A 57,671-nucleotide genomic window follows, 5' to 3' on the forward strand; every position below is an offset into this window, starting at 1 on the left:
CTGGCCGCCCAGGCCAACTACTACAAGCAGCTGTGGGACGGCTGCCACGCGGTGAGCCGCTGCGTGGAGTTCACCACCTGGGGCTTCACCGACCGGCACTCCTGGGTGCCGGGCACCTTCCCGGGCACCGGGGACGCCTGCCTGTTCGACCGCTCCCTGCGACCGAAACCGGCCTACCGCGCGATCAACCCCTGACCCGGCGGGCCGGTCTCACTTGCCGAACCCGGCGGTGAGGCCGGCCAGCAGGAACCGCCGCCCGATCAGGTAGACCACGAAGATCGGCAGCACGGACAGCGTCACCGCGGCCAGCAGGCCGGGCACGTTCACCCCGAACTGGCCCTGGAAGTTCCACAGGCCCAGGGTGAGCACCCGGTTCTCCGCGGACTGGGTGAGCACCAGCGGGAACAGGAACCCGTTCCAGGCGCTGAGCGCGGTGTAGATGGCCACGGTCACGATGGCCGGCCTGGCCAGCGGCAGCACCAGGTCGAACAGCGTGCGCAGCGGCCCGGCCCCGTCGATGGCCTGCGCCTCGTAGAGCTCCCGCGGCACATCGCGCAGGCTGGTGGTCAGCACCAGGGTGGCCACCGGCAGCGCGAAGGCCGCGGTGGGCAGGATGATCCCGGTGAGGCTGTCGTAGAGGTGCAGCCGGGTGATCAGCAGGTAGACCGGGATGATGGTGGCCTGCGCGGGAATCGCCAGCCCGGCCAGCAGCAGGCTGAACCCGCGCCGCACCCACGGGCTGGTGCTCCTGGTGGCCGCGTAGGCCGTGGGCACGGCCAGCAGCAGCACGATCAGCACGGTGGCCACGGTGACCACCACGTTGTTGAGCAGGTACCGGCCGAACCCGCCCTCCAGCACGGTGAGGTAGTTCGCCAGGGTCGGGTTCGCCGGTGGGGCAAGCGGATGGCCGCCGAGGTAGTCGGCCCGCCCGCGCAGGCTCGCGGCCAGCATGTAGTACAGCGGCACCAGCACCACCAGCAGCCAGAGCCCGGCGAAGGCGCCGCCGATCCGGTTCGGCGTGATCCTCATACGCCCTCCTGTTGACTGGACATGGCGCGGAAACCGGTGGCCCGCAACACGATCAGCGACAGCGCCGCGCCCAGCACCATGAGCAGCACGCCGATCGTGCTGGCGTAGCCCAGCTCGAAGCCGGTGAACCCGGTGATGTACATGTGCAGCGGCAGGATCCGGGTCGCGGTGCCCGGTCCGCCGCCGGTGAGGATCAGCACGGTGTCGAAGGTGGTCAGCGAGCCGACCAGCATCAGCACCGAGGAGCTGATCACGGTGTGCCGCAGCTGGGGCAGCGTGATGTGCCGGAAGCGGGCCAGCCGCCCGGCCCCGTCCAGCACCGCGGCCTCGTACAGCGTGGGCGGCACCGCCCGCGCCGCGCCCTGGTAGAGCAGGGTGTGGAAGGGCACGTACTGCCAGGTGATCACCAGCACCACCGTGTAGAGCGCCAGCTCCGGGTCGCCCAGCGGGGCCAGCGTCCCGGCGGTGAGCCCGAAGTTGGGGTCCAGCAACGCTTGCCACAGCAGGGCGATGGCGGCGGTGGAGAGCAGCAGCGGCAGGAAGAACAGCGCGCTGAGCACCGCCCGGCCGCGCTGCCTGCCCGCCGCCCACACCCCGATCAGCAGCGCCAGCGGGGTCTGCACCAGCCAGGACAGCACCATGATCAGCAGGGTCCGGCCGAGCGCGGCGTGCGCCTGTCCATCGGCGTAGAGCCGGGCCCAGTTGTCCGTGCCGGTGACCCGCGGCGTGCCCAGGCCGTCCCAGGCGGTGAAGCTCAGGCCGAAGACCAGCACCATCGGCAGCACCGCGAACAGGGTGAAGAAGGCCAGCGCGGGCAGGGCGTAGAGAGCCGACGGCCGCTGGGTCATCCGCGGCTGGCCAGCGCGTCGACGAACTGCTGCGGGGAGAGCTTGCCCAGGAAGAACTCCTGGAGCTGGGTGAGCATGAAGGTGGCCTGCTCGGCAGGCAGGTCCTGGTCCCAGGACAGCTGGAAGTGCGGGGCGGCGCGCACCTGCTCGTAGAGCCAGCTGGTGTAGGCGGAGTTGGGCGCCTTGGCCAGCTTGTCCGCCAGCCCGCTCACCGCGGGCACGTCGCCCGCGTCGATGAGCGCCTGCACGTAGGCGGGATCGTGCAGCTGGGTGGCCACGAACTTCTTGGCCTGGTCCACTGTGGACGATCCGGCGGACACCGAGTAGAAGTTGGCCGGGTTGCCGACCACGTTGCGCGGATCGCCCTTGCCGCCGGGCACCGCGGGGAAGGGCGCCCAGCCCAGCGCCTCCCGCTTGACGAACTCCGGGCTCTGGCCGAGCTGGTTGACGTACTCCCAGGAGCCCATCAGGTGCATCGCGGCCCTGCCCTGGGCCAGGATGGTGGAGGCGCCGCCGAGGTCGTAGCCCACCCCGGCGAAGTCCCGGCCGAAGCCGCCGCGGTCGATGAGCTCCTTGAGCCGGGTCATCGACTCCAGCACCGCCGGGTGCCGCCAGCCCTCGGGCTTGCCCTTCACCGCGGCGAAGACCTCGGTGCCGCCGATCCGGTCGAGCAGGTACTCCGCCCACATCAGCTCGGTCCAGGCCTGCGAGCCGGCCAGCGCGATCGGCTGCACGTTCCTGGCCTTGAAGGTCTCCACCAGCGCCAGCAACTCGTCCCAGGTGCCCGGCGGCCGCGCGCCCGCGGCGGCGAAGACCTCCTTGTTGTAGAACAGGACCACCGGCTGCATGCCGCGCATCGGCAGGCCGTAGAGCTTGCCGTCCAGCCGGGCCGCGTCCAGCACGTTGGGCAGGAACGCCTCGCTCAGGCCGGGGTTCTCGGCCAGCAGCGGGGTCAGGTCGGCGACCTTGCCCGCGTCGACGTACTCCTTGAGGTTGCCGCCGCCCCAGTTGAAGAAGGCCGAGGGCGGGTTCGGCGAGCCGAGGGCGACCCGCAGCTTCTGCTTGTACGGGTCGTTGGCGAAGGTCTCCAGCTTGGCGGTGCCGCCCGCGCGGTTGAAGCGGTCCACCGACTGCTGTTCGATCGGGTTGAGCACGTTGTCCTGCAAGGCCCACACCGTGACCCCCGCCTGGCCCGCCGGGCCGGAGGTGCCGCAGGCGGCGAGCGCGCCCGCGGTCAGGGCGAGCGCGCAGAGGCGGAGAAAGCGCGGTCGGGAACGCCGTAACATGGAGCCACCTTTCCGAAATGTTTCGGAAATATCGCGAGTGCGGCCGACCCTAGGGACGCTGCTCTGGTGGTGTCAAGAGCGGCTTTAGTCCGAACAGAGTCCCGTTTCGGCAGCTCATTCGCCGCGGCTTGTGTTTCGCGTTCTTATCGATACTATCGGAATCATGGATCGTGTCTGGGGGATGCCGGGTCGCCCGGTGCAGGAGCGGGTGGCCTCGCTGCTCACCGAGATGACCCTGGCGGAGAAGCTGGCCCAGCTCGTCGGCGTGTGGGTGGGGGTGTCGGAGGTGGCGGCCGAGGTCGCCCCGGCCCAGCACGAGTTCGCCGAGTCCCTTCCTCCGTGGGACGAGCTGACCAAGTCCGGGCTGGGCCAGCTGACCCGCGTCTTCGGCACCGCCCCGGTCGATCCGGCGCACGCGGCCAGGGCGCTGGCCCAGACCCAGCGCCGTCTGGTCGAGAACACCCGGCTGGGCATCCCGGCGATGGCGCACGAGGAGTGCCTCTCCGGCTTCACCGCCTGGCAGGCCACCGTGTTCCCGGCGCCGCTGGCCTGGGCCGCGGCCTTCGACCCCGGCACGGTGCGGTGGATGGCCGAGGCGGTGGGCCGCTCGCTGGCCGAGGTCGGCGTGCACCAGGGCCTGGCCCCGGTGCTGGACGTGCTGCGCGATCCGCGCTGGGGCCGGGCCGAGGAGACGCTGGGGGAGGACCCGTACCTGGTCGGCGTGCTCGGCGCGGCCTACACCGGCGGCCTGGAGTCGGCCGGGATCGTGGCCACGCTCAAGCACTTCGCCGGGTACTCCGCCTCCCGCGCCGGCCGCAACCACGCCCCGGTGGGCATGGGGCCGCGCGAGTTCGCCGACGTGGTGCTGCCGCCGTTCGAGCTGGCCCTGCGGGTGGGCGGGGCGCGGTCGGTGATGCACTCCTACGCCGAGGTCGACGGCGTGCCCCCGGCGGCCGATCCGGCGCTGCTGACCGGGCTGCTGCGGGAGGCCTGGAGCTTCCAGGGCGTGGTGGTGGCCGACTACTTCGGCATCTCCTTCCTGGAGACCGCGCACGGCGTGGCCGGTTCCCCCGGCGAGGCGGCCGCGCTCGCGCTGGCCGCGGGGGTGGACGTGGAGCTGCCGAGCGTGCGCTGCTACGGCGAGCCGCTGGCCGAGCTGGTGCGTTCCGGCGTGGTGCCGGAGGAGCTGGTGGACCGCGCGGTGACCAGGGTGCTGCGGCAGAAGTGCGAGCTGGGCCTGCTGGACGAGGGCTGGGACCCCGAGCCGCCCGCGCTGCGCCAGGACCGGCCGGTGGACCTGGACCCGCCGGAGCTGCGCACGCTGGCCCGCACCCTGGCCGAGCGCTCGATCGTGTTGCTGGCCAACGACTCCGGCCTGCTGCCGCTGCGCGAGCCAGGCCGCCTGGCGGTGGTCGGGCCGTGCGCGGAGGAGGTGCTTTCGCTGCTGGGCTGCTACTCCTTCCCCAGCCACGTCGGCATCCAGCACCCCGAGGTCCCGCTGGGCATCGAGGTGCCCACCCTGCTGGACGCGCTGCGCGCCGAGTTCCCGGACACCGAGATCCGTTGTGCCCCAGGCTGTGCGGTCACCGGCGAGGACCGCTCCGGCATCCCGGCCGCGGCCGCGCTCGCCGACGCCGCCGAGGTGTGCGTGCTGGCCCTCGGCGACCGCTCCGGCCTGTTCGGCCGCGGCACCTCCGGCGAGGGCTGCGACGCCGCCGACCTGGCCCTGCCCGGGGTGCAGGCCGAGCTGCTGGCCGCGGTGCTGGACACCGGGACGCCGGTGGTGCTGGTCCTGCTGGCCGGCCGTCCCTACGCCCTCGGCGGGGACGCCGAGCGGGCCGCGGCCGTGGTGCAGGCCTTCTTCCCAGGGCAGGAGGGCGCGGGTGCGGTCGCGGGGGTGCTCAGCGGCCGGGTGAACCCCTCGGGCAAGCTGCCCGCGCAGGTCCCGCACGGCCCCGGCGGGCAGCCCGCGACCTACCTGCACCCGCCGCTGGGCGGCCCGGGATCGGTCAGCTCGGTGGACCCGGCCCCGCGGTTCCCGTTCGGCCACGGCCTGTCCTACACCAGCTTCGAGTACCTGGAGGGCCACGCGCCGGCGGAACTGCCTGCCGATGGCGAGATCGAGGTGTCCTGCCTGCTGCGCAACACCGGCGGCCTGCCTGGCGCGGAGGTCGTCCAGCTGTATCTGCACGACCCGGTGGCCTCGGTGACCCGGCCGGTGCGCCAGCTGGCCGGGTTCGCCCGGGTGCAGCTGGATCCCGGCGAGTCGGTGCGGGTCCGCTTCCGGCTGCACGCCGACCGGATCGCCTTCACCGGCCGCGACGGCCGCCGGGTGGTCGAGCCCGGCGAGCTGCACCTGCTGCTGGGCTCCTCCAGCGCCGACATCCGCTGGCGGCACACGGTGCGGGTCACCGGCGAGCCCCGCTACCCCGGCCCGGACCGGGTGCTGCTGACCCCGGTGTGGCTGGACGAGGTGGAGGCCACCGGCCTGCCGGTCAGCCACCGGCGCGACTGACCCCCGCGGCGGCCCGGCCCAGTGCCGCGGCCACCGCGGGCCGCCAGCGGGCGGCCATCTTGCGGAAGCCGGAGTCGACCGGGTGCACCCCGTCGTTGGTGTCCGCGCCCGGGTCGAAGCCGGTCCACTGGTCCACCACCACGATCCGCGAGCGCGCGGTGGACTTCCCGGCCGCCCAGCCCGGGATCGCGCGGTTGAGCGCCACCACCCGTTGCGCGCAGTCCGGGCAGCCGCCGGGCCGCATCGGGATGATCTGCGCGACCAGCACGGTCATCGCCGGGTTGCTCGCCCGCATCTGATCGACGAGCTTCGAGTACGCCGCCAGGATGGCCGTGGGGCTCAGCGCGCTCCACACGTCGTTGGTGCCCAGGTGCATCAGCACGATGTCCGGCCGGGCGGCGGACAGCCAGGGCGGCAACAGGTTCTGGTTGGCGATCCCGGTGGCCAGGTAGCCGCCGTGGCCCTCGTGGTCGCCGTCGTGCGGCACCGCGCAGCCGCCACCGCGCTGGGTGCCCACGAAGTCGATGTTCGTGTGCCCGCCGCGGCGCAGCTGGTCCCACAGGTAGGCGCGCCAGCAGCCGGGACCGGCGGTGATCGAGTCGCCCAGCGGCATGATCCGCACTGGCGCGGCCGCGGCCGGAGCGGGGGAGGCCGGGACCGTGCCCAGCAGGGCGGTCACCGCGCCCAGCACGGTCAGCACCCGGCGAACCAGCATCGGAACCTCCTGGCGGACAAGGCTGGGAGCGCTCCCAGACCTGTCACGGTCGCGCCAGGAGGACCGTGCTGTCAATCCGCGGGCGTCGGTGCGCCGCGGATTTCACCCGACTGGCCTCACCAGGTGACGGGCAGCCGGTAGACCCCGTAGACCGAGCCGTCGTGCTTGAACGGGATCTCCGCCACCGGTGCCGCCAGCCGCAGTGTGGGGATGCGCCGGTACAGCGTGCCGTAGACCACCTGGAGCTCCAGCCGGGCCAGGGTCTGCCCGAGGCACTGGTGCACGCCGAACCCGAAGGCCACGTGCCGCCGCGGGTTGCGCCGCAGGTCCAGGCGGTCCGGGTCGGGGAAGACCGAGGGGTCGCGGTTGCCGAGGTCCCCGGCCAGGATGACGCCCTCGCCCGCGCGGATGGTCTGCCCGGCGACCTCGAGGTCCGCGGTCACCGCGCGGCGGCGGCCGTTGTGCGTGATGTGCAGGTACCGCAACAGTTCCTCCACCGCGGAAGCGATGAGCTCCGGGTCCTCGGACGAGCGCAGCAGGGCGAGCTGGCCGGGGTGCTCCAGCAGCGCCAGGGTGCCCAGGGCGATCATGTTCGCGGTGGTCTCGTGCCCGGCGACCAGCATGAGCACGCCCATCTGCCCGGCCTCGCCCCTGGTCAGCTCGCCGCGGTGGATCCGCTCGGTCAGACCGGAGAGCAGGTCGTCACCAGGGCTGGCCAGCTTCGCGCCGATCAGCTCGTCCAGGTAGCGGAACAGCTCGCCACCGGCCGCGGCCCGCTCGGCCGCCCCGGCCTCGCGGTTGATCAGGGTGTTGCTGTGCCGCTGGAAGAAGTCGTGGTCGGTGTAGGGCACGCCGAGCAGGTCGCAGATCACCAGCGAGGGCACCGGCAGCGCGAACGCCCGCACCAGGTCCACCGGCTTCGGACCGGTCAGCAGGGCGTCGATGTGCTCGTCCACGATCCGCTGCACCACCGGCCGCATGGCCTCGATCCGCTTGACCGCGAACGGCGCGGTCACCATCCGGCGCAGACGGGCGTGCTCCGGATCGTCCTTGAGGATGAAGCTGATGCCCGCGTCGGCGCTGATCGGCACCCCGGCCGGGAAGCCGGGGCTGGCCGGGTCGGAGCTGAGCCGGGGATCGGCCAGCAGCGTGCGCTGCTCGGCGTGCCGGGTCACCAGCCAGGGCGTGCTGCCGTCGGCCAGCCGGACCCTGGTCAGCGGGGTGTGCTCGCGCAGCGCCCGGAGGGCGGGCGGCGGGTCGAACGGGCAGCCCTCGGCCCTGGCGGCGGGGTAGGGGAGCGTGGTCACCGCTCGTGCACCGCGATCGCCGCGGCCGGGCACACCGCGGCGGCCTCGCGGATCGTCTCGTGCAGCTCCGCGGGCGGCTCCTCGGCCAGCAGCACGACGATGCCGTCGTCCTCCCGCTGGTCGAACACCTCCGGCGCGAGCAGCACGCAGGTGCCCGCGCCGCAGCACCGGTCCTGGTCCACGGTGATCTTCATGGTCGTTCCTCCTCGGTGGTCGTGACCGGGGCCAGCCACAGCCCGACCAGCGCGTCGATCAGGCCGGTGCCGGCTTCGTGCCAGCTGGGGACGTGGGTGTGCTCGGCGAGGGCGAGCTCGCGTTCGGCCATCATGTGCACCATCAGGTGCCGGAGCATGGCGCCGCGATCGGCCCTGACCTCGCCGGGCAGGTCGGGCAGGCTGCGGTGCAGCCCGTCCACGATCCGGTTGAGGCTGAGGGAGGTCAGCGCCTCCTCCTCCATGATCGGGCGCAGCGACGGGTCGGTCATCACCTGGGCGGCGAAGCGGGCGAACCAGGTCGGGCTGCCCTGCGAGGCCAGGTGGTCGGTAAGCGGGCGGACCAGGCAGGTGATCCAGTCCCGGACCTCCGTGCTCTCCGCGACCTCGGCGACCATGGGTCCGCGCCGCTGCTCCATCGCGGTGGCGTGCCTGCGGATGACCGCCCGGACCAGGTCGGCCTTGGTGCCGAAGTGGTAGCCGACCACGGTGTTGTTGCCCTGCCCCGCGGCCTCGGCGACCTGCCGGTTGGACACCGCGAACACGCCGTGCTCGGCGAAGAGCCGTTCCGCGGCGGTGAGGATCTGTTCCCTGGTGGCCTGGGCCCGCGCCGCTCTGCTGGTGGTCATAGCCGCCATCGAACCGGAAGCTCCCGCAGTCCGCCCACCGCGAGTCCCTCGACCTTGCGCAGCTCGGCCACTGGCACGGCCAGCTCCAGGGAGGGCAGCCTGCGCAGCAGCACCTCCAGGGTCACCTGCAGCTCGGTGCGGGCCAGCGGCTGGCCCAGGCAGGCGTGCGCGCCGGCGCCGAAGGCCAGGTGCGGGTTGGGGCTGCGGCCCAGGTCCAGCTCGGAGGCGGCGGTGAAAACGCGCTCGTCCCGGTTGGCCGCGGCCATGCTGCACACCGCGGTGGTGCCGCTGGGCAGGGTGGTGCCGGCGATCTCGATGTCCTCGGTGAGGTAGCGCGCCATGCCGAAGCCGGCGTTGGCGTCCAGCCGCAGCGTCTCCTCCACCGCGGTGCGCACCAGCGCGGGCTCGGCCAGCAGCCGCTCCCAGTGCCGCCGGTCGGCCAGCAGCATCGCGGTCATCTTGACGATCATGTTCGCGGTGGTCTCGTGCCCGGCGATCAACAGGCCCATGCCGGTGGCGATCAGCGCCGGATCGGACATCGGCGCGCCGTCCGGGCCGGTCTCCGCGATGAGGGCGCTGAGCAGGTCATCGCCGGGCTCGGCGCGCTTGGCCGTGATGTGCGTGGCCATGTACCCGGCGAACTCCGCCTGGGCCAGGTCCATCTCGGCCTGGGTGTAGCGGGTCATGCTCAGCAGCGCGTCCGACCAGTGCGCGAAGCGGTCCCGGTCGGCATCCGGCACGCCGAGCAGGTCGCAGATCACCCACACCGGCAGCGGGAAGCCCAGCGCCGCCTTGAGATCCGCGGGCGAGCCCTTGGCCACCATGTCGTCCACCAGCTGCTCGGCCATCGCCTCGATGGCGGGCCGCAGCGCGTTCATCCGCTTGGCGGTGAACCACTTGCCGATCATGCGCCGCCAGCGCAGGTGTCCCTCGCCGTGCTGGGGGAGCACAGTGGACATCTCGCTGTTGAACAGCCCGCCGGACTCGGTGTCGGCGACGCGGGCCGCGTTGTCCGCCGCGGTCGGCCTGGTGAACCTGGGGTCGGCCAGCACGCTCTTGACGTCCTCGTAGCGGGTGACCAGCGTGGCCTCGTCGCCGCTGGCCAGTCGCACCTTGGCCACCGGGCAGCGGTTCTGGTAGTCGGCCCACTCGGCGGGTGGCTCCAGGGCGGCGTCGGTCTCGAACGGGAAGCGGGGCAGCTGGGTCATGCCACCAGCATGGCCGCGAACTCGAAGTAAGTCAATCAGCTGACTTAACTTGGCGGGGTGGGCGCGGGGGCACGAGCCAGGTGGCCACCAGCGCCCCGGCCAGAAACCCGGCGAGCACTGCGGTCAAGACTCCGGCGGGCACTGCGGTCACCAGCCCGGCGGTGCCGAACCTGGCCCGCCGGACCTTGCGCGCCGCGCGGACCGGCCGGGCTTCCGGCGGCGCGGGACCGGCCGGATCGAGCAGTTCGGCCGCCTGCTCCCTGGCCACCAAGGCGAGCAGGCCGGGCAGCCCGGCGGACCCGGCGACCGCGCGGGCGCACGGCAGGCAGGCGTGCAGGTGTCCTTCGTAGTCCCGGCGCTCGGCGTGCGAGAGCGCGCCCAGCAGGTAGGCGGCGTCCCAGTCCCGGTACGGGTCGGCTGGTGGCGTCACCGGCTGGTCAGCCCCTTCTCCCGGAGGGCGCGGCGCAACGCGCGCAGGCCGTAGTGCAGGCGGGAGCGCACGGTGCCCTGCGGCACCGCCAGGTCCACCGCGAGCTCGGCCACCGAGTGCCCGAGGTAGAACGCGCGGATGATGACCGTGCGGTGCTCGGCGGTCAGCTGGGTCAGCACCTCGGTGATCACCCAGGCGTCCAGCACCGAGTCGGTCTGGTCGGGGCGCGGCGGGTCGGGCACCTTGGCCGCGCGCACCTCCCGCCGCGAGTGCGCGCTGCGGCGCTCGTCGATGACCACGTTGCGCGCCACCCGGAACAGCCAGGCCCGCGCCGCGGACTCGCCCTGGTCCAGCACCGCGGGGCTGCGCCACAGCCGCAGCAGGCTCTCCTGCACGACGTCCTGGGAGAGCTGTTCGTCGCCGGTCAGCCGCAGCGCGAAGCGCCACAGCGCGGGCGCGTGGCGGTCGTGCACCAGGCGGAGCAGCTCCGCCGCCGTGGTGCTCACCTCAGGAGTCCCAGATCGCGCCGTAGGCCGGAATCCCTTGGGCCTCAAGGGACTCGACCACATGCCAGGTGGTCTTCCGGTTGGAGATGCAGATGACCGCCTCCGCGCCGGACTCCCGGTGCGCGCGCAGCGCCAGCTCGACCAGGTCGGGCTTGCCGTCCCGGTCGGTGTCCCAGATGATCGCCTCCGGCTGCACGGACTCGATCTCGGCCACCAGCGCCTCGCCGTAGGTGCGCACCGGGTTCCTGGTCGACCACACCAGGCGGGCCGGGGTGTCCCCGGCGAGCAGGTGCGGCAGGCACGGCCCGATCCCGCTGCCGGTGGCCACCCACACCACGCCGCGGAAGAGCCGGTCGATGTTGCCCACGCCCGCGGTCGGGATGCCCTTGACCCACAGGTGCGTGGGTCTGTCGTCCACCAGCGCGCCGGTCCAGTCACCCGCGCGGGAGATGGTGAGCCGGAAGCCGGAGCGGCCGGGCGCGGGCACGTTGGCGAAGGAATGCCACTCCAGCAACGGGTTCCGGCTCACCGCGGTCGACGACCCGGCGAACGGGGTGACGCCGTAGTCGAAGGCCACCAGGGCCACGTGCCGGGACGGCGTGCTGATCCGCACCGGCACCCGGCGCAGCCGCAGCCAGGGCAGCGCGACGCTGGTCACCACCACCAGCAGGGCCCAGAACGGCGCGGAGCCGAGGAAGTCCCGGCCCTGCGCCTGCGCCAGCGCGGCCGCCTGCGCGGTGAACAGCACCAGCAGCGCCCAGCCGCCGAAGCGGTGGCAGCGCTCGAACAGGTCGTGCCGGGCGGCGCGCAGCTTCGGCAGCGCGAACACCACCATGGCGACCAGCAGCACCGCGATGGCCCAGGTGCAGGCCAGCAGCGCCACCGGGCCGCCGCGAGTGGTGATCACCCCGGCCAGCACGGCGAACCAGGCCGTGCCGGCGATCGCGGCGCCGACGTGCAGGCCGCCGAAGTGGTAGACCTTGCCCAGCGTCCACCGCACCCGCAGCGGCCAGTGCTTCGGCGCGCTGGTGGCCAGCCGGAACAGCAGGTTGATCACGTGCTGCTGGCGGATCAGCACGGCCAGCAGCAGGTTGCCGAGCACCAGCCACAGCAGCACATCGAGGTCGGCGCGCCAGTCGGTGACCAGGGCCAGCACCAGGTTGGCCAGCAACACCGCGGCCAGCAGCCGGTTGTGGTGGGTGAAGGGCCTGCGCCGCAGCCGGGCGCGCCAGCTCGCCGGGGCGGGGGCCAGGACCGGGGCGGCGCTCACGCGACGGTCTCCGTCCGCTGGCCGGGCAGCCGGGACAGCAGCGCCCGCCGGTCCACCTTGCCGCGTTCGGTCAGCGGCAGCCGGTCCACCGGCACGATCAGCGAGGGCACGCAGTAGTAGGGCAGCTGGGCGGCCACCGCGCGGCGGACCGCCTCCGGCACGGCGGTGGCCGGGCTGACGAACCCGACCAGCCCGCCCTGGTGCAGCACCGCGCTGGCCCGCCGGCAGCCGGGCGCTCGTTCCAGCGCCGCGGTGACCGCGTCCAGCTCGACCCGGAAACCCTTGACCTTCACCTGGTCGTCGGTGCGCCCGTGGTGTTCCAGCTGGCCGTCGGCGGTCCAGCGGACCAGGTCGCGGGTGCGGAACATCAGGCCACCGCCCAGGAACGGGTCGGGGCGGTAGCGCTGCGCGGTGAGGTCGGCGTTGCCGAGGTAGCCGCCGGTGACGCAGGCGCCACCGGCCCACATCTCGCCGACCTCGCCGATCCGGCACGGGTTGAGCGCCTCGTCGAGCACGTAGACGGTGGTGTTGGGCACCGGGCGGCCGATGGTCAGCCTGCCGGTGGCCGGGTCGTAGCGCTGCACGGTGTTGACGATGGTGACCTCGGTGGGGCCGCAGGCGTTGTGGAAGACCGCGGTGCGCGACCAGGCGCGGGCCAGCGCGGGCGGGCAGCGTTCACCGGCCACCGCGACCACCCGCACCTGCGGGCAGTCCCTCGGGTCCACAGTGGACAGCACGCCGGGGGTGGCGATCAGCGCGGTCGCGGTGCGGGCCGCCGCGGTGGGGTCGCCGCCGCGCACCAGCACGCAGCCGCCGTTGGCCAGCGTGCCCAGCACCTCCCACACGGCCATGTCGAAGGCGATGTTGAGCAGCTGCGGCACCCGGTCGCCGGGGCCGACGCCGAGCGAGCCCGGCGCGGTGAGCAGGACGTTGCACAGGTTCGCGTGCGTGACCCTGACCCCGTTGGGCCTGCCGGTGGTGCCCGAGGTGAAGATCACCACCGCGGTCTCGCCGCCGTCGGCGGGCAGGGCCGCGGTCGCGGCGGGGTGGTCGTCGATCGCGATCACCGTGCCCAGGCCCGCCGGCAGCAGTCCTCGGTGTGCCGTGGTGGTGAGCACGACCTCGATGCCGGCCACCGCGGCGATGTGCCGCAGGTGCGGCGGCGGGGTGAGCCGGATGTCCTGCGGCACATAGGCCGCACCGGCTTTGAGCACCGCGAGCATGCCCACCACCATGGCCACCGACCTGGTCAGGAACAGCCCGACGTGCGCGCCGGGGCGCACCCCGTGCTCGACGAGCAACCGGGCCAGCGCGGTGGCCCTGCGGTCCAGCTCGGCGTAGGTCACCGACTCGCCGAGGTGCTCCACGGCCGGGGCCTGCGGGCAGGCCGCGGCCTGTGCCTGGACCGCGTGGTGGACGCGGGTGAACGGGACTGGTGTGCGTGGCCCCCAGCCGAAGCGGTCGAAGAGCACGCGCTCGTGCGGGGGCAGGCCGCGCAGGGCAGGGGATTCGACGATCGGGGTCACTCCGGATCCTTTCGCCAGGCCGGTGGTCACCCCGTTCGAACGAGACAGGTCGGGTGAATGTTCAACTAAATCTGCGGAAAACGTTGCCGCGTGGAGAAATTAGCCCGGTCGTGGTCGAACGCGGTGTCGAACGCGCGTCGAACAGAAGAGTCCACAATGGACTCCAGGGTGGCTCAGGAGCCGGGGCGGCGGCGGTGCGCGCTGGCCCGTTCGGTCAGCCGCGGCGGCAGCAGGGTCAGCGCGGGCGGCCGGACCCCGGCCAGGCGGGCGGCGAGCAGGTCCACGGCCCTGGCGCCGAGCTCCTCGGCGGGCAGGTGCACCGAGGTCAGCCGCGGCGAGGCCCGCTCGGCCAGCTCGTCCGGGCAGATGGCCACCACCGAAAGGTCGGCCGGCACGTCGCGGCCGAGCTCGCGCAGGCAGGTCAGCACCGAGGGCAGCGCGCCCTCGTTGTGCACCACCAGCGCGGTCAGCCGGGGCTGCTCCTGCAACAGGGCGGCCACCGTGCGCCGCACCGAGGGCAGCTGCTCGTCGGTGGCCCTGGTCAGCACCGAGACGCCGCGGCGGATCGCGGCCGCGGTGAAGCCTGCCATGGTGCGGTGCGCGTAACCGGCGTCGCGGTGGTAGACCAGCTGGGGCGAGCCGAGCAGGGCCACGCTGTGGTGCCCGAGGTCGGCCAGGTGGTCCAGGCACAGCGCGCCCGCCGCGGTGAAGTCCAGGTCCACGCAGGTCAGTCCGGTGGGGTCGACCGGGAAGCCGATCAGCACCGAGGGGCGGTCCATCGCGCGCAGCACCGGCGCCCTGGCATCGCGCAGCTCCACGTCCATCACCACCAGGCCGTCCACGCCGCTGCGCTGCACCGCCTGGCGCAGGCCCTCCGCGCCGGTGTCCGCGGTGAGCAGCAGCACGTCGTTGCCGTGCCGGTGCGCGGCGGTGGTCACCGCGCTGACGAAGCGCATCAGCACCGGCAGGTGGGTGCCCGCGCGCAGCGGCGCGACCAGGCCCAGCACCCCGGTCCGGCGCGCCGCGCCGCGAGGCGGCTGCTGGGTGAGGTAGCCGAGGGCGCGGGCGCTCTCCTCCACCTTGGCCTTGGTGGCCGGGCTGATCGCGCGCTTGCCGGAGAGCACGTAGGACACCGTGCTCGGGGCGACGCCGGCCCGCCGAGCCACGTCCGCGATGGTGGCCAACCCGCCCTCCTCGTCACCGCCGTTGGTGCTCTGGGACGGTACGGCCGGGCAGGGGGTCCGGCTAGGGCCAACCGTCTTGCCAACGCCCTCCGGCAAGACGGTTTCCAGCCGGCCGGAGCCATTTCGACAATTCGATTCGAAGGCAATCGAAATGAGTCATATACGTGATGAGAGAAATCGGCGAATCGGCATGTTGACAGCTGGTAAATGCCTCATTACGCTGCCGGTTGCAGCATTTTTTGTCATTATCATTTACCGCCGCTGATTCTCATTCACCGCAGTGGCCGCTGTCTTTTTCCGCTGGCGGTGGCCACCGTTCACGAGAGGAAGCAGATGTCCCGGACATCCTTACTGAACCGGCGGGCTCCCTGGTCTGCCGCGCTGGTCGTCGCGCTGGCCGTCACCGGCGTGGCAGCGGCCGCGCCTGCCGCCTCGGCCGCACCGTTCGACCTGGCGGGCTGGGCCACCCAGGGCGGCGGCACCACCGGCGGTGGCGGCGCCACCCCGGTCACCGTCAGCACCGCGGCCGCCTTCACCGCCGCGGTCAAGGCCAGCGGTCCCGCGGTGGTCCGCGTCACCGGCACCATCGCGCTGTCCGGCATGGCCGCGGTCAGCTCGGACAAGACCATCATCGGGGTCGGCTCCGGCGCCACCATCACCGGGCATGGCCTCAACATCTCCAGGTCCGCCAACGTGATCGTGCGCAACCTGAACTTCCGCAACTGGGCCGATGACGCGATCAACGTGCAGTACTCCACCCGGGTGTGGATCGACCACAACAGCTTCGCCAGTGGCAAGGACGGCGCGGTCGACGTCAAGCGCGCCTCCGACCTGGTCACCGTGTCCTGGAACAAGTTCTCCAGCCACGACAAGACGATGCTGCTCGGGCACAGCGACGACAACGGCGGCGAGGACCGGGGCAAGCTCCGGGTGACCTACCACCACAACTTCTTCGACGGCACCGGGCAGCGGCACCCCAGGGTGCGCTTCGGCAACCCGGTGCACGTCTACAACAACTACTACGGCGGCGTCACCGGTTACGGCGTGGCGTCCACCAAGGAAGGCGGCGTGCTGGTCGAAGGCAATTTCTTCGAAAACACCGAGGACCCGTTCCACCTGGGTGAGGGCAGTTCTCCCGCGGGCACGCTGGTGGCCAGGAACAACCATTTCGTCGGCTCCGGCTCCGGGCAGGCCGGCGGCAGTGTGAAGAGCATTCCCTATTCGTATCAGCTGGACCGCGCCAGTGACGTGAAGACGATCGTCCGGAACGGGGCAGGCCCAGGGCGCATCTGAGCGCCTGCCCGTGCGCTCCGGGGCCGGCGCGGCCGTCGCCCGCCGTCCCCGGAGCGCCACCGCGTCCATCGCCGGCCACGCACCGGAGGAGCCATGAGCACACCCCTGAGCCGCCGCTCCTTCGCCCGGCTCACCCTCGCCCCGGCCGCCCTCACCCTGCTCGGCGGCGGCACGGCGCAGGCGACCACCGCCCCGGCGGGCCTGGACCGCGGCGCGGTGGTGCGCGCGATGGGCCGGGCCGCGGTCTTCCTGGACCGCCAGGTCTCCTGCCGCGGCGGTTACCTGTGGAGCTACCTGCCCGACCTGTCCGCCTGCTGGGGTGAGCTGGCGGCGCGGCGGAGCATGTGCTGGGTGCAGCCGCCCGGCACGCCCTCGGTCGGGCACAGCCTGCTCGACGCCTACCACGCCACCGGCGCGGAGGAGTGCTACCGCGCCGCCGAGCGCACCGGGCTGGCCCTGGTGGCCGCGCAGCTGCCGAGCGGCGGCTGGAACTACGTGCACGACTTCGCCGGGACCGGCGCGCTGCGCCGCTGGTACCACACCGTCGGCGCGAACGGCTGGCGGCAGGAGGAGTTCCAGCACCACTACGGCAACGCCACCTTCGACGACGCGGGCACCTCGGCCGCCGCGCAGCTGATCCTGCGGCTGTACCTGGCACGCCGCGATCCCCGGTTCAAGGCGGCGCTGGCGCGGGCGATCCGGTTCGTGCTCGCCGCGCAGTTCCGCGGTGGCGTGGCCGACGGCGGCTGGCCGCAGCGGTTCCCCGCCTTCGCCGGCTCGGTCTCCCGCACGCACTGGCCAGCCGAACGGCCGCCGTGGCTGCCCGCCGACGTGCGGCACGGCCTGGAGGACGGCGAGTACACCCAGCACGTCACCTTCAACGACGACGTGCTCGGCGAGAACATCAAGTTCCTGCTGCTGTGCGCCACCTCGCTGCGCCGACCGGACCTGTTCGAACCGGTGCACCGCGCGATGCGCTGCCTGCAACGGATGCAGCAGCCAGGGCCGCAGGCCGGCTGGGCCCTGCAACACCTGTCCAGGGCCGCGCGCGGCCGTCCGGCAGGCGCCCCGGCGGGCGCGCGGTCCTACGAGCCGAGGGCGCTGGCCACGCACACCACGCAGACCAACATCCGCCAGCTGTTCCACTACTTCCGGCTCACCGGCGACCGTTCCTACCTGGCCAGGGTGCCCGAGGCGATCGACTGGCTGAGCAGCTGCCCGCTCACCGAGCGCCAGCTGGCGGAGAACCCGCTGCTGGCCAAGCGCACGCACCCGACGTTCGTGGAGCTGGGCACCAACCGGGCGCTGTTCGTGCACCGCTTCGGCAGCAACATCCGCAACGGCGCCTACTACACCGACCACGACCACCGGGACACCCTCGGCCACTACTCCGCGGGCCGGGCCATCGACCTGGACGGCCTGCGGCGCACCCACGCGGAGCTGAGCTCGTTGAGCGGCAAGGAGATCGCCGAGCTGCGCGCCCGCTCCCCGCTGACCCCCGGCCCGCCCATCCCGCTGCCACGGCACTTCTCCGTGCGCGAGCTGGAGCTGACCGACCTGTGCCGGGACGCCAACCCCGCCCTGCCCACCGTGTCCGACGCCGAGGCCGGGGCCCTGGTGCGCGACCTCGGCGGCAAGGACCACTGGCTCACCCCGGCCGAGACGGTCACCAACCCGTTCCGGGGGCGACCGCCCGCGGATCCATCCCACGGCAAGGACTTCATGAGCACTCACGTCGGCGACCGCTACGACACCTCGCCCTTCCCACCAGCCGAACGGCCCTTGGTGATCAGCACCGGCGCCTATGTGGCCAACATGGCCAAGCTGATCGCCTGGGCGGACCGATGAGGAAGGCGGCGCGGCTGCTCCTGCTGCTGGTGGTCACCGCGCTCGCGCTGACCGCGCCGGTCCCCGCCCAGGCCGGGCCGGGCACCGCGCACGGCCGCTCGGTCCTCGGCCTGCACAGCGGGTGGAGCTTCCACCGCGGCGAGGCGCCCGGCGCGGCCGAGCCCGGCTTCGACGACTCCGGCTGGGACCGGGTCACCGTGCCGCACAGCTGGAACGGGCGGGACGGCCAGGACGGCGGCAACGACTACTACCGCGGCCCCGGCTGGTACCGGCGCACCCTGCCCGCGCCAACGGGTGGCCGGGTGTGGTTGCAGTTCGACGGCGCGAACACCACCACCACGGTGTGGGTCAACGGCCGCCTGCTCGGCGAGCACAAGGGCGGTTACGCGCGCTTCCGCTTCGACGCCACCGAGGCGCTGCGCCCCGGCCGGGACAACGTGCTCGCGGTCAGGGTCAGCAACGCCCCCGACCCGGACGTCGCCCCGCTGAGCGGCGACTTCACCCTGCACGGCGGGCTGTACCGGGAGGTCGCCCTGGTGCTGACCGACGCGGTGCACCTGGACCTGCTCGACCACGGCGGCCCCGGCCTCTACCTCCGCCAGCAGCGCGTGACGCCGGAGTCGGCGACCGTGGCGGCGAGCACCAAGCTGGTCAACGACAGCCGGTCCACCGCCAGGGTGCGGCTGCGCGCCACGGTCACCGGCGCGTTCGGCGAGGTGGTGGCACGCGGGCAGTCCAGCGTGCGCGCGGTCGGCGGCGGTCAGGCGGTGGACCTGGCGCTGCCGCTCACCATCGTCCGCCCGAGGCTGTGGCAGGGCCGTGCGGACCCGTTCCGCTACCAGGCCACCGTGGAGGTGGTGGACACCGGCGGCCGCGTGCTGGACCGGGTCAGCCAGCCGCTGGGCCTGCGCACCGCGGAGGTCTCGGCCACCGACGGGTTCGCGCTCAACGGCAAGCAACTGCCGGTGCACGGGGTGAACCTGCACCAGGACCGGCCGGACGTGGGCTGGGCGGTCACCCCGGCGCAGCACGCCGAGGACTTCCGGATCATGCGCGAGATGGGGGTCAACGCCATCCGCACCGCGCACTACCAGCACGGCGAGACCGTCTACGAGCTGGCCGACCGGCACGGTTTCCTGGTGTGGACGGAGATCCCGCTGATCAACCTCACCACGGACAGCCCGGCCTTCCGGGCCAACATCGAGACCCAGCTGCGGGAGATGATCCGGCAGAACTTCAACCACCCCTCGGTGGTGTGGTGGGGCCTGGGCAACGAGCTGTGGCACGACTCCCCGGCCAACAACGCCCTGCTGGACCGGCTGGCCTCGGTGGTGCGCGCGGAGGACCCCTCACGGCCCTCGGCGTACGCGAGCTGCTGTGTCTCCGACCGGGCCGGGATCACCCAGCACACCGACGGGATCGGCTACAACAAGTACTTCGGCTGGTACACCGGGACCTTCGCCGAGCTGGGGCCGTGGGCCGACCAGCTGCGCGCCGCCGACCCGGCCCGGCCGCTCGCGCTCAGCGAGTACGGCGCGGGGGCCAGCGCCTTCCAGCACCAGGAGAACCCGCCGAGCGTGGTGCCCGCCTCGCGCTGGCACCCCGAGCAGTACCAGTCCGCCTACCACGAGGCCTACTGGTCGCAGCTGAGGCAGCGGCGCTGGCTGTGGGGCTCGTTCGTGTGGGCCATGTTCGACTTCGCCTCCGACAGCCGCGACGAGGGCGACCACCCCGGCCGCAACGACAAGGGCCTGGTGACCTACGACCGGGGCATCCGCAAGGACGCCTTCTACTGGTACCAGGCGAACTGGACGGACACCCCGGTGGTGCACCTCAACAGCAAGCGGTGGACCAGCCGGACCGCGGCGAGCACCACGGTCCGGGCCTACACCAACGCCGAGACGGTCACCCTGCGGGTCAACGGCAGGCAGGTCGGCGAACCGGTCAGCGGTGCGAACCGGGTGGCGGAGTGGCCGGAGGTGCTGCTGCGGCCGGGGCCGAACACCGTGGAGGTCTCCGGGTTCAAGAACGGCCGTCCGCACACCGACACCGCGGTCTGGACGCTGCGGGAGTGACTCAGCGCCGCACGCGCCCGAAGACCTCCGCCTCGGCCATGTTCAGCTCCTGCGGCCGGTCGGTGGCCAGCCACACGCGCACGTAGCGCCCGCGCGCGGGCAGGCTGACCTCGGTCGGCCTGCCCGCCTGCGTCAGCTCGTGGCGGCTGGTCACCCCGGGCGCGCGCAGCGCCTCGGCGAGGGTGTCCGGGAAGGGCTGCGGCGAGACCAGCACGTGGTAGTCGGCCAGGCGTTCGGCGCAGCAGTCCACCCGGTTGTGCACCCGGACCGACTCGATGTCGGCCTCCGCGCCCAGGTCGACCTGCCACCACGGCCGCGGCTCGGCGCCGGAGGTGGTGGAGAAGCTGAACAGGTCGCCGTCCACGGACTTCCCGGCGGCGTAGTCGGCCGAGTAGTCCGAGATCTGGCTGGCCGGTTTGCCCGCGGAGAGGTTGCGCAGCGGCGGCAGGCCGAGGAACTCGTCGTGCCGGGCGCGCACACGGTCCAGGAAGACGTCCAGCACGCCGTCGCCGATCCGCACCACGCCCTCGACCCGGTTCTCCCCGGGCACCGAGCGGATCCGGTTCGCCTTGGCGGACAAAGCGTCCAGCCGTTCCCGCGCCGCGGCGGCGGCCCGGCGATCGCCCGCGCCGATCGCGTCCAGGGTGTCCAGGCCCGCGCCCATCGCCCCGGCCCACAGCTCGGTGGCGGCCAGCCAGTTCGCCGCGTCGTCCAGGAACGCCCGGTCCGCGACGGTGTCTCTGATGACCGAGGGGGCCGCCGTGATCCGCCGGACGTGCTGGCGCAGCGCGCTCGCCGCGCCGGGAGCGCCTGCCCAGAACGCATCCACTTTGGCCTGGAGCGCGGGGGCCTGGGGCTGCCACGGTCGCGGGCCGAAGGTCGGGGCGAGGTGGTTGAGGTCGAAGAAGTCCAGCAGCGCCCGGACCCCGGCCTGGTCGCCACCGGCCAGGTGCGCCGCGGCCGCCCGCCAGCTGCGGTCGCGGTCGTAGCCGTGGTCGTGCCAGGAGAAGTCGGCCATGGTGAACACGGCGACCTTGCTCGCGGCGGCCTGGTTCATCGGGTTGGCCACGATGCCGGCCAGGTGGCCGGACAGGCCAGGCTCGCGGTGGTCGTAGGGCGCGAGCAGCAGCCGCCCCGCGGCCTGGCCAAAGTCGTTGACCGGGTAGTTGTCCCAGGCGAAGACCTTGCGGCCGAACAGTTCCGAGGCGCGCCGGGCCTGGTCCACGGTGATGCTGGGCGGCACCACGTCGGTGCCGGTCCACATCACCAGCACCGCCGGGTCCAGGGTCGAGCGGAGCACCTGCTTGTACTCGGTGTCGGTGAGGTCGCCGTACTCGGTCGGCACCATCTGCAACGGGTGCGTGCCGGGGTGGGTGGCCAGGAAACCGCGCTGGAGGTCGTTGAGCAGCCCGGCCTGGGCCACTCCCGCGGCGCGGCGGCCCGGTTCGCCGTAGGCCGTCCGGTCGGCCGCGCAGTTCCACCGGGTGTAGCTGATGTCGTCCAGCGGGATGGAGAAGGCGCGTACGCCGAGGTCGTACATGGCTTGCAGCTTCGTGGTGAGCGCGGCGCGGTCCTCGGCGCTGGAGTAGCAGATCGAGGTGCCGGGGGAGAGCGCGTAGGTGAACCGGACGTGCTGCGCCGCGGCGGCCTTGACCAGCTCGCCCAGCTGGGCCAGCCGGTCGGCGGGGTAGGGCTCGCGCCAGCGGTCGCGGTGGTACGGGTCGTCCTTGGGCGCGTAGATGTAGGTGTTGGCCTTGACCTGGCCGTAGAAGGCGAGCTGGTCGAGGCGTTCCTGGTGGGTCCAGGGCGAACCGTAGAAGCCCTCGATGGTGCCGCGCAGGGCCATCGCGGGGAAGTCGCTGACCGCGGCGCCGGCGATGCGCGGGAGGTGCCGGTCGCCGGTGAACAGCTGCCGCAGGGTCTGCACGGCGTAGTACTGGCCCGCCGCGTCCACCCCGCCGAGCGCGACCGAACCGCGCCGCGCGGTGACGGTGAGCGCGCTGCCCTCCGCCCGGCCGGGCACCGGGGTCGAGCCGAGGGCGGCGGCGACATCCGGCCGGTCGGCCGGGCCCAGGTGGAAGGTCAGCGGCGCGCGTCCCGCGGTGTCGATGTGCCGCACGCCGTGCTCGCGCAGGGTCCGCTCCAGCAGGGCGCGGGCGGCCGGGTCGGTGCGCTCGTCCACCACCAGCCGCACCCGGTTGCCGACCGGGAGGTCCGGCCCGCTGCGCTGGATGTGTTGCGGCGCGGGGGAAACCTGGGGGAGCGGGGCGGCGGCCTGCGCGGCCGGGGCGGTCAGCCCGCCCAGGGGCAGCGCGGCGGCGAGCAGGACGGACACCGTTCGGCCGAACAGCTGCATGCGGTCTCCAGAGAAGTGAGGGCGGCGGCTGGCACCAGTATGGCCCGTGGCCGGGGCTTTTCCGCTGCTACCAACGTTTGGGGGCAGTGGGCCGGTCTATGGGTTCCCAATACGTGCCGGACTGGCTACCCTCCGAACTGGGAGCGCTCCCAGAAACCCTGATGCTCGATCCTCAAGGAGGAGGACAGCATGGCGCACAACAGTTCCGCCCGCCCCCTGCTCGCCAGAGCGCTCGTGGTGCTGAGCGCGGTCGGCGCGCTGCTAGCCGGGGCCCTGACCGGCGTCGCCCAGGCGCACGGCTCGGCCACCGACCCGCCCTCGCGCAACTACGGCTGCTGGCAGCGCTGGGGCAGCGACTTCCAGAACCCGGCCATGGCCACCAGGGACCCGATGTGCTGGCAGGCCTGGCAGGCCAACCCGAACGCGATGTGGAACTGGAACGGCCTGTACCGGGAGAACCTCAAGGGCAACCATCGCGGCAACATCCCGAACGGGCAGCTGTGCAGCGGCGGCCGCGCCGAGGGCGGCCGGTACAACTCCATGGACACCGTCGGCGCGTGGCAGATGGTGAACAAGCCGCGGCGGTTCACCCTGACCATCACCGACCAGGCCCGCCACGGCGCGGACTACCTGCAGGTGTACATCACCAAGCAGGGCTTCAACCCCGCCACCCAGCCACTGGGCTGGGACAACCTGGAGCAGGTCGCCCAGACCGGCCGCATCGCACCGAACGGCACCTACCAGGTCGGCGTTGACGCGGGCAACCGGACCGGACGGCACATCGTCTACACCATCTGGCAGGCCAGCCACCTGGACCAGTCCTACTACTTCTGCAGCGACGTCAACTTCACCGGCTGAGCCGGGGGTGGCGCGCACGATGCGGGAAGTCGCTGACCGACTCGTGCGCGCCTGCCCCTCGGCCGGGGAACCGTGGCTGGTGGCCGACGACGGGTGCGTGCGGGTGCACGCCGGGCGGATCGCGCTGGCGAACTACGCGCTCGGCCCGGCCGAGCCGTACCTGCACCCGTTGCGCACCACCGCGGGCGAGCTGGTCACCGGACCCGGCGGCCTGCGGTTCACCGTGGCCGAGGTCTCCGGCGAGAACGTCTGGGGCGGCCGCACCCCGCCCCTGGGCAACGACACGGCGCGGCACGTGCGCTGGCAGCGGGTCCGCTGCCACGGCGGCCGGGCCGAGCTGCGGCACTGGCTGGGCTGGCGGACGCCGTCGGGGCAGTGCTGGCTGGCCGAGGACCGCGCCATCGAGGTGGACCAGGTGGACCCGGCCGACGGTTCCTGGCTGCTCACCTGGAAAACCCGGCTGCACAACACGAGCGGACGGCGACTCCGGTGGGATGGCCGGCCGGGCCTTCGCTCGTTGAACCCCGAGGCCGCCTTCACCGCCACCGGCCCGGCCGCGGACAGCGCCGTCGGCGCCCGCGCGCCGTGGCGGGTTTTCACCGGTGCGCACGAGGACAGCGGGCGGCGTTCCACCCTGGTCTTCGTCGAGCACCCCGGCAACCGCCGGAAGCCGCTGCTGATCGAGCCCGAGGCCCGGCTCGACCTGACCCACCACGTGGTCATCGCGGACGGGCACTGGGACCCGGCGCGCGTCCGGCGTTATCTCACCCGGCGGGTGGCTCCCCGCTGGGCGGCCTAGGTGGCGCGCTGGCCGCCGCGCAGCTCCACTGTGTACTGTGGCCGCCAGTCCACTTCGGACGGTGTGTCGCGGTCGGCGGTGAGCTTGCCGTCCACCACCGTCAGCGGGGCCAGTTGCAGGCAGGAGGCCTGGCCGAAGCGGCAGGAGTAGAGGATGTGCGCCTGCTCGCCCTGGGTGAGCACCGAGCCGTGGTGGCCGGGAGCGTTGTCCCCCAGGCGGATTCCCGGCTGGGCCAGCAGTGGTTCGGCCTGCGGGAACCAGGTGCGCAGGTCGTGGGAGCGGTACACCGGCAGGCCGCGGTCGCCGCTGGTGATCATCCAGTAGTGCCCGCCGAAGCGGAACACGCTGGGCGCGCCCTGGCCCGGCGGGCACACCGACCGGCTGGCCGGGAGCCAGGTGCTCAGGTCGGTGGAGTCGGCGGCGTGCACGCTGCCGTCGGGCACCGTGTACCACATCCGCCAGGTCTGGCCGTCGGGCAGCGGCCAGACCGCGGCGTCCGCGCAGCCTTCGCCGGAGAGCTCCAGTTCGCGGTCGAAGCGCCAGTTCAGCAGGTCCTGCGAGGTGTAGTGCAGGATGTGGCTGCGGGTGGCGCGGGCGGCCCGCGCGCCGGCCACGTGGCTGACGTAGAGGTGGTAGGTCCCGCCGTGCCAGATGACCTCCGGCGCCCAGAAGCTGTTGCGTCCGGAGTGGACGGTGTCCAGGCCCTTGGGCGCGCCGCGGTACTCCCAGCTGCGGCCGCCGGTCGAGCTGGTCGCGATGCCGATGGTGGCCCCGCGCGGGGAGGTGGCCGCGGAGTACAGCACGCACCACTCGCCGGCCGCGCGGTGGTAGACGACCACCGGATCGGTGGCGCCGCCGTGGATCGGGTCGCGGAACAGTGGCGCGTCCGCCTGCGCGATCGCGGGCACGGTGGTCCCGGCGGGCTCGCTCAGGGCCAGCAGGCTGCTCCCCGCGCCGTTGAAGTAGCGCAAGCCTTGCCAGGAACGGGTGTCCAGGCCGGCCAGGGGAGCGCTGGTGCCCCGGAGGTTCAACACGGGGCGGCTGGTCCAGGACACGACTGACCTCCGGCAGGGTGCTGGCTGTGCACCACTTGTTAACGCTAACATTGGTCTGCTGCCCGGTCAACACCCCGGCTCACGCGGCCGTGAACACCTCCGGTCGAACCTTGTGCCGGATCGGCGGTTTCCCTTAGCTTGCAAGGAGATTCCGGTTCCGGCCGGTCACCGAACGCATTCGACGACGAATTCGATTCGAATCCGAGGCCACATGAGCTACCAGGCAAGGAAATGGCGTGCCCGAACGGTGCTGGCCGCCGCCGCGGTCACGGCGCTGACCGCGGGCGCGGCAGCCGAACCACCGCGCGCGGCGGCCGAGCCCGCCCCGGGCGTGCTGGCCTGCGGCGACCGCACGTTCAACGCGGAAGCCGTCCTCAACGGCAGCACCTGGACCGCCCGCAACGGCGGCCGGACCCTGTACACCGGCGGCGACATGCGGGCCGCCGCGCAGGCCGCGATCAACAGCCTCAGCGCGGGCCGCACCGCCAAACAGTGGGTGCTGGTAAGGGGTTCGGGCACGGTGAGCGCGGGCGCGCGGATCAGCCTGCCCAGCTTCACCGGCCTCGACGTCTGCGGCACCATCAACGTCACCGGCTCCGGCTCCGGTGACCAGGCGCCGATCTACTCCCGGGGCACCCGTGACATCGAGGTGCGCTACCTGAAGGTGACCGGCCGCCCGCTGTACGGGATCTTCCTGCGCAACGTGCAGAACGTGGTGCTCGGCCAGATCGACATGCGCCTGTCCAGTGGGCTGGGCGTGCGCATCGACAACCGGGGTGACACCAGCGTGCGCAGCCGCAACATCCGGATCGACAACGTGTTCGTCTCCGGCGCGGGCAGCCACGCGGTGGAGACCTACGGCGTGGACGGGCTCACCATCGGCACCGTGACCGCGCGCGACGTCGGCCACTCCGGCTTGCTGCTCAACGACACCATCAACGCCACGGTGTCCACTGTGGACGCGGAGAACGCGGGAGCGGGCACCGGTTACGCGGCCTTCCGGACGGCCAACCGCAACGGCCGGATCGGCAACGGCTACCCCACCAACATCCGGGTCGGCACGGTGCGCGCCCGCGGCGGCGGCCGGGGCGTCTTCTGCGTCTCGGAAAGCGGCGGCCTGGTCATCGACCGGCTTGACGTGGCGAACACCGGCAACAACGCGGTCCTGGTGGAGAACTGCCACAACGTGAACCTGGCCGCGGTCAGCGGCACGGTCTCCGGCGGCGGCGAGATCCGGCTGGCCGCCCGCAGCGAGTTCGCGAACAACTCCGACATCACCGTGCAGAACCTGCGCGTGAGCAACTCCGCCGTACGCGAAAGCCCGTGCGGCACCAACACCACCTTCCGCAACATCGTCCTGAACAACAGCACCATGAACGTCTGTAGCTAGGCCGTGTCGTCAAAGCCCCGCCCGCGGTAGCCGCGCCGGTTTGGCCGCTGGCGGCACGGCCGGAACGCCCGAATACGCCCGGTATGAGGGCGTCCCGGCCGCGCCGCCAGCGGCCGAACCGATCACGACTCCCGCAGACGGGGCTTTGACGACACGGCCTAGGCAGGGGACACGGCCTCATCGCGGACAAGGCCTACTCCCAGGTCTGTACCCGCCGGGCATTACGCGAGCGCCGGGTGCGCCTGGTATGTCCTGAGCGCACGGACCAGACCGACCGCCGCGCGGCCTTGGGCTCACGCGGCGGTCGGCCACCGGTCTTCGATACCGAGTTCTACAAGCGGCGCAACGTCATCGAGCGCTGCTTCAACCGGCTAAAGCAGTTCCGTGGCCCGGCCACTCGCTCTGCCAAACGCGCCGCCTACTTCCTGGCTGAGCTGACCATCGCCGCGATCGTGCTCTGGCTCCGGTAACGACTTACCGGACACGACCTAAGCACCAAGATCCATATCGTGGTGGACGGACGCGGTCTGCCGCTGCGCATCCTGATCACACCGGGGCAGGCCGGGGACAACCCGCAGCTGCTGCCGCTGCTCGATGGCATCCGCGTCGCTCGCCTCGGACCAGGACGACCGCGCGTCCGGCCCGAGGCGGTCATCGCCGACAAGGCGTACTCGCACACCTCGGCCAGACAGGCCCTGCGCACTCGCCGCGCCGCGTGGTGTCACTCTTCGACGTGGCGGGTCAGAACTCGTTGATGACGACTACGCCCTGGGTGTCGTAGGACTTCATGGCCTGGAGCACCTCGCCAGCCTGGGCCAGGGGCACGGTGCGGGATACGATCTTGTCGGGTGCCAACCGCCCGGATTCGATCATGGTGAGCATGGTGTCGAAGCGCTGTCCCTGCATGCCGAAGGCGCTGAGTACCTCCAGTTCCTTGACCATCATGATGTCGATAGGCAGTGCGACCGTGCCCCGTTCCGCCCTGGTCGTGTGGCCCATTTGCACATGGCGACCCCGGGTTCGCAGTGAAAGCACGGAGTTGTGGCAGGTGGTGGGGAGGCCAACCGTGTCGATGGACACCTGCGCGCCGCCCTTGGTGAGGGTCTGCACCGCGTCGACGGGGTCCTCACGCCCCGCGTTCACGGTGTGTACCGCGCCCAGTTCTCGCGCGGCAGCCAATTTGTCATCGGTGATGTCCACCGCGATCACCTCGGCGCCCACCGCGGTGGCGACCTGCACTGTCGACAGGCCGGTTCCCCCGCCGGCCCCGTACACCACGACCCATTCCCCGCCACGGACCCGTGCTTGGTCGATGACGCCGTGGAAGGCGGTCATGTACCGACAGGCCAGACTTGCCGAGTCGACGAAACCGATCGAGTCCGGCAGCCCGACCAGGTTGACATCCGCATGTCGGGCGACCACGAATTCGGCGAAGGCGCCCCAGTAGGAGACGCCGGGAACCAGTGTCGCCCCGTCCAGGCAGACGTGTTGGTTGCCGCTGCGGCACATCTCACAGGTTCCCTCGCCCGGGTTCATCGGGAAGACCACCCGGTCACCTTGTCGCCAGCCGTTGACCTCGGCGCCGACCTCTTCGATCGTGCCGCTGAACTCGTGTCCGAGGACGAACGGCAGCTTGATCTCCGGTCCTCCTGACCAGAAATCGCCCGCCCACAGTGCCCAGTCGGTACGGCAGATGCCGTTGGCGCCGACCCTGATGATCACGCCGTCCGGCGGGCACCGCGGGTCGGGTACCTCACGAACAACCAGTGGCTTACCGAGCTCCTCTACCACCGCGGCACGCACAGCAGGTCCCCCTTTCCCTCCAATGATCCGATAGTACGGATACTTACGTACAGTTCGACAGTATGTCAACATTCGAGCTATCCTGAGCCGGTGATCGCGCCACATCCCGAGCGAGCCCAGATCCGGTTGGCAGATGTGTTGGTGGCCTTGGGAAATCCGTTGCGGCTGAGCATCATCCGGGTGCTCGCGGACGGCGGTGAGCACTCTTGCGGCTCGATCCTGGACGGCGTGGCCAAGTCGACCCTGACGCATCACTGGCGGGTCCTGCGGGACGCCGGAGTCATCCGGCAGCGGCCATCTGGCCGGGAGAACCTGCTGTCGCTGCGACGCGACGATCTCGACGCCCGTTATCCCGGGCTGCTGGATTCCCTGCTCGATGCAGCCAAGCGAGACAGCACGGCCGACTGACCGGGAGGCCCACGCCGCAGGCTTCAGTACCACCGCCACGTCTGAACACCCACCGACACGACGACCGCGATCAGGCCAGAGCCGCACACCGGTGGGCAGAAACACTCATCGCGGCGCGAGACCCTCTGGCCACCCGCTACGCCAAACGAGCCGCCTACTACCAGGCCGGGCTCACCATCGCAGCCATCGTCCGCTGGCTGCGATGACGACTGACCGGACACCGCCTAGCCGCGTTCGGACGCGCTCCGTAGGACGCAGAACTCGTTGCCCTCGGGGTCGGCGAGGACTACCCAGCCGGTGCTGTCCGGCTGCCGGTGATCGGCGAGGAAGGTGGCGCCGATCGCCAGCAGCCGGGCCACCTCCTCGTCCCGGGTGGTCTCCGGGCGCAGGCACAGGTGGAGCCGGTTCTTGACCTGTTTGGGCTCGGGCACCTGGTTGAAGTGCAGCACCGGGCCCTCGGCCAGCATGACCTGGGTCTCCGGCTCGCCCGGCTTGACCTCCGGATGCAGCGGACGGCCGGTCACCCTGCTCCAGAACCGGGCCAGCTCATAGGCATCCGCACAGTCGATCGCCACGTTCTGCACCACCGAGACCATGCCCGCCAGCTTCCCTGACGCGCAGGTCAACCGCTAGTCGTGCGGCGAGACCCCGTCGGCCGGGAGGTGCACGTCGAGCCTGCCGCACATGCCGAACCGCTGCGTCTCCCGCGGTGGCAGCGTGCGGATGTCGGCCTCCGCCAGGTGGCCGATGTCCCCGGCGCGCAGCCTGGCCAGCTGCTCGCCGGTGCGTTCGGCCGCGGCCAGCGCGCCGTCCCGCCAGCGCTGCTCCCAGTCCTCCAGGCGGTCCTGCTTCAGCCGGAGCGCGGCCTGGTAGAACTCGTCCAGGGCCTCGTGGTCGCCGGACTCGATCCGCCGGCGCAGCACCAGGAAACCCTCGATCGCCAGGTCCCGTCGCCGCCGGGCCGCGTCCTCGTCGCTGGCGTAGGCGTGGGCGGGGTCGGCCAGCGCGGCGGCCTTGGCGTAGGCCTCCGGGTCGGCCAGGGTGGCGGCGGGGAAGGTGAACACCGCGTCACCGGCCTCGGGCAGGCCCGCGTTCTGCATGACCACCACGATCCGCAGGTCCGCGTCGTTGACCAGCCGGTGGATCGTGCCGGGGGTGAACCAGGTGACCGTGCCCGCGCGCAGCGGCAGCTCGGCGAACCCGCGGCGGGTCAGGGTCTGCACCCGGCCCTCGCCGCCGACCACGACGTAGCACTCCGAACAGGTCAGGTGCACGTGCGGGGAGCCGCCGCACACGCCGTCGGCGGTCGGCCAGTCGTAGACGCGCAACCCGGAGATGCCGGTCGCGCCGGGGAACGGCATCACCACGGATGTTCCTCCACATAGGACTCCAGCCGGTCCCGGTCCCAGGCGCCGTCGGCCACGACCACCCGGTAGCGCAAGCCCAGCGTGGCTCCCGGGGCCAGCTCCACCGGGTCGAAGAAGGCGAAGGAGGGGTTGACCGCGGGGAACGGGGCGTTGCGCACGAACCAGTGCGTGGCCTTGTTGTCCGGGTGGTCCAGGAACAGCAGCGTCGAGCAGCGGTCCACCTCGTCGTGGCGGCCGACGTAGGCCAGCCAGCGCGCGGAGCGGCCCATCATCTCCGGACCGCCGCCGCCGTCCGCGGCGATGATCTCCCCGTCGGTGAAGGCCCTGGGGCCGCGCCAGAACAGCCCGGTGTACCCGGCCATCGCCCGGCCCTGGGTGGTCGGGCTGCCCAGCACCAGCGGCTCGCCGCGGGTGTTGGTCAGCGCGGTGGCCACCTCCAGCGTCCAGGCCGCGTCCCCGGCGTCGCGCACCGCCAGCTCGCGCACCTCGTCCACCCAGTGCTCGCCTGCCTCGGTGTGCCAGGACAGCCGCTCGGTGAACCCGATCCGCTCCGGGCCGCGCTCGGTGACGACGAGCTGCTCGTGCCGCATCGAGCCGACGTTGGGCAGGGCCACGTAGTCCTGGCCGTGCACGTAGGTGACCCCGCCCCAGAAGTTCTGCCCGGAGACATCGGTCGCGGTCATCGCGATGCCCTTGTGCCAGCGGTGGTCGTGCGGCCGATAGGCGGTCACCACGTCACCGGCCAGGGTGCGCACCGGGTGCAGGTACGGCTTCGGGCCCTCGAACGGCGGCATGGACGGCCGGAAGACGTACTCGAAGAGCTCTGCCTCGCCCGCGCTGACCGCGAGCCGGTCCTCAGTCAGCCGGGTGATCGCCAGCGTCATCGCCATGGCGCGCCGACCCCTTCCATGGTGGTGTAGAACGGGTTGTCCGGACCGATCTCGCCGCGGCGCACGGGCGCCGCGGTGAAGGCCGAGGCGTACAACGCCGCGACGAACTCCATGGTGTCCCTGGACTCGGCCAGCGTGACCGGCGGCGGCTCACCCCGGTCCAGCGCGTCGTGGAAGGCCTCGAGCTGGCAGCCGTGACCGCTGGCCACCGCGGAGCGCTCCCGCTGCCAGCGCGGCAGCACCTCCTCGTGGCCGGGGGCCGGGGTCACCGTCCAGTCCGCGTCGGTATAGCCGTAGAGGTGCTTGACCTCCACCGTGGCGCGCTCGTAGTCGAAGCGCAGCGCCGAGGTCTGCCGCGGCGAGACCACCGAGTTGACCACCGTGGCCACCGCGCCGTTGGCGAAGCTGACCAGCGCCAGTGAGACGTCCTCGGTCTGCACGTCGCGGGCCTGCCGGGCGGCCAGCGCGCGCACCTCCTGCCACGGGCCCAGCACGGAGAGCAGCAGGTCGAACTGGTGGATGCCGTGGCCCATGGTGGGCCCGCCGCCCTCGGTGTCCCAGGAACCCCGCCAGGGCACCGCGAAGTAGGCGTCGTCGCGATACCACAGCGTGTCGCAGGTGGCCACCAGCGGCTTGCCCAACTCGCCCGCCGCGGTCATCCGGCGCAGCCGCAGCGCGGCCGGGCCGAACCGGTGCTGGAACACCGTGGCCACGTGCGCGGTGGAGGCGGCCTCGCCCGCGATCAGCGCGTCCATCTCGGCCAGGGAGAGCGCGGGCGGTTTCTCCACCAGCACGGTCACCCCGGCGGCCAGGGCCTCCAGCGCCAGCGGGGTGTGGTGCCGGGGCGGGGTGCACAGGTGCAGCACGTCCACCGACTCCTCGGCCAGCAGCCTGCCCAGGCTGTCGTAGCTGCGCGGCGCGCCCCACTGGGTGGCGAACTCGCGGGCGCGGGCGGCGTCCACATCGGCCACCGCGACCAGGGTGGCCCGGTCCCCGGCGGCGTGCAGGGCGGCGGCGTGCGCGGCCGCGATCCCGCCGGTGCCCGCGATCGCGGTGCGGTACTGGCGGCTCATCTGGCGGCGTCCACTTCGGACTGGAGCTCCTTGATGAACGCGGGCGCGCTCTGCTCGGGGGTGGCCCGGCCGAACAGGATATTCTCGGTGTGCCGCTTGAGGATCGCGTCCAGCGTGCTGGCCCCGTTGGGGGTGATCCGCGGCGGGTCGCTGACCGGCAGCGCGTCCAGGAACTCCGCGGCGGCCTTGTCGGTCTCGGTCAGTTTGTCCTTGATCACCCCGCGGATCTTCTGGTTGGCCGGCACCCCGCGTTCGGTGAGCAGGACCTTCGCCGCCTCTTCGTCGTTGGCCAGGAAGTTGACGAACGCGGCCGCCTCGGCCGGGTGCTTCGAGCGGGCGGAGACCGACCAGAACATCGACGGCTTGTAGTAGGCGGCCGGGGCCTTCAGTCCCGCCTCGCCGGGCAGCCGGAGCAGCTTGAGCTTGGCGCCGCTGGCCGCGGTCAGCGCGGTCAGCTGGGTGTTCCACCAGGCGCCGAAGGCCGCGGTGCGGGTCGCGGTCGCGGACTGGGGCAGGCCGGCGGAGGCCTTCTCCACGGTGACCGGCGGCGGGGGTGTGATCCCGGCACGGGACAGGTCGAGCAGGGCGGACCAGTACTCGATGAGCACCTTCGGCGGGACGACCACATTGCCCTTGTCGTCGAAGAGCGACGCGCCCGCCTGGCGGGCCCAGATGGTGAGACCGCCGCCGTCGTTGAAGCCCCAGGACTGCACGCCCCAGGCCTTGCCGCCCGCGGCCTTGGAGATCCGCTCACCGGCTGCGCGCAGGTCCGCCCAGGTCCACTTGGTGTCATCGGGCAGTGGCACGCCGTGCTCGGCCAGCATGTCGGTGTTGACCACGAAGGAGTACGCGGCCAGCCCGACGGGGAGTCCGTACCGCTTGCCCTCGATCGCGCCGGTGGCCAGCGCCTTGGCGTCGAAACCCTCGGTGCTGAGGTGCTTGCCCGCCTCGTTGAGGTCCAGCAGCGCGCCGCGCTCGGCGTAGGAGGACAGGTACTGCTCGTCCATCTGGATGACGTCGGGCGCGTCGTTGGCGGCCATGGTGGTGGCCAGGCTGTCCCAGTAGCCGTTCCACTCCTTGAACTCACCGCGCACGGTGATGTTCGGGTGCTTGCGCTGGAACTGCTCGATGACCTGCTGGGTCCGCTTGTGCCGGTCGTCCGAGCCCCACCAGGTGAAGCGCAGGGTCACCGGATCCTTGGACAGCTCCTGGCTCGCGCCGCCGCCGCCGGAACAGGCGACGAGCAGGGTCGCGGTCACTAACAGCAGCACCGCCCTGGTGGTGCGGCGCATTGTCCTGATGAGCATGGCGGATAGGTCCTTTCCGGCTACTTGCCGCCGGTCGTGGCGATGCCGCGGACGAGGTAGCGCTGTCCGAGCAGGAAGGCCAGGAAGATCGGCAGCAGGGACACCACGTTCATCGCGAACAGCGAGCCCCATGAGGTCGAGACGGTGGCGTCGATGAACGTGCGCAGGGCGACCGGCACGGTGTACATCTCCGGGTCCGTCAGGTAGATCAGCTGGCTGAAGAAGTCGTTCCAGGTCCAGATGAAGGTGAAGATCGTGGTGGAGGCCAGCGCGGGCACCATCAGCGGCAGCATGATCCGCAGGAAGATGCGAGGGTGGCCGCAGCCGTCGATGCGCGCCGCCTCGTCCAGCTCACGCGGCAGCCCCCTGATGAACTGCACCATCAGGAAGACGAAGAAGGCGTCGGTGGCAAGGAGCTTGGGCACGATCAGCGGCAGGAACGTGTTCACCCAGCCCAACTGGGAGAACAGGATGTACTGCGGCACGATGATCACGTGGATGGGCAGCATGATCGTGCCGAGCATGATGCCGAACCACCACCGCTTGCCGCTGAACTCCAGCCGGGCGAAGGCGTAGGCGGCCATCGAGCAGGACACCAGGTTGCCGATCACGCAGCCCAGCACCACGATCGCGGAGTTGATCAGGTAGTGCCCGAACGGGGAGGCCAGCGCGCCCCAGCCGGCCACGTAGTTGTCGGTGCGCAGGGTGTCCAGCACCAGGCCGGGGCTGCGGAAGATCTCGTCGTCCGGCCGCAGTGAGCTGACCACCATCCACAGCACCGGGTACAGCATCACGAAACCGAGCAGGATCAGGCCGATGTGCTTGGCCGGCGCGGAGATCCGTCGCCTGAGGTCAGTCGTCATAGAACACCCAGTACTTCGCGGCCCAGAAGTTGATGAAGGTGAACGCGCCGATGATCAGCAGCAGGAACCAGGCCAGCGCGGAGGCGTAGCCCATGTCGAACCGGCTGAAACCCTGCTGGTACAGGTAAAGCGTGTAGAACATGGTCGAGTCCGACGGACCGCCGGTGCCCCCGGAGACCACGAACGCCTGGGTGAAGGACTGGAAGGCGTGGATGATCTGCAGCACCAGGTTGAAGAAGACGATGGGGGACAGCAGCGGGAAGGTGATGTGCCGGAACCGGGACCACCTGCCCACGCCGTCGATGGCGGCGGCCTCGTAGTACATGGCCGGGATCTGCCGCAGCCCGGCCAGGAAGATGATCATCGGCGCGCCGAAGGTCCACACGTTGAGCACGATGAGCGTGGACAGCGCGGTGTCCGGGTCGGAGATCCAGCCCTTGCCCTGCACGCCGACGAGCGCGAGCACCCGGTTGACCAGGCCGTCCGCGCCGAAGATCTGCGTCCACAGCACCGCGATCGCCACGCTGGAGCCCAGCAGTGAGGGCAGGTAGAACGCCGAGCGGTAGAACGCGAGCCCGCGCATCCCCCGGTCCAGCAGCATGGCCACCGCCAGTGCGAAGGCCAGCTGCAGCGGCACCGAGACCAGCACGTAGGTGAAGGTCACGCCCAGCGCGTTGTGCAGCCGCTCGTCGGTGAGGATGCGCGCGAAGTTGTCCAGGCCGATGAACCTCGGCGGCTGGATCAGGTTGTACTTGGTGAAGCCGAGGCCGAAGGAGGCCAGCACCGGCCCGACCGTGATCACGGCCAGGCCGAGGAACCAGGGCGCCAGGAACCAGAACGCGGCCTTGTTGTCCCGCTTGCGCGAGGGGCCGCCGCGGCGCAGCCTGCGCAGCTCATCGAGGGCACTCACGGCGTGGGAACCCTCCTCACCGCTCTGTGGATCAGGGCTGGAAAACGCTTTCCAGACTTGCACCGGGCTGACAGGGGAGTCAAGACCGTTCGCCTCCGGGGGGCCGGGATCGCGCGGTTTTTGGTGCTGTCGCGCAGGTTCTGTCGTTCTTCGCCGGCCAGGTAGGTCAGCGGGTGCGGGGATCATGGCCGCTGGTCCGCCGGTCTGGCAACGAATGGTCGAATTCGAATCGAATCGGCGGGTATCCGCGCGGTGACCTCCCCGGCGCGCAGCGTCAATTGGTGATCTCCTTGCCCGGCGCTGTCTTCGCCCTGTCCAGGCGCTACCTCGCAGCTCCGAGACTGGTGTCAATCCCACTGACGGGCGAAGAAGGAGAGCATGATGAGTGTCAACAACGGGGTCCGGATCGTCGCGGCGGCCGCCGCCCTGCTGGCCATCACGGCGGTGCCCGCCACCGCGGCGACCAGCGCCGCCACGTCGCCGGTCCAGGCGGCCGGGCTGGGCGTCGACCTGGGCCTGCACCTGGGCGGCAAGCCGAGCCAGCAGCAGATCGCCGGGCTGTTCCAGCAGTGGAACGCGGCGCTGGCCACCGGCAACCCGGAGGTGGTGGCCGACCTGTACCTGCCGGACGCGGCGCTGCTGCCCACCCTGTCCAACGAGGTGCGCATCAACCGGGCCGCCATCGTGGACTACTTCAAGTCCTTCCTGGCCAAGGGCCCCAGCGGGCGGATCATCAGCTCCAACATCAACGTGCTGGACCGCGACACCGCGATGGACAACGGCACCTACGTGTTCACCTTCAAGGACGGCACCACCGCGCAGGCCCGGTACACCTACGTCTACGAGAAGGTCGGCGGCCGCTGGCTGATCGCCGCGCACCACTCCTCCGCGATGCCGGAGAAGTAACCCCTTCGATGACCTTCGTCGAATATCGTCGAATCGCGGATTCGGCCGGGACGTCCGGCCGAATCCGCTCCATCTGGTAGCAAAGTTGCCGGAAAGTCCTCGCCGCCGTGGTGTTGACGTGGTTCCGGGGTGGCCGTAGCTTTCCCGGTCGAAGCGCTTCGATTCGACGCTGACCACGGTTTTCCTGGAGGACATCGATGTTCCAGCGAGTGCGGATCGTGGCGCTGTGCGCCTTGCTGCTGGCGGCCGCGGGTTGTGGTGGCTCCGGGGACTCCGACGCCAACACCCTGGAGGTCTGGCACTACGAGGCGCCCAACAGCGCCATGGGCATCGCCTGGCAGCAGGCGATCAAGGAGTTCGAGGCCAGCCATCCCGGGGTGAAGGTCCGCTTCCAGGAAAAGGGCTTCGAGCAGATCCAGAAGACCGCGCCGATGGTGCTCAACTCCCGTGAGGCGCCGGATGTGCTGGAGTACAACAAGGGCAACGCCACCACCGGTCTGCTCTCCCGGCAGGGCCTGCTGAGCGACCTCAGCGAGGAAGCCGGCAAACGCGGCTGGGACAAGCTGCTCGCCCCCGGCCTGCAGACCACCGCGAAGTACGACGAGCGCGGGGTGATGGGCTCCGGCAAGTGGTTCGGCGTGCCGAACTACGCCGAGTACGTCACCGTCTACTACAACCAGGACGCCTTCCGGCAGCGCGGGATCGCGGTGCCGACCACCCTGGCCGAGCTCACCGCGGCGATGGACACCTTCGTCGCCGCCGGGGTGACCCCGCTGTCGGTGGGCGGCGCGGAGTACCCGGCCCAGCACGTCCTCTACCAGCTCGCGCTGAGCAAGGCCGACCGCGGCTGGGTGGACCGCTTCCAGCGCTACACCGGCCCGGTCGACTTCCACGACGCCGCCTGGAGCTACGCCGCGGAGACCTTCGCCGAGTGGGTGCGCAAGGGATACCTCAAGAACACCGCGGCCGGGGTCAAGGCCGAGGACATGGGCGCGGCCTTCACCCGCGGCGAGCACCCGATCATGATCTCCGGCAGCTGGTGGCACGGCAGGCTGGCCAAGGAGATCACCGGCTTCCAGTGGAGCACCTTCCGCTGGCCCGGCAACAAGCTCAGCGCGGGCTCGGCGGGCAACCACTGGGTGGTGCCGCAGGGCTCGAAGAACAAGCAGCTGGCCTACGACTTCATCGACATCACCATGCGCAAGGGCATCCAGAACAAGCTCGCCGAGGCAGGCGCCATCGCGGTGGCCGCCGACCCCGCGCCTGCCGCCGACGCGCGCACCAAGGTGCTCAACGACGACTTCACCGCGCTGGTGCAGGGTGACGGGCTCGCCTTCTACCCGGACTGGCCCGCGCCCGGCTACTACGACGCCATGGTCTCCGGCACCCAGAAGCTGATCACCGGGGCCGCGCCGCCGCACCAGGTGCTCACCGAGCTGGCCAAGCCGTACCAGGAAAACCTGGCCACGGTCGGCAAATGAGGACCCGCGTCTACTGGTTCTACCTGATCCCCGGCGCCCTGCTGTTCCTGGCGGTGATCCTGGTGCCGCTGGTGATGAACCTCGGCCTGAGCCTCACCCGCTGGTCGGGCGTCGGCGATCCACAGTGGACCGGACTCGACAACTACGAACGGCTGTTCGCCGACAGCACCTTCTGGGCCTCCTTCCGGCACAACATTGGGCTGGTGCTGGCCATGGCGGTGCTGCCGGCCCTGCTCGGCCTGGTGCTGGCGGCCACCCTGTTCGACATCGTGGGCAAGCGGTTCGGCCCGCGCACCGCGAGCGTCATCCGCGCCTGCCTCTACCTGCCGCAGGTGCTGCCGATCGCGGTGGCCGGCATCGTCTGGAGCTGGATCCTGGCCTCGGAGAACGGCGCGCTCAACGAGGTGCTGGCCGGCCTCGGCCTTGGCGGGCTGGCCCAGGACTGGCTGGGCAACCCGGACCTGGCGCTGTACAGCGTGATGGGCGTGCTGGTGTGGGTGCAGCTGGGCTACCCGGTGGTGATCTTCATGTCCGGCTTGCAGCGGGTGGATCCCGCGCTGTACGAGGCCGCCGACCTCGACGGCGCGTCCTGGTGGCGACGGTTCTGGCACATCACCGTGCCGCACATCCGGCCGGAGAGCTATGTGGTCCTGCTGACCTGCACCATCGCCGCGCTCAAGGTCTTCGGCCCGATCTACGTGCTCACCAGGGGCGGACCCGGCGGGGCGACCACGGTGCCCTCCTACTTCAGCTTCCAGAACTTCTTCGAGCGCACCCAGGTCGGCTACGGCGCGGCCATCGCCACCGTGCTGCTGGTGCTCATCCTGGCGCTGACCGCGATCTTCGTCCGGGTGCAGCACCGCGGCGAGCGAGCGGGGGCGAGCGCATGACCCACCGGATGCCCCAGCGGAGGACCCGGCGCAAGATCGGCTGGCCGGCCACCGCGGTGCTGCTGTCGCTGGTCGTGCTGGCAGTGGCCATGCTGGCGCCGTTCGTGATCGTGGCGCTCAACGCGGTCAAGACGCCCGCGGAGTACGCCGCCGACGGCCCGCTGAGCCTGCCGAACGGGCTGCACCTGGCCGGGATCATCGACTTCTGGCAGCGGGTGGACTTCGGCGGCAAGCTGCTCAACAGCTTCCTGATCAGCGGCGCGGTCGCGGTGCTGGCCGTGCTGGTCTCGGTGTGCAACGCCTACGCGCTGGGCATCGGCCGGGTGCGCGGGCGGGTGTGGATCGTGGTGCTGTTCCTGATCGCCAACACCATGCCGCAGGAGGCGCTGGTCTACCCGCTGTACTACCTGTTCAAGGAAGTCGGCCTGTACGACACCCAGCTCGGCGTGATCATCGTCTTCACCGTGATCCAGGCGGCCTTCGGCACCTACCTGCTGTCCTCGATCCTCGGGGAGTTCCCGCGCGAGATCCTGGAGGCGGCCCGGATCGACGGCGCGAACTCCTGGCAGGTGCTCATCAGGGTGGTGGTGCCGGTCAGCAAACCGACGCTGGGCGTGCTGTTCGTGTTCTTCTTCATCTGGACCTGGAACGAGTTCTTCCTGCCCTTGGTGCTGCTGGTGTCCAACGAGACCCAGACCGTGCCGGTGGCGCTGGGCGTGCTGCAAGGGCAGCGGATGATGGACGCGACCACCACCAGCGCCTCCGCGCTGCTGGGCCTCATCCCGGCGGTGGCGTTCTTCCTGATCTTCCAACGGACCCTGACCAGGGGACTGACCGCGGGAATGGGCCGATGAAGTTCAGCGACGGCTACTGGCTGCTGCGCGAGGGCGTGCGCGCCGAGCACCCGGTGCAGGCCCACGACGTGACGCCGGGACCCGGCTCGCTCACCGTGCACGCGCCCACCAGGCGGGTGCGCCACCGCGGCGACCTGTTGAAGGGCCCGGTGGTCACGGTCGGCCTGACCGCGCCGATGCCGGGCGTCATCGGCGTCACCATCACCCACTTCGCCGGAGAGCAGCCAAGGCAGCCGAGGTTCGAGCTGGCCGTGGCCGACCGCTCGGCCGGACCGGACGACTGGGACTCGGTGTCCATTGTGGACGACGAGGCGGTGCTCAGCTCCGGCGAGCTGTCGGTGCGGGTGGCCCGCGGCAGGCCCTGGTCGCTGGACTTCGTCGCCGACGGCAAGGTGCTGACCTCCAGCGGGGACAACGGCATGGGGTTCATGACCACCGGCGACGGCGGGCACCACGTGCGCGAGCAGCTGCGGCTGGCGGTGGGCGAGCTGGTCTACGGGCTGGGGGAGCGGTTCGGGCCGTTGGTCAAGAACGGCCAGGTGGTCGACATCTGGAACGCCGACGGCGGCACCGCCAGCGAGCAGGCCTACAAGAACGTGCCGTTCTACCTGAGCAGCGCGGGCTACGGCGTACTGGTCGACCACCCCGGGCTGGTCTCCTTCGAGGTGGGCTCGGAGGCGGTGTCCAAGGTGCAGTTCAGCGTCGAAGGCCAGTCGCTGCGCTACTTCCTCATCCACGGCCCCACCCCCAAGGACGTGCTGCGCCGCTACACCGCGCTGACCGGGCGGCCCGCGCTGCCACCGGCCTGGTCCTTCGGGCTGTGGCTGTCCACCTCCTTCACCACCTCCTACGACGAGCAGACCGTCACCGGTTTCCTGGACGGCATGCGGGAGCGGGACATCCCGCTGAGCGTGGTGCACTTCGACTGCTTCTGGATGCGCGAGCTGCACTGGTGCGACTTCCAGTGGGACCCGCGCACCTTCCCCGATCCCGAAGGCATGCTGGCCAGGCTCAAGGCGCGCGGGCTCAAGGTGTGCGTGTGGATCAACCCCTACATCGCCCAGCGTTCGGCGCTCTTCGCCGAGGGCCAGGCCAAGGGCTACCTGCTGCGCAGGCCCAACGGCGATGTCTGGCAGTGGGACCTGTGGCAGCCGGGCATGGCGCTGGTGGACTTCACCAACCCGGCCGCCCGCCGCTGGTACGCCGAGAAGCTGGACGCGCTGCTGGACCAGGGCGTGGACTGCTTCAAGACCGACTTCGGCGAGCGGGTGCCCACCGACGTGCTCTACTACGACCGCGCCGACCCGGAGCGGATGCACAACTACTACACCTACCTCTACAACCGCACCGTCTTCGAGCTGCTGCGCGAGCGGCGCGGGGATGGCGAGGCGGTGGTCTTCGCCCGCTCGGCAACCGTTGGCTGCCAACAGTTTCCCGTGCACTGGGGCGGGGACTGCGAGTCCACCTTCGAGGCGATGGCGGAGAGCCTGCGCGGCGGGCTGTCCCTCGGTCTGTCCGGGTTCGGCTTCTGGAGCCACGACATCGGCGGCTTCGAGGGCACCCCGGACCCGGCGCTGTTCAAGCGCTGGATCGCCTTCGGGCTGCTGTCCTCGCACAGCCGCCTGCACGGCAGCTCCTCCTACCGGGTGCCCTGGCTCTTCGACGAGGAGTCCACCCCGGTGCTGCGGTTCTTCACCCGGCTCAAGGCCCGCCTGATGCCGTACCTGTTCGCCGCGTCGGTGCAGGCGCGCGACGAGGGCGTGCCGGTGATGCGGGCGATGGCGCTGGAGTTCCCCGAGGACCCGGCCTGCGCGCACCTGGAACGGCAGTACCTGCTCGGCGACGACCTGCTGGTGGCCCCGGTGTTCAGCGCCGACGGCGAGGTCTCCTACTACCTGCCCGAGGGCACCTGGACCGATGTGCTGACCGGCGAGGCGGTGCTCGGCGGGCGGTGGCTGCGGCGGCGCCATGACTTCCAGTCCCTGCCGCTGCTGGCCAGGCCCGGCTCGGTGATCCCGTTCGGCGCGGTGGACGACCGGCCGGACTACGACTACGCCGAGGGCGTGACCCTGCACGTGCACCAGCTCGCCGACGGGACGCGGGTGCGCACCAGGGTCCCGGACGTCACCGGCGCGACCGCGGTGGTCTTCGACACCGCGCGGATGGGCCGCACGGTGATGGTGCAGGCCGACCGGGAGGTCACCGGCTGGCGGGTGCTGCTGGTCGGGGTGCACTCGGTGCGCTCGGCCGACGGCGGGCGGATCACCGCGCACCCGCACGGCACGCTGGTCGAGGCGGAGAGCTCGGTGGTCACGGTGGTGCAGGGGAGCGACGATGATCAAGATCACTGACGTGGCCCGGCACGCCGGGGTGTCGCCGAGCACGGTGTCCTACGTGCTCAGCGGCAAGCGGTCGATCTCGGAGGAGACCGCGCGCCGGGTGGAGGAGAGCATCCGGGTGCTGGGCTACCGCCCGCACGCCGGGGCCAGGTCGCTGGCCAGCAGCCGGGCCAAGGTCTTCGCGCTGGTGATCCCGTTGCGCAGCGGGGTGCACGTGCCGGTGATGATGCGCTTCGTGGCCGCGGTGGCCACCGCGGCCCGGCGGCACGACCACGACGTGCTGCTGCTGACCCAGGAGGAGGGCGCGGAGGGACTGCGCCGGGTCGCCCGCTCCGCGCTGGCGGATGCCTTCGTGCTGATGGACGTGCAGCTGCACGACGAGCGGCTGCCGGTGCTGCGCGAGCTGGACCGGCCCGCGGTGCTCATCGGCCTGCCCGCGGAGGACTACGGCTTCACCTGTGTCGACCTGGACTTCGCCGCGGCGGGGGAGCGCTGCGTGCGGCACCTGGCCGCGCTGGGACACCGGGAGACGGTGCTGATCGGCTCCCCGCCGGAGGTCTACGCCAGGGAGACCGGCTTCGCCGCCAGGGTCCGCGACGGCCTGCAGCGGACCGCCCACCAGCTGGGCGTGCGCACCACGGTCTACCCCTGCGCGGCCGACCCCGAGGCGGCCCGCGCGCTGGTCAGGGCGGTGCTGCGGGAACGGCCGGAGGCCACCTCGCTGGTGGTGCACAACGAGTTCGTGCTGGAGGCGCTGCTCGCCGAGCTCGGCAGGGCCGGCGTGCTGGTGCCGAAGGACCTCTCGGTGCTGGCGCTGTGCCCCGACGAGCAGGCCGAGCGCGCCGCCGTCCCGCTCACCTCGGTCGCCATACCGGCTGAGGAGCTGGGCGAGCGGGCCGTGGAACTGCTGGTGGCCAAGCTGGACGGCCACGAACCACCCAGGACCGCGCTGCTGCCGCCCCGGCTCACCGAGCGGGCCAGCACCGCGCCCCCGCGCGCCTGAACCCCTGCCAGGACCGCGCCTGAACCCCTGCCAGAACAAGGAGAACCAGCGTGGCTGCCCTGTCCCGACCGACGAGACGCCGCACCGGACGCGGCCTCGCCGCGCTGCTCGCGGTGCTGGCCTGCGCCAGTGCGCTCGCCCCTGCCGCCCAGGCCGAGCCGGACCACCGGTTCCGCGATCCCCGGCTGCCCTTGCAGACCAGGGTCGACGACCTGCTCCGGCGGCTGACCCTGCCGGAGAAGGTCTCCCTGCTGCACCAGTACCAACCGGCCATCCCCCGGCTGGGCGTGCGCTCGTTCAAGACCGGCACCGAGGCCCTGCACGGCATCGGCTGGACCACCGACAAGTCCACCGGCGGCTCGGTGGTCACCGCGGCCGGAACCGTGTTCCCGCAGGCGATCGGGTTGGCCAGCACCTGGAACCCGGAGCTGGTCCGGCAGGTCGGCGCCGTGGTGGGCACCGAGGCCCGCGGCTACCACGCGGAGAACCCGGACGTGTGGGGGCTCCAGCTGTGGGCGCCGGTGGTCAACCTGCTGCGTGACCCGCGCTGGGGCCGCAACGAGGAGGGCTACTCCGAGGACGCGCACCTCACCGGCGTGCTCTCCACCGCCTACGGCAAGGGCGTGCAGGGCCCGGACCCGGACCGGCTGCGCGCGGCCCCGGTGCTCAAGCACTACCTGGCCAACAACAACGAGACCCGGCGCACCACCACCTCCTCGAACCTGCCGCCGCGGGTGAAGAAGGAGTACGAGGAGGCCGCGTTCAAGGCCGCGATCTCCGCGGACGCGGCCACCGGCGTGATGATGGCCTACAACCTCATCAACGGCCGCCCGGCCACCGCGCACGCCGACGCCAACGAGGTGATCCGCTCCTGGACCAAGCGGGAGCTGTTCAACGTCACCGACGCCGCGGGCCCGAACAACCTGGTGCAGTCGCAGCGGTACTACGCCGACCGGGCCGAGGCCGACGCGGCCACGCTCAAGGCCGGGGTGGAGAGCTTCACCGTCGACGACACCGACTCCAGCAAGACGGTCAACGCGGTCAACACCGCGCTGAGCAGGGGGCTGATCGCGGAGTCCGATGTGGACACCGCGGTGCGCCGGATGCTGAGCGTGCGGTTCCGGCTCGGCGAGTTCGACCCGGATGGTGGACCGTACGGGCACATCACCAAGGACGTGGTGAACAGCCCCGAGCACCAGCGGCTCAACCGCAAGGCCGCCGCCGAGGCCATGGTGCTGCTGAAGAACGAGCGCGGCCTGCTGCCACTGGATCCGGCGCGGGCCAAGAAGGTCGCGGTGGTCGGGCCGCTGGCCGACACCCTCTACACCGACTGGTACTCCGGCTCGCTGCCCTACCGGGTCACCCCGCGCCAGGGCATCGCCGAGCGGCTGGGCGCGGGCGGCTCGGTCGCCTTCAACGAGGGCGTGGACCGGATCGCGCTGCGCACCCCGGACGGCCGCTACGTCACCGCACCGGCCGACGGGTCCGCGCTGACCGTCACCGGCGCGGGCGCCGGGCAGCACTTCGACTCCTTCGACTGGGGCGAGGGCGTGCTCGCGCTGCGCGCGGCGGCCAACAACCGTTACGTCTCCTACGGCACCGGCGGCACCCTGGTCAGCAACGCCGAGCAGCCCAACGGCTGGTACGTCCAGCAGCAGTTCAAGCTCACCCCGCACGGCGCGGGCCACGTGCTGGAGTACGCGGGCAACGAGACCGACGAAGGCTGGTTCGGCGACAAGAAGTACGTGGTGGCCGGCGCCGACGGCAAGCTCACGGTGAGCGCGGCCACCCCGGCCGCGGCGACCACCTTCACCAAGGAGACCGTCAGCAGCGGCGTCGAGCAGGCGGTGCGGGCGGTGCGCGGCGCGGACGCCGCGGTGGTCGTGGTGGGCAGCATGCCGTTCATCAGCGGCCGCGAGGACGACGACCGCGCGGACCTCAACCTCGCGGCGGGACAACAGAAACTGGTCGAGGCGGTGCGCGCGGCCAACCCCAACACCATCGTGGTGCTGGAGAACAGCTACCCGACCACGATCAACTGGATCCAGCAGCACGTGCCCTCGGTGCTGTGGACCTCGCACGCCGGCGCGGAGACCGGCAACGCGCTGGCCGACGTGCTCTTCGGCGCGCACAACCCGACCGGGCGGCTCACCCAGACCTGGTACCGCTCCGAGCGCGACCTGCCCAGCCTGTTCGACTACGACATCATCAAGAACGACCGCACCTACCAGTACTTCCGCGGCAACCCGCTCTACCCGTTCGGCCACGGCCTGTCCTACACCGAGTTCGGCTACCGGAACCTGCGGCTGAGCAAGCCGGTGGTGGCCGCCGACGGCGAGGTGACGGTGAGCGTGGAGGTCACCAACACCGGTGCGCGGGCGGGGGAGGAGGTCGTGCAGCTCTACACCCACCAGCGCGCCTCCCGGGACAAGCAGCCGCTGCGGCAGCTGCGCGGGTTCGACCGGGTGCGCCTGAACCCGGGTGAGACCAAGGCGGTGCGGCTGACCCTGCGCGCCGCCGACCTCGCGCACTGGGACGTCACCCGCAACCGCTGGGTGGTGGAGAACAGCCCGCAGGACATCATGGTCGGCCGCTCCGCCACCGACATCCGCCAGCAGGGCACGTTGTTCGTGCGCGGGGAGACCATCCCGGCGCGCGAGCTGACCGGCCCGGCCCGCGCCGTCGACTTCGACGACTACCGGGGCGTGGACCTGGTCGATGAGACCAAGGTCCGCGGCGACGCGGTCGGGGCCACCGCGGGCGACTGGATCAAGTTCAGCGACGTGCGGCTCAACGCCAAGTCCCTCACCGCCGCGGTGGCCAGGGCGGCGCCAGGGGAGACCACCGTGCAGCTGCGGCTGGACGATCCGGTGCGCGGCCCGGTGATCGGCACCGCGACGGTGCCCAGCACCGGGGACGCCTACCGCTACACCACCATCACCGCGCCGCTGACCGGCGCGCACGGCCGCCGGGACGTGTACCTGGTCTTCGGCGGAGACCTGCGGATCAGCTCCCTTTCCCTGCGCTGACAAGGGTTTCCATGCGAACGAGGCTCACCGGGGCGGGGCTGGCACTGGCCCTCTCGCTCACCCTGCCCACCACCCCCGCCGCGGCCGCCCCGGCCGCCGGCGGCGGTTTCTCGGTGCTCACCTACAACATCGCCGGACTGCCCGAGGGCATCTCCTCGGGCAACCCGGCGGTCAACACCCCGCTGATCAGTCCCCGGCTCGCGCCCTATGACGTGGTGGCCGTGCAGGAGGACTTCAACTACCACGCCGCCCTCTACGCCGGGGACAAGCACCCGCACCGCACCGCCACCAGCGGCGGGGCCGGGATCGGGGACGGGCTCAACACCCTGTCCGCGTTCCCGGTGCAGGACTTCGCCAGGGTCAAGTGGGCCGCGTGCAACGGCACGGACTGCCTGACCCCCAAGGGTTTCACCGTCTCCCGGCTGCGGGTGGCCGAGGGCGTGCACCTGGACCACTACAACCTGCACGCCAACGCGGGCGTCACCGAAGCCGACCTGGCCGCCCGCCGGGCGAACATCACTCAGCTGACCCGGTTCATCGCCACCCACTCCGCGGGCAACGCGGTGCTGGTCACCGGCGACACCAACACCCGCTACACCCGCACCGGCGACAACATCCGCGAGCTGGTCACGGGCGCGGGCCTGACCGACCCCTGGGTCGAGCTGGTCCGCGGCGGGCAGCCGCCCGCGGCGGGCGCACCGGCGCTGGTCTGCGACCCGGCCGCGGTCACCAACGAGTGCGAGGTGGTGGACAAGATCTTCTACCGGGGCAACCGGCTGCTCCGGCTCGCCGCGCGCTCCTACCACAACGAGCACGCGAAATTCTTGGACGCCAAGGGCAAACCGCTCTCCGACCACTACCCGCACCTGACCAGGTTCGAGTTCACCCTGGCCGAGGGCATCCGGCTCAGCGACCACTTCGGCGGTCCGCACGGCACGCCGTTCACCGACCTGGACCGGGTCAGCGGCCCGCTGGCCGAACGCTCGGTGGTGCTGCGCGGGGCGGAACGCCTGGACGCGGTGGAGCTGACCCGCGCGGACGGCACCACGTTGCGGCACGGCGGTTCCGGCGGCACTGCCAACACGCTGACCCTGGCCGCCGGTGAACGCCTGGCCCAGCTGACCCTGACCAAGGGCCAGCACTCCGGCCGCACCAGGATCTTCTCCGCGCGGCTGACCACCGACCGGGGGCGGGTGGTCAGCGCCGGACAGCCGACCGGCGACGCGGTGACGTTCACCGCGCCGCCGGGCTGGCGCATCGCCGGGTTCACCGGCCGGGCCGGCGCGGAGGTCGACCAGCTGGGCGTGATCTACCTGCCAGGCTGACCGGTCGCCTGGGCCCGGTCGCGGTGACCGGGCCCAGGCGCCGGGCCTCAGTCCGCCCTGACCACGTCCACGTCCAGCCCGGCTTCGCGGTGCCGGGCCACCCAGTGGTCGATGGCCTGGCCGCAGGCCTGGTCGAGGTGCCGCAGGCCGGTGAGGTCCAGCCGCACGTGCTTGGTCAGCGGCAGGCCCTCCAGCACCGAGAGCAGCCTGGGCAGCCGCAGGAAGGTCGCGTTGCCGCGCAGCACGACCACCTCGTCGTCCTGGCCCTGCGGGGTCACCGTCACCGACAGGTGCGAGACGTCCCACGCGGTCTTGAGCACCGCGGCCAGCAGCCCGGCCAGGGTGCCGGTGAGCAGGTCGGTGCTCACGATCAACCCGGCGGTGAGCACCAGGATGGCGCCCTCGGCCCGGTCGGCGCGCAGCATCTCCGCCACTGAGCGCAGACCCAGCAGCTTCCAGCCCGCGTGCACCAGCAGCGCGGCCAGCACCGCGGCCGGCAGGTAGGTCAGCAGACCCGGCAGCAGCGCCGCGAACAGCAGCAGCCACACCCCGTGCAGCACCCGGGAGGCCTTGGTCTGGGCGCCCGCGTTGACGTTGGCCGCGCTGCGCACGATCACCGCGGTCATCGGCAGCGCGCCCAGCAGGCCGCACACCGTGTTGCCCACGCCCTGCGCGATGAGCTCCTGGTTGTACTGGGTGCGCGGCCCGCTGTGCATGCGGTCCACCGCGGCGGCGCTGAACAGGCTCTCCGCCGAGGACACCAGCGCGAACACCAGCGCCGAGCCCACCACCCCGGCATCCAGCAGCGAGAAGTTCGGCAGCTGGATCTGCTCCAGGAGGTTGCCCACCTGGATGCGCTGCACGTCCAGCCCGGCGATCACTGCCACGGCCGCCGCGACGACCACGCCGACCAGCATGCCAGGCACGGTGCGCAGCCGCCGTGGCGCGCGCTGCCACAGCAGCATCACCACGATGGTGAGCACGCCTACCGCCAGCGCGCTCAGCCCGGCCGTGGTGGTCAGCGCCGACTCCACCAGCCCCGGCAGCCCGGCCGCCTTCGCCCAGGTGCTCACCGGCTGGGCGGCACCGGCTAACGGGTAGAGCTGGCCGAGGATGAGCACCAGCCCGATGCCGGCCAGCATGCCCTGCACGACGGCGGGGGAGATGGCGCGGAACCAGGTGCCGCAGCGCAGCGCGCCGAGCAGCACCTGCAACAGCCCGGCGCCGAGCACGATCAGGCCGAGCGCGCCGAGGCCGTGCTTGGCCACCGCGTCGGCCACCAGCACGGTGAGCCCGGCCGCCGGGCCGCTGACCTGCAAGCTGCTGCCCGGCAGCAGGCCGACCACGATGCCGCCGACGATGCCGGTCACGATGCCCAGCTCAGCGGGCACGCCGGAGGCCACCGCCACGCCGACGCACAGCGGCAGGGCCACCAGGAACACCACCAGCGAGGCGCCGAGGTCCTGGCCGATGGTCTGCCGCCAGCCGGGGCGGCGTAGCGGGGGAGTGTGTTGTTGCTGGGTGGGTTCCATCGTCCTGGTCACGGTCGGCCTCACAGGGGCTGGAAGGTCGAGGCCGCGGCGGGGGTCAGCACGGCACCGGTCTCGATGTCGTAGAACCAGCCGTGCACCCGCAGCTCACCGGCTTCGATCCGCTCGCGGACGAACGGGTAGGCCTCCAGCGTGCGCAGCTGCGCGAGCAGGTGCCGCTGTCCCTCCTCGCGCAGCGCCGGGTCCGCCGCGGTGGCCGCGCCGGGCAGGCGGTGCTGGGCGAGCCAGCCGCGCATGGTGGGCAGGTGGTCGATCACGGCGCCGTGCAGCGCGCTGACCGCGCCGCAGTGCGAGTGCCCGCACACGATCACCTCGGGCACCCGGAGCCCGACCACGGCGAACTCGATCGTCGCCATCTCGCTGGTGGGGGCGTCTTCGCGGTATTCGGGAATGACGTTGCCCGCGGTGCGCAGTTCGAACAGGCTGCCCGCTTCGGCTCCGGTGATGGCTGCGGGGACGATGCGCGAGTCCGCGCAGGTGATGAACAAGGCGGTGGGCTGCTGACCGGCCGCGAGGCTGCGACCCGCGTTCTCCGGGCGGCGGACGGGGTGTTCGCGGGCGCGCTCGATCAAGCGACGGATATCCATGGGATCCCTCACTGTGCATTGTGTGTGTTCAGCTGTTCAGCGACATCCGTGCTGATCAGTTCCGGAACACCTGTAATGCCGGAGGTGAGGTCAGTTCGCGCAGGTGCTCGGCCGGTCGCATCCGGGGTGGCGGACGGTGCTCGTCCGGCCGGATGTCGTGCGCGGGCCGTTGTGCCGCAAGGAGTTCGGTGGCCGGGCGGGGCCGGCGGGCGACCAGGCGGGCGGGCGCCTCCCTGGCGGCCTTGCGCGGGAATTCCTCTTTCGGGCTTTCCTTGGCGGGCTTGTGGCTTTCCTTCGCCGGGTGGTGGCTTTCCTTCGACGGCTCGGGGTTGTGCGGGCCGGACAATGGCAGCACGGCGGCGTTGTCGACGAGGGGCTCGCAGGCCGGGGTGAGCACACCCAGCAGGCTCAGCACAATCGCGACCAAGACCGCGCGCACTGTCCTCCCCTCCCGGGCTCGTCCTTGATCATACTGTCCAGCGGTGATTCAGAAAAGTCGAGTTCAGCCCCGTGAATTTCTGAAGAATTTCCGCATTCCGAGACGCGCTCCGTTGCGCGCCGAATGGTTCACCAATCATCTCAGCATACCGGGTGTGCTGCCAACCCCCCACTTGACGGGGGTTAGCCGGGGGGCTAGATGTTTACGTAAACATCACACGGCCGACGGGAAACCGATGACCAGACTGATCAGCATCCTTGCCGCGTCAGCAGTGGCCTTCGCCGCCGTGGTGACACCGGCCGCGGCGGCCGCGCCCTCGACCACCGTCCGGCCCGATCCGACCTACCAGCAGCAGCCGTTCCAGGGCTGGGGCACCAGCCTGATCTGGTTCGCCAACGCCACCGGCGGCTACCCCGCGGAGATCCGCGAGCGGCTGGCCGACCTGCTCTTCGGCGAGCAGGGCCTGCGGCTGAACATGGCGCGCTACAACATCGGCGGCGGCAACGCCCCCGACGTGCCGCCCTACCTCCGCGCCGGCGCGGCCGTGCCCGGCTGGTGGCGGGCGCCCGCGGGCACCACGCGCAAGGACACCGACTGGTGGCGGCCGGGCGACCCGCGCCTGTTCGACCCCTCGGCTGACCCCCGGCAGCGCTGGTGGGTGGACCGGATCAAGTCGAAGGTCACCCACTGGGAGGCCTTCAGCAACTCCCCGCCCTGGTTCCAGACCGTCAGCGGCTACGTCTCCGGCGGCTTCGACCCGAACACCGACCAGCTGCGCGCGGACCGGATCGAGGACTTCGCCGCCTACCTGACCCAGGCGATGGTCGAGCTGGAACGCGCGCACGGCATCCGGTTCGGCACCCTGGACCCGTTCAACGAGCCCAACACCCCGTACTGGCGCACCACGCTGGGCCCCGACGGCAACCCGACCGGCGGCCGCCAGGAGGGCGCGCACATGGGACCGGCCTTGCAGGCCAAGGTCATCCCGCCGGTGGCCGCGGCACTGCGGGCGAAGTCGTTGCGGGCGGCGGTCTCCGCGCCGGATGAGACCAACCCCGGCATCTTCGCCGAGAACTGGGCTGGCTACCCGGCCGAGGTGCGCGCCAAGGTGGGGCAGCTGAACGTGCACACCTACGGCACCGGCCGCCGCACCTCGGCCAGGGACATCGCCAAGGGCGCGGACAAGCCGCTGTGGATGAGCGAGGTGGACGGCTCCTGGGGATCGGGGCAGAGCTTCACCAGCATGGACCCCGGCCTGGGCATCGCCGAGCGGGTGATCGACGACCTGCGCGAGCTGGAGCCGCGCAGCTGGCAGCTCTGGCAGGCGATCGAGGACTACGACAACATGAAGCCCGGCGGCGAGTCACCGGCCGGCATGAACTGGGGCGTGGTGCAGATCCCGTTCAACTGCGGGCCCAAGGACACCCTGGCCACCTGCGCGCCCCGGGTGAACACCAAGTTCCACACCCTGCGCAACTTCACCCACCACATCAGGCCCGGCGACCGGCTGGTCGCGGTGGACACCACCACCGACGTGGCCGCGGTGCGTGGGCCCGGCGCGGAGCTGACCTCCGTGGTGCACCTGAACAAGACCGACCAGCCGCAGGACGTGACCCTGGACCTGTCCCGGTTCGCCTCGGTGTCGCCATACGCCAGCGTACGGCCGGTGGTCACCGACGCACGCGGCGCGCTGGTCGAAGGGTCCGCGGTGCGGGTGCGCGGGGGCAAGGCCACGCTGACCGTGCCGGCCCGCTCGGTCACCACCTTCCAGGTGCGCGGGGTGAGCGGGGTGCGCGGTGAGGCCGCGCTGGGCGGCGACTACCGGCTGACCGGCGCGCAGAGTGGCAAGTCGCTCGCACCCGCGGGCACGGACCTGGTGCAGCGCACCACCGACCCGGCGGCCAAGGACCAGGTGTGGCGGCTGGAGCGCAAGTCCGGCGGCTACGGCAACCGGGCCCAGTTCGCGGTGGTCAACGCCGCCACCGGGCAGCGACTGGCCGCGGCCGGGGGCACGGTGGTGCTGCGGCCCGGCGCGGCCGATGGCCCGGAGGCCAGGTGGATCCCGTCCTCCACCGGCGACGGCAGCTGGACCTTCGTCAACGTGGGCACCGGCGCGGTGCTCGACGTGACCGGCGAGTCCCAGGCCGACGGCGCGCGGATCGGCCTGTACCAGCCGACCTCCAAAGACAACCAGCGCTGGACGGCTGTCAGGCAGTCGAAATGAACCGTCGAATTCCGCGTCGAACTCCTTTTCCGGCGCGGAGTGCTTGACCTGGCGAAACTTGCGCCCATACGGTCGAAAACGCTTACGCCCGGGGATTTCCTGACTGCGAGGTAGCAGCATGCGGTATCGGCCGAGGTCTTCGCGGGTTCTCCGGGCGCGGCCCGCGCTCTGGCTGGCGGCAGCCGTGCTCGTGCTGCCGCTGGCCCAACCGGTACCGGGCGCGCAGGCCCAGGAGCCGGGTGACGGCTACCTCAGCCACACTCCGGTGCGCGACGGGTTCACCCTCGCCGCGGCGGGCCGGGCCGCGCCGCTGGTGGTCAGCGCGGCCGACCACCCCGGCGTGGTCCGGGTGGTCGGTGACCTGCGCGAGGACGTCGGCCGGGTCACCGGGGTCAAACCGGCCGTGTCGGTGGACCAGGTGCCGCGGCAGAGCCAGGTCGTGCTGATCGGCACCATCGGCAAGAGCCCGCTGATCGACGGCCTGGTCGCCGCCGGGAAGCTGGACGTCAGCGGCATCGCCGGGAAGTGGGAGACCTCGCTGCAACAGGTGGTGGCCAACCCACTGCCCACAGTGGACAGAGCGCTGGTGATCGCGGGCAGCGACCAGCGCGGCACCATCTACGGCGTCTACGACGTGTCCAAGCGGATCGGCGTCTCGCCCTGGCACTGGTGGAACGACGTGCCCGCCCGGCAGCACAGCGCGCTGTACGTGCGGCCGGGCAGGCACAGCCAGGGCACGCCCGCGGTGCGCTACCGCGGCTTCTTCGTCAACGACGAGGACCCGCAGACCGGGACCTGGGCGCCGGGACAGTTCGGACCGGGCAAGGCCCCCGGCCACCCCAACGGGCTCAACAGCCGGTACTACGAGAAGGTCTTCGAAGTGATGCTGCGGCTGAAGGCCAACTACCTGTGGCCCGCGGTCTGGGGCCGGGCCTTCGCCGAGGACGACCCGGCCAACCACGCCACCGCGACCCGCTACGGCGTGGTCATGGGCAGCTCGCACGAGGCGCCGATGATGCGCGGCATCGAGGAGTGGAACCGGAACCCGCGCGCGCACGGCGGCACCGGCGAGTGGAGCTTCGTGCGCAACCCCGAGGCGGTCAAGGCGTACTGGCGGGAAGGCATCCGCCGCATGCGCGCCCAGGACTTCGAGGGCGTGGTCACCCTGGGCATGCGCGGCAACGGCGACACCAAGCTGCCCGACGGCGACGCGATCGAGCTGATGGAGAAGATCATCGCCACCCAGCGGCAGATCCTCACCGAGGAGGCGGGCCGCCCGGTCACCGAGGTGCCGCAGGTCTGGACCCTCTACAAGGAGGTCCAGCGCTACTGGGACAAGGGTCTGCGCGCACCCGAGGACGTCACCGTGGTCTTCGCCGACGACAACTGGGGCAACATGCGCAAGCTGCCCCAGCAGAACCTGCCGCCGCACGCCGGGGGCTACGGCCTGTACTACCACTTCGACTACGTGGGCGGCAGCCGCAACTACAAGTGGGCGGACACGGTCAACCTGGCCAGCACCTGGGAGCAGCTGCGCACCTCGCACACCTACGGGGTGGACCGGCTCTGGGTGGCCAACGTCGGCGACCTGAAGAACATGGAGCGGCCGACCCAGTTCTTCCTCGACTACGCCTGGAACCCGGCCGCGCTGACCGCCGACCGGATCGACGACTGGGAGCGGGAGTTCGCGGCGCAGAACTTCGGCGCCGCCGCGGCCCCGGCGGTGGCCGGGCTGCTGCACACCTACGGGCAGCTGCAAGCCCGCCGCAAACCCGAGTCCACCAACCGGAAGATGACCCGCACCGCCACCGGCGCGGTCAGCACCGACGACACCACCACGCCGTTCAGCATCGAGAACTACGCGGAGCTGGAACGGGTCACCGCCGAGTGGCAGTCACTGGCCGCCAGGGCCGAGTCGGTCCGGGCCACCCTGCCACGCGCCGACCAGGACGCCTACTACCAGCTCGTCTTTTACCCGATCAAGGCCACCGCGAACCTCTACGCGTTGCGCCAGGCGCAGTTCCTCAACCGCCGGTACTGGACCCAGGGCCGCGCGGCCGCCAACGACCTGGCCGACCTGGCCGCGGCCCGGCTGGCCGAGGACAAGGCCATGTCGGAGTACTACAACACCACCCTGGCCGGCGGGAAGTGGCGCGGCTGGCAGACCGAGACCAAGTTCGGCTACGGGGACAAGGAGCGCTACGGCAAGGACGCCAGCTGGCAGTCCCCGCCCGCGCCGGATGAGATCTACCCCAAGCCGCAACGGGTCTCCGTGCCGGCCGCGGCCGAGCTGGGTGTGGCGATCGCGGGTTCGCGGGACTGGTGGCCGAACTCGGCCGCCACGCCGGTGCTGCCCGCGTTCAGCCCGCACCAGACCCAGCCGGAGCAGCACATCGAGCTGTTCAACCGGGGCGCCACCGCCTTTGACTACCGCATCAGCACCTCGGTGCCGTGGCTGACCGCGACCCCGGCCGAGGGCACCGTCGGCAAGCAGGTGCGGGCCACGATCCGGGTGGACTGGTCCAAGGCGCCGTGGGGGACCTTCCGGGTGCCGATCACGGTGACCGGGGCCGGGCGCACCGTCACGGTCGAGGCCGTGCTGGACAACCCGGCAGGCCCAGCGCCCGCTCCCGGCTTCGTTGAGGCCAACGGATACGTCTCGATGGAGGCGGAGCACCACTCGGCGGCCGTGGGCGGCAACGGCGTGTCCTGGCTGCGGGTGCCCGACCTCGGCCGCACCGGTTCGGGCATGACCCCGGACCCGCCCACCGCGGCCACCCAGACCCCCGGCGCCGGGCCCCGGCTGGAGTACCGGATCAACCTGCGCGCCGCGGGACCGGTCACCGTGTGGTCCTACCTCTCACCGCGGAACAACGTCCTGTACGGCAACGGGATCCGGTACGCGGTCTCCATCGACGACCAGCCCGCGAAGATCGTGAACACCACCGCGGGTGTGGACGACACGACCATGAACGCGTTGTGGGGCCTGCACACCGCCGACGGGGTCAACCGCAGCGCGACCACGTTCACCGTGGACAAGCCGGGCGCGCACACGGTCAAGTTCTGGATGGTGGACCCGACCGTGGTGGTGCAGAAGCTGGTGGTGGACACCGGCGGGCTGGCCGAGAGCTACCTCGGGCCGCCGGAGAGCCACCGCGTCAGGTCCTCGGGTTCACCTCGCTAGGACACGACCTAGCACGGGTTCTTCTTCGACTCACGGGACGGTTGCGATGTCGTTGCGGCGACGGACAAGGCAGTGGTGGGCTCTGCTCCTCGGCGGTGTGGTCGCCGTGGGGCTGTGCGGCGCGCCGGTGGCGGCGCAAGCCGAGCCGGGCGAACAGGTCCGGCCGGTCGACCGGGCGGTGGACTTCACCGAGGGCTGGCGCTTCGCCCTGGTCAACACCACCGGCGAGGAGGCTCCGCAGCCGGACCCGCGCAGTCCACTGTGGACTGATGTGCGGCTGCCGCACGACTGGAGCATCGGGCTCAACCCGGTGCAGAACGCGCACACCACCGCCGGCACCGCCTTCCTGCCCGGCGGACTGGGCTGGTACCGCAAGACCTTCACCCTGCCACCCTCGGTCGCGGGCAAGAAGGTGGCCATCGAGTTCGACGGCGTCTACATGGACGCCGAGGTCTACCTCAACGGCAAGCTGATCGGCCGCCACCCCTACGGCTACACCGGCTTCGCCCTCGACCTCACCCCGCACGCCCACACCAACGGCACCCCGGATGTGCTCAGCGTCCGGGCCCGCAACCAGATCCCCAGCAGCCGCTGGTACTCCGGTAGCGGCATCTACCGCGACGTCCGCCTCATCGTCACCGACCCGGTGCACGTCACCCGCCACGGCGTCACCGTGACCACCCCCGACCTGGCCAACACCATCGGCTCCGGCTTCGCCACCATGCGCGTGCAGACCAGCGCCGTGAGCGAGAATTCCCCGGTTCAGGCCGACATCGTCGCCACGGTCAAGGATGCCACCGGCAAGGTGGTGGGCCGGGGGAGCGCACCGGCCGACCTCGGCCCGGAGCCGGGCACCGCGAGCACCGAGGTGCGGATCGAGCAGCCGGTGCTGTGGTCGACCGAGCGGCCACATCTGTACACAGTGGACACCGAGGTCGTGGTAGCTGGCAAAGTGGTGGACCGGGTCTCCACCCGCACCGGCGTCCGGTACTTCGCCTTCGACCCGGACAACGGTTTCTCGCTCAACGGCAAGGAGACCAAGCTCAAGGGCGTCAACCTGCACCACGACCTGGGCGCCCTTGGTTCCGCGATCAGCAAGGACGCGATCGTCCGGCAGTTGCAGATCATGAAGAGCATGGGCGTCAACGCCGTGCGCACCTCGCACAACCCGCCCGCACCGGAGTTCACCCAGGCCTGCGAGGAAATGGGTCTGCTGTTGCAGATCGAGGCATTCGACACCTGGCGCACCCCCAAGACCCCGTACGACTACGGCCGCTTCTTCGACGCGCACAGCAGCGCCGACATCCGCGAGATGGTGCACGCGGCCAAGAACTCCCCGTCTGTGGTGATGTGGTCCATCGGCAACGAGATCCACGACACCACGTTGCCGATCGGCATCCCGATCGCCCAACGACTCATCGCGGACGTGCGCGCGGTCGACCCCACCCGGCCGATCGTGATGGGGTCGAACAAGTACCACCGGGTGCCCACGGCTGGCTCCCCGCAGGACGAGATCCTGAAACTGCTCGACGGCCTGGGCCTGAACTACAACACCGCGGCTTCCACCGACGCCCTGCACGCCCGCTACCCGACCAAGTTCTTCTTCGAGAGCGAGTCCTCTTCTTCGACCTCCACCCGCGGCTACTACCAGGACCCCGACCAGCTCAACACCGGGGAGAACTACACGCCGGGACGCCGGAACACCTCGTCCTACGACAACAACCTGGAGTACTGGACCTACAGCGGTGAGTACGGGCTGAAGAAGGACCGGGACCGCAAGTGGTTCGGCGGGCAGTTCCTGTGGACCGGCATCGACTACCTCGGCGAGCCCACGCCGTATGACGTGTTCCCGGTGAAGGCCTCGTTCTTCGGCGCGGTGGACACCGCCGGGTTCGCCAAGGACTTCTACCACCTCTTCCGCAGCCAGTGGACCACCGAACCGATGGTCCACCTGCTGCCGATGAACTGGACCGACCACAAACCCGGCGACCAGGTCTCGGTGTGGGCCTACAGCAACGCCGACACCGTGGAGCTGTTCCTCAACGGCAAGTCCTTGGGAGAACGCAAGTTCGACACCAAGACCACCACCAGCGGCACCTCCTACCTGGAGACCACCGAGGCCACCGGGGACGACAAGACCGTCACCTCCGGCCGGTTCCCTGGCAGCTACACCAGCCCCAACGGCAGCGCGGGCAAGCTCCACCTGACCTGGACGGTGCCGTTCCAGCCCGGACAGCTGGTCGCGGTCGCCAAGCGCGGCGGCACCGAGGTTGCCAGGGATGAGCTCCGCACCGCGGGCGCACCGCATGCGATCAAGCTGACCCCGGACCGCAAGACGACCAAGGCCGATGGCAAGTCGCACACCTTCGTCACCGCCGAGGTCGTCGACCGGGCCGGGGTGGTCGTGCCGGGCGCGGACAACCTGATCTCCTTCCGGGTCAACGGCGGCAGCCTGGCCGGGCTGGACAACGGCCGTCAGGAGAGCGCGGAGAACTACCAGTCGAACTCGCGCACCGCGTTCAACGGCAAGGCACTGGCCATCGTCCGATCCGGCCGCGGCACACCGGGCGTGGCCGTCACCGCGAGCGCGCCGGGCCTGCGGGCCGGGATCGCGATCGTCCCGGCCACCGGCGGCCGCCAAGGAACCGCGGTGCCCGAACCGCCGGCCACACCAGCGGAGGCCCCGGTCGCTGCGGCGGATGCGAGCTACTCGGGCGCGGCGGACACGGTGCCGGCCGCGATGCTCGACGGCAACCCGGCCACCGCCTGGTCCAACCACTACCGCAAGCGCGCCACCGCCCTGCTGCCCGAGGTGAGCCGGGCGCACCCGGCGGCCTGGGTGTCGGTGTCCGGAGTGGACGCCGGGCCGGTCGGCTCGGTGGCGGCCTCGTTCGTCACCG

General features: G+C 71.5%; 47 protein-coding genes and 1 pseudogene (2 of these 48 only partly in view). 22 read left to right on the forward strand and 26 right to left on the reverse strand.

The window, feature by feature from the left end:
* Positions 1–195, forward strand: partial view of an endo-1,4-beta-xylanase gene (locus tag M8C13_RS14190; RefSeq protein WP_252481028.1) — the final stretch only. Its footprint begins 810 nt before the window's first position; 195 of the gene's 1,005 nt are visible here — the last part of the coding sequence; its start codon lies off the left edge, out of view; the stop codon is at positions 193–195.
* Positions 196–210: 15 nt separating this feature from the next.
* On the opposite strand, the gene M8C13_RS14195 is transcribed toward M8C13_RS14190, so the two are convergent.
* From M8C13_RS14195 to M8C13_RS14205, 3 genes are read right to left on the reverse strand one after another with little or no spacing between them, the layout of a single operon-like run.
* A complete protein-coding gene (locus tag M8C13_RS14195) occupies positions 211–1,029 on the reverse strand; it encodes a carbohydrate ABC transporter permease (RefSeq protein ID WP_252481029.1) in 819 nt (272 codons plus the stop codon).
* On the reverse strand, positions 1,026–1,877 hold the full coding sequence (locus M8C13_RS14200; protein ID WP_252481030.1) for a carbohydrate ABC transporter permease: 852 nt from the start codon (positions 1,875–1,877) through the stop codon (positions 1,026–1,028). Before M8C13_RS14200 ends, M8C13_RS14195 begins: the two co-directional genes overlap by 4 nt.
* Positions 1,874–3,163, reverse strand: coding sequence for an ABC transporter substrate-binding protein (locus M8C13_RS14205; RefSeq protein ID WP_252481031.1), 1,290 nt, complete (start codon positions 3,161–3,163; stop codon positions 1,874–1,876). Before M8C13_RS14205 ends, M8C13_RS14200 begins: the two co-directional genes overlap by 4 nt.
* Positions 3,164–3,326: 163 nt before the next feature.
* On the opposite strand from M8C13_RS14205, the gene M8C13_RS14210 reads away from it, so the two are divergent.
* Positions 3,327–5,678: a glycoside hydrolase family 3 N-terminal domain-containing protein gene (locus tag M8C13_RS14210; RefSeq protein ID WP_252481032.1), complete on the forward strand. Its 2,352-nt coding sequence runs from the start codon at positions 3,327–3,329 to the stop codon at positions 5,676–5,678.
* Here the strand turns inward: M8C13_RS14210 and M8C13_RS14215 are convergent.
* The 10 genes from M8C13_RS14215 to M8C13_RS14260 all read right to left on the reverse strand — a co-directional run bounded on the left by M8C13_RS14215 (position 5,659) and on the right by M8C13_RS14260 (position 14,665).
* Positions 5,659–6,393, reverse strand: a complete 735-nt coding sequence (locus M8C13_RS14215) for an SGNH/GDSL hydrolase family protein (protein WP_252481033.1) — start codon at positions 6,391–6,393, stop codon at positions 5,659–5,661. The genes M8C13_RS14210 and M8C13_RS14215 overlap by 20 nt on opposite strands.
* A gap of 116 nt (positions 6,394–6,509) precedes the next feature.
* Positions 6,510–7,700, reverse strand: coding sequence for a cytochrome P450 (locus tag M8C13_RS14220; protein WP_252481034.1), 1,191 nt, complete (start codon positions 7,698–7,700; stop codon positions 6,510–6,512).
* Complete coding sequence (locus M8C13_RS14225; protein ID WP_252481035.1) at positions 7,697–7,894, reverse strand: ferredoxin; 198 nt, start codon at positions 7,892–7,894, stop codon at positions 7,697–7,699. The genes M8C13_RS14220 and M8C13_RS14225 overlap by 4 nt, the downstream gene beginning before the upstream one ends.
* Positions 7,891–8,541 carry a TetR/AcrR family transcriptional regulator gene (locus M8C13_RS14230; RefSeq protein ID WP_374213072.1) on the reverse strand — a complete coding sequence of 217 codons (651 nt, stop codon included), beginning with the start codon at positions 8,539–8,541 and terminating at the stop codon, positions 7,891–7,893. Before M8C13_RS14230 ends, M8C13_RS14225 begins: the two co-directional genes overlap by 4 nt.
* Positions 8,538–9,749, reverse strand: coding sequence for a cytochrome P450 (locus M8C13_RS14235; RefSeq protein ID WP_252481037.1), 1,212 nt, complete (start codon positions 9,747–9,749; stop codon positions 8,538–8,540). The genes M8C13_RS14230 and M8C13_RS14235 overlap by 4 nt, the downstream gene beginning before the upstream one ends.
* A gap of 31 nt (positions 9,750–9,780) precedes the next feature.
* The gene (locus tag M8C13_RS14240; RefSeq protein ID WP_252481038.1) at positions 9,781–10,179 is read right to left on the reverse strand and encodes a hypothetical protein; all 399 of its coding nucleotides are present in this window, start codon (positions 10,177–10,179) and stop codon (positions 9,781–9,783) included.
* On the reverse strand, positions 10,176–10,685 hold the full coding sequence (locus M8C13_RS14245; protein ID WP_252481039.1) for a sigma-70 family RNA polymerase sigma factor: 510 nt from the start codon (positions 10,683–10,685) through the stop codon (positions 10,176–10,178). Before M8C13_RS14245 ends, M8C13_RS14240 begins: the two co-directional genes overlap by 4 nt.
* Position 10,686: 1 nt before the next feature.
* Positions 10,687–11,955, reverse strand: a complete 1,269-nt coding sequence (locus M8C13_RS14250; protein ID WP_252481040.1) for a hypothetical protein — start codon at positions 11,953–11,955, stop codon at positions 10,687–10,689.
* Positions 11,952–13,481, reverse strand: a complete 1,530-nt coding sequence (locus tag M8C13_RS14255; protein ID WP_252481041.1) for an amino acid adenylation domain-containing protein — start codon at positions 13,479–13,481, stop codon at positions 11,952–11,954. Before M8C13_RS14255 ends, M8C13_RS14250 begins: the two co-directional genes overlap by 4 nt.
* Positions 13,482–13,654: 173 nt before the next feature.
* Positions 13,655–14,665 carry a LacI family DNA-binding transcriptional regulator gene (locus M8C13_RS14260; RefSeq protein ID WP_252481042.1) on the reverse strand — a complete coding sequence of 337 codons (1,011 nt, stop codon included), beginning with the start codon at positions 14,663–14,665 and terminating at the stop codon, positions 13,655–13,657.
* Positions 14,666–14,998: 333 nt separating this feature from the next.
* Here M8C13_RS14260 and M8C13_RS14265 point away from each other — a divergent pair, with 333 nt between their 5' ends.
* From M8C13_RS14265 to M8C13_RS14275, 3 genes are all read left to right on the forward strand, one after another.
* On the forward strand, positions 14,999–15,958 hold the full coding sequence (locus tag M8C13_RS14265; protein WP_252481043.1) for a polysaccharide lyase family 1 protein: 960 nt from the start codon (positions 14,999–15,001) through the stop codon (positions 15,956–15,958).
* Between the two features lie 93 nt (positions 15,959–16,051).
* The gene (locus tag M8C13_RS14270) at positions 16,052–17,806 is read left to right on the forward strand and encodes a pectate lyase (RefSeq protein ID WP_252481044.1); all 1,755 of its coding nucleotides are present in this window, start codon (positions 16,052–16,054) and stop codon (positions 17,804–17,806) included.
* On the forward strand, positions 17,803–19,881 hold the full coding sequence (locus tag M8C13_RS14275) for a glycoside hydrolase family 2 protein (RefSeq protein WP_252481045.1): 2,079 nt from the start codon (positions 17,803–17,805) through the stop codon (positions 19,879–19,881). Before M8C13_RS14270 ends, M8C13_RS14275 begins: the two co-directional genes overlap by 4 nt.
* Before the next feature lies 1 nt (position 19,882).
* Here M8C13_RS14275 and M8C13_RS14280 read toward each other — a convergent pair whose 3' ends face one another.
* Positions 19,883–22,237, reverse strand: coding sequence for a beta-N-acetylglucosaminidase domain-containing protein (locus M8C13_RS14280; protein ID WP_252481046.1), 2,355 nt, complete (start codon positions 22,235–22,237; stop codon positions 19,883–19,885).
* A 189-nt stretch (positions 22,238–22,426) separates the two neighbouring features.
* Here M8C13_RS14280 and M8C13_RS14285 point away from each other — a divergent pair, with 189 nt between their 5' ends.
* The gene (locus M8C13_RS14285) at positions 22,427–23,095 is read left to right on the forward strand and encodes a lytic polysaccharide monooxygenase (RefSeq protein WP_252481047.1); all 669 of its coding nucleotides are present in this window, start codon (positions 22,427–22,429) and stop codon (positions 23,093–23,095) included.
* A gap of 19 nt (positions 23,096–23,114) precedes the next feature.
* Complete coding sequence (locus tag M8C13_RS14290) at positions 23,115–23,894, forward strand: DUF6807 family protein (RefSeq protein WP_252481048.1); 780 nt, start codon at positions 23,115–23,117, stop codon at positions 23,892–23,894.
* On the opposite strand, the gene M8C13_RS14295 is transcribed toward M8C13_RS14290, so the two are convergent.
* A complete protein-coding gene (locus tag M8C13_RS14295; RefSeq protein ID WP_252481049.1) occupies positions 23,891–24,928 on the reverse strand; it encodes a glycosyl hydrolase in 1,038 nt (345 codons plus the stop codon). The genes M8C13_RS14290 and M8C13_RS14295 overlap by 4 nt on opposite strands.
* A gap of 232 nt (positions 24,929–25,160) precedes the next feature.
* Between M8C13_RS14295 and M8C13_RS14300 the strand changes: the two genes are divergently transcribed.
* From M8C13_RS14300 to M8C13_RS14310, 3 genes and pseudogenes are all read left to right on the forward strand, one after another.
* Positions 25,161–26,339 carry a hypothetical protein gene (locus tag M8C13_RS14300; RefSeq protein ID WP_252481050.1) on the forward strand — a complete coding sequence of 393 codons (1,179 nt, stop codon included), beginning with the start codon at positions 25,161–25,163 and terminating at the stop codon, positions 26,337–26,339.
* Positions 26,340–26,515: 176 nt separating this feature from the next.
* A pseudogene (locus M8C13_RS14305) lies at positions 26,516–26,809 on the forward strand (transposase); the annotation flags it as partial.
* 36 nt (positions 26,810–26,845) lie between these two features.
* Positions 26,846–27,094, forward strand: a complete 249-nt coding sequence (locus M8C13_RS14310; protein WP_308202799.1) for a transposase — start codon at positions 26,846–26,848, stop codon at positions 27,092–27,094.
* Here the strand turns inward: M8C13_RS14310 and M8C13_RS14315 are convergent.
* Entirely contained in the window at positions 27,081–28,142 is a 1,062-nt protein-coding gene (locus M8C13_RS14315) for an alcohol dehydrogenase catalytic domain-containing protein (protein WP_252481052.1), read from the reverse strand. The genes M8C13_RS14310 and M8C13_RS14315 overlap by 14 nt on opposite strands.
* A 90-nt stretch (positions 28,143–28,232) precedes the next feature.
* On the opposite strand from M8C13_RS14315, the gene M8C13_RS14320 reads away from it, so the two are divergent.
* Positions 28,233–28,550: a helix-turn-helix transcriptional regulator gene (locus tag M8C13_RS14320; RefSeq protein WP_252481053.1), complete on the forward strand. Its 318-nt coding sequence runs from the start codon at positions 28,233–28,235 to the stop codon at positions 28,548–28,550.
* 224 nt (positions 28,551–28,774) lie between these two features.
* Here M8C13_RS14320 and M8C13_RS14325 read toward each other — a convergent pair whose 3' ends face one another.
* Genes M8C13_RS14325 through M8C13_RS14355 form a run of 7 tightly spaced genes read right to left on the reverse strand, consistent with a single transcriptional unit; the run spans position 28,775 to position 34,960 of the window.
* Complete coding sequence (locus tag M8C13_RS14325) at positions 28,775–29,146, reverse strand: VOC family protein (protein WP_252481054.1); 372 nt, start codon at positions 29,144–29,146, stop codon at positions 28,775–28,777.
* Positions 29,147–29,179: 33 nt separating this feature from the next.
* Positions 29,180–29,911 carry a cupin domain-containing protein gene (locus tag M8C13_RS14330; RefSeq protein WP_252481086.1) on the reverse strand — a complete coding sequence of 244 codons (732 nt, stop codon included), beginning with the start codon at positions 29,909–29,911 and terminating at the stop codon, positions 29,180–29,182.
* Positions 29,911–30,807 (reverse strand): PmoA family protein, encoded by an 897-nt coding sequence (locus M8C13_RS14335; protein WP_252481055.1) that lies wholly within the window; start codon positions 30,805–30,807, stop codon positions 29,911–29,913. Before M8C13_RS14335 ends, M8C13_RS14330 begins: the two co-directional genes overlap by 1 nt.
* Positions 30,798–31,880 carry a Gfo/Idh/MocA family protein gene (locus M8C13_RS14340; RefSeq protein ID WP_252481056.1) on the reverse strand — a complete coding sequence of 361 codons (1,083 nt, stop codon included), beginning with the start codon at positions 31,878–31,880 and terminating at the stop codon, positions 30,798–30,800. Before M8C13_RS14340 ends, M8C13_RS14335 begins: the two co-directional genes overlap by 10 nt.
* Positions 31,877–33,187, reverse strand: a complete 1,311-nt coding sequence (locus M8C13_RS14345; RefSeq protein ID WP_252481057.1) for an ABC transporter substrate-binding protein — start codon at positions 33,185–33,187, stop codon at positions 31,877–31,879. The genes M8C13_RS14340 and M8C13_RS14345 overlap by 4 nt, the downstream gene beginning before the upstream one ends.
* A gap of 20 nt (positions 33,188–33,207) precedes the next feature.
* A complete protein-coding gene (locus M8C13_RS14350; protein WP_252481058.1) occupies positions 33,208–34,050 on the reverse strand; it encodes a carbohydrate ABC transporter permease in 843 nt (280 codons plus the stop codon).
* On the reverse strand, positions 34,040–34,960 hold the full coding sequence (locus M8C13_RS14355; protein ID WP_252481059.1) for a carbohydrate ABC transporter permease: 921 nt from the start codon (positions 34,958–34,960) through the stop codon (positions 34,040–34,042). Before M8C13_RS14355 ends, M8C13_RS14350 begins: the two co-directional genes overlap by 11 nt.
* Before the next feature lie 381 nt (positions 34,961–35,341).
* On the opposite strand from M8C13_RS14355, the gene M8C13_RS14360 reads away from it, so the two are divergent.
* From M8C13_RS14360 to M8C13_RS14395, 8 genes are all read left to right on the forward strand, one after another.
* The gene (locus M8C13_RS14360) at positions 35,342–35,866 is read left to right on the forward strand and encodes an SgcJ/EcaC family oxidoreductase (RefSeq protein WP_252481060.1); all 525 of its coding nucleotides are present in this window, start codon (positions 35,342–35,344) and stop codon (positions 35,864–35,866) included.
* A 197-nt stretch (positions 35,867–36,063) separates the two neighbouring features.
* Positions 36,064–37,347, forward strand: a complete 1,284-nt coding sequence (locus tag M8C13_RS14365; RefSeq protein WP_252481061.1) for an ABC transporter substrate-binding protein — start codon at positions 36,064–36,066, stop codon at positions 37,345–37,347.
* On the forward strand, positions 37,344–38,237 hold the full coding sequence (locus M8C13_RS14370) for a carbohydrate ABC transporter permease (protein ID WP_252481062.1): 894 nt from the start codon (positions 37,344–37,346) through the stop codon (positions 38,235–38,237). Before M8C13_RS14365 ends, M8C13_RS14370 begins: the two co-directional genes overlap by 4 nt.
* Positions 38,238–38,245: 8 nt before the next feature.
* Positions 38,246–39,091, forward strand: a complete 846-nt coding sequence (locus tag M8C13_RS14375; protein WP_252481063.1) for a carbohydrate ABC transporter permease — start codon at positions 38,246–38,248, stop codon at positions 39,089–39,091.
* Positions 39,088–41,442, forward strand: coding sequence for an alpha-xylosidase (gene yicI / locus M8C13_RS14380; RefSeq protein ID WP_252481064.1), 2,355 nt, complete (start codon positions 39,088–39,090; stop codon positions 41,440–41,442). The genes M8C13_RS14375 and yicI overlap by 4 nt, the downstream gene beginning before the upstream one ends.
* Positions 41,426–42,433, forward strand: coding sequence for a LacI family DNA-binding transcriptional regulator (locus M8C13_RS14385; RefSeq protein WP_252481065.1), 1,008 nt, complete (start codon positions 41,426–41,428; stop codon positions 42,431–42,433). The genes yicI and M8C13_RS14385 overlap by 17 nt, the downstream gene beginning before the upstream one ends.
* 50 nt (positions 42,434–42,483) lie before the next feature.
* Complete coding sequence (locus M8C13_RS14390; RefSeq protein ID WP_252481066.1) at positions 42,484–45,462, forward strand: glycoside hydrolase family 3 C-terminal domain-containing protein; 2,979 nt, start codon at positions 42,484–42,486, stop codon at positions 45,460–45,462.
* Positions 45,463–45,473: 11 nt separating this feature from the next.
* Positions 45,474–46,787: a jacalin-like lectin gene (locus tag M8C13_RS14395; protein WP_252481067.1), complete on the forward strand. Its 1,314-nt coding sequence runs from the start codon at positions 45,474–45,476 to the stop codon at positions 46,785–46,787.
* A gap of 47 nt (positions 46,788–46,834) precedes the next feature.
* On the opposite strand, the gene M8C13_RS14400 is transcribed toward M8C13_RS14395, so the two are convergent.
* From M8C13_RS14400 to M8C13_RS14410, 3 genes are read right to left on the reverse strand one after another with little or no spacing between them, the layout of a single operon-like run.
* A complete protein-coding gene (locus M8C13_RS14400; protein ID WP_252481068.1) occupies positions 46,835–48,331 on the reverse strand; it encodes a SulP family inorganic anion transporter in 1,497 nt (498 codons plus the stop codon).
* An 8-nt stretch (positions 48,332–48,339) separates the two neighbouring features.
* Positions 48,340–48,924 carry a carbonic anhydrase gene (locus tag M8C13_RS14405; protein ID WP_252481069.1) on the reverse strand — a complete coding sequence of 195 codons (585 nt, stop codon included), beginning with the start codon at positions 48,922–48,924 and terminating at the stop codon, positions 48,340–48,342.
* 55 nt (positions 48,925–48,979) lie between these two features.
* A complete protein-coding gene (locus M8C13_RS14410) occupies positions 48,980–49,363 on the reverse strand; it encodes a hypothetical protein (protein WP_252481070.1) in 384 nt (127 codons plus the stop codon).
* A 235-nt stretch (positions 49,364–49,598) separates the two neighbouring features.
* Here M8C13_RS14410 and M8C13_RS14415 point away from each other — a divergent pair, with 235 nt between their 5' ends.
* The 3 genes from M8C13_RS14415 to M8C13_RS14425 form a co-directional block, all read left to right on the forward strand.
* A complete protein-coding gene (locus M8C13_RS14415) occupies positions 49,599–51,587 on the forward strand; it encodes an RICIN domain-containing protein (RefSeq protein WP_252481071.1) in 1,989 nt (662 codons plus the stop codon).
* Between the two features lie 118 nt (positions 51,588–51,705).
* Positions 51,706–54,771: a glycosyl hydrolase 115 family protein gene (locus M8C13_RS14420; protein WP_252481072.1), complete on the forward strand. Its 3,066-nt coding sequence runs from the start codon at positions 51,706–51,708 to the stop codon at positions 54,769–54,771.
* 46 nt (positions 54,772–54,817) lie between these two features.
* Positions 54,818–57,671: the 5' portion of a glycoside hydrolase family 2 TIM barrel-domain containing protein gene (locus M8C13_RS14425; RefSeq protein ID WP_252481073.1), read on the forward strand. 227 nt of this gene lie beyond the right edge of the window; only the first 2,854 of its 3,081 coding nucleotides appear in the window; the start codon lies at positions 54,818–54,820; its stop codon lies off the right edge, out of view.

It is taken from the genome of Crossiella sp. SN42, from assembly GCF_023897065.1.
Lineage (GTDB): Bacteria > Actinomycetota > Actinomycetes > Mycobacteriales > Pseudonocardiaceae > Crossiella.

Coding starts and splice junctions, on each gene's coding strand:
- M8C13_RS14195 (WP_252481029.1), bottom strand. CDS start 1,029: ATGAGGATCACGCCGAACCGGATCGGCGGCGCCTTCGCCGGGCTCTGG.
- M8C13_RS14200 (WP_252481030.1), bottom strand. CDS start 1,877: ATGACCCAGCGGCCGTCGGCTCTCTACGCCCTGCCCGCGCTGGCCTTC.
- M8C13_RS14205 (WP_252481031.1), bottom strand. CDS start 3,163: ATGTTACGGCGTTCCCGACCGCGCTTTCTCCGCCTCTGCGCGCTCGCC.
- M8C13_RS14210 (WP_252481032.1), top strand. CDS start 3,327: ATGGATCGTGTCTGGGGGATGCCGGGTCGCCCGGTGCAGGAGCGGGTG.
- M8C13_RS14215 (WP_252481033.1), bottom strand. CDS start 6,393: ATGCTGGTTCGCCGGGTGCTGACCGTGCTGGGCGCGGTGACCGCCCTG.
- M8C13_RS14225 (WP_252481035.1), bottom strand. CDS start 7,894: ATGAAGATCACCGTGGACCAGGACCGGTGCTGCGGCGCGGGCACCTGC.
- M8C13_RS14230 (WP_374213072.1), bottom strand. CDS start 8,541: ATGACCACCAGCAGAGCGGCGCGGGCCCAGGCCACCAGGGAACAGATC.
- M8C13_RS14235 (WP_252481037.1), bottom strand. CDS start 9,749: ATGACCCAGCTGCCCCGCTTCCCGTTCGAGACCGACGCCGCCCTGGAG.
- M8C13_RS14265 (WP_252481043.1), top strand. CDS start 14,999: ATGTCCCGGACATCCTTACTGAACCGGCGGGCTCCCTGGTCTGCCGCG.
- M8C13_RS14270 (WP_252481044.1), top strand. CDS start 16,052: ATGAGCACACCCCTGAGCCGCCGCTCCTTCGCCCGGCTCACCCTCGCC.
- M8C13_RS14275 (WP_252481045.1), top strand. CDS start 17,803: ATGAGGAAGGCGGCGCGGCTGCTCCTGCTGCTGGTGGTCACCGCGCTC.
- M8C13_RS14280 (WP_252481046.1), bottom strand. CDS start 22,237: ATGCAGCTGTTCGGCCGAACGGTGTCCGTCCTGCTCGCCGCCGCGCTG.
- M8C13_RS14285 (WP_252481047.1), top strand. CDS start 22,427: ATGGCGCACAACAGTTCCGCCCGCCCCCTGCTCGCCAGAGCGCTCGTG.
- M8C13_RS14290 (WP_252481048.1), top strand. CDS start 23,115: ATGCGGGAAGTCGCTGACCGACTCGTGCGCGCCTGCCCCTCGGCCGGG.
- M8C13_RS14300 (WP_252481050.1), top strand. CDS start 25,161: ATGAGCTACCAGGCAAGGAAATGGCGTGCCCGAACGGTGCTGGCCGCC.
- M8C13_RS14325 (WP_252481054.1), bottom strand. CDS start 29,146: ATGGTCTCGGTGGTGCAGAACGTGGCGATCGACTGTGCGGATGCCTAT.
- M8C13_RS14330 (WP_252481086.1), bottom strand. CDS start 29,911: ATGCCGTTCCCCGGCGCGACCGGCATCTCCGGGTTGCGCGTCTACGAC.
- M8C13_RS14335 (WP_252481055.1), bottom strand. CDS start 30,807: ATGGCGATGACGCTGGCGATCACCCGGCTGACTGAGGACCGGCTCGCG.
- M8C13_RS14340 (WP_252481056.1), bottom strand. CDS start 31,880: ATGAGCCGCCAGTACCGCACCGCGATCGCGGGCACCGGCGGGATCGCG.
- M8C13_RS14345 (WP_252481057.1), bottom strand. CDS start 33,187: ATGCTCATCAGGACAATGCGCCGCACCACCAGGGCGGTGCTGCTGTTA.
- M8C13_RS14350 (WP_252481058.1), bottom strand. CDS start 34,050: ATGACGACTGACCTCAGGCGACGGATCTCCGCGCCGGCCAAGCACATC.
- M8C13_RS14360 (WP_252481060.1), top strand. CDS start 35,342: ATGAGTGTCAACAACGGGGTCCGGATCGTCGCGGCGGCCGCCGCCCTG.
- M8C13_RS14365 (WP_252481061.1), top strand. CDS start 36,064: ATGTTCCAGCGAGTGCGGATCGTGGCGCTGTGCGCCTTGCTGCTGGCG.
- M8C13_RS14370 (WP_252481062.1), top strand. CDS start 37,344: ATGAGGACCCGCGTCTACTGGTTCTACCTGATCCCCGGCGCCCTGCTG.
- M8C13_RS14375 (WP_252481063.1), top strand. CDS start 38,246: ATGCCCCAGCGGAGGACCCGGCGCAAGATCGGCTGGCCGGCCACCGCG.
- yicI (WP_252481064.1), top strand. CDS start 39,088: ATGAAGTTCAGCGACGGCTACTGGCTGCTGCGCGAGGGCGTGCGCGCC.
- M8C13_RS14385 (WP_252481065.1), top strand. CDS start 41,426: ATGATCAAGATCACTGACGTGGCCCGGCACGCCGGGGTGTCGCCGAGC.
- M8C13_RS14395 (WP_252481067.1), top strand. CDS start 45,474: ATGCGAACGAGGCTCACCGGGGCGGGGCTGGCACTGGCCCTCTCGCTC.
- M8C13_RS14405 (WP_252481069.1), bottom strand. CDS start 48,924: ATGGATATCCGTCGCTTGATCGAGCGCGCCCGCGAACACCCCGTCCGC.
- M8C13_RS14415 (WP_252481071.1), top strand. CDS start 49,599: ATGACCAGACTGATCAGCATCCTTGCCGCGTCAGCAGTGGCCTTCGCC.
- M8C13_RS14420 (WP_252481072.1), top strand. CDS start 51,706: ATGCGGTATCGGCCGAGGTCTTCGCGGGTTCTCCGGGCGCGGCCCGCG.